The organism is Paenibacillus sp. LHD-117 (genome assembly GCF_030929555.1).
Lineage (GTDB): Bacteria > Bacillota > Bacilli > Paenibacillales > Paenibacillaceae > Pristimantibacillus.
The window spans coordinates 1-57,671 of record NZ_JAVFVT010000003.1 but is presented as its reverse complement, the minus strand read 5'-3'; the positions used below and the strand labels follow the sequence as shown (position 1 = coordinate 57,671).

Below are 57,671 nucleotides of genomic sequence, written 5' to 3'. Positions count from 1 at the left end.
TTCTCTTCCATCGCCTTTAGGCAATAGACCACGCCTAGAATGATGAACGGGACCATCGCGAAATAGTGGTATAGGAACGTCTCGCGCGGCACCAGCATCCATGGCACGTATTGAGCAAGGAAAGCGATCCAGATCATGTATGCTGACTTATCCCTGCGCTTCACGCTCATCACCATCGCGGCCAGCATCGTGAACAAACCCGTCCACCAGATCAAAGGATTGCCCATCGCCATGATGGTTGACTTCATCCCCTCCGGAAGCTCGCTGCCCGAATAATACCAGACCGGACGTTTCATGAACGGCCATTCCCACCAGGAAGAAGAGAAAGGATGGGACGACACGAGGTTGCTATGGTAACTGTACATATGGGTCTGATAGTCGACCAGCGCCTTTAGCGTATAGCCGCCCTGCATCACGTTCAGAATCGGGATATAGGACAGCGCATAGATGCCTAGCGGGATCGCGACGTAGAACAATAGGCATGCAGCCAGCGTCAACAGCGCGTTCCGCGGGAACAGGCGGGCTGCCCGCTCCAGCTCGGTTCGGTTATATGCTTCAGTGCCCTCGCCTCGTTTCAGCAGCCTGCGCGCCGCCGCATGCTCCTTGTATCTGTCGATGAGCGACAAAGCCAGCATGACGGCAAGGCCCGCCCCGCCGTACAAGACGATCCACTTGGAGGCGACGCCTAATCCGAACACGAAGCCGGCGAGCCCAAGCGGCACGAACGTCGCCGCCAGCGAAGAACGATAGAAGCTCATCGTGACGTAACGGTGCATGAAATAAAACATCAACATAATAAAGAATACGCCGTAGACGTCGATCGTCGCAATTCGCGTCTGCGCGAAATGCATGAAATCCGCCGCGAGTAACATAGCGGCAACGACGGCGAACGTGGTTCCGCCGAAGAGGCGCCTTGCCATGAGATAGATGAGCGGAATCATCGCCGCGCCGAACAACGTGCCGGCGATCCGCCAGCCGAACGGGTTCAGGCCAAATAGCTTGATGCCGAGCGCGATGAACAGCTTGCCGAGCGGCGGATGCGTATTCTCGTACGCGACGAGCCCTTCGAGATTTTCGTAAGCCGTACGGGCATGATAGATTTCGTCGAAGTAACTGCCCTTCATGAAATTATGATTATAGACCATCAATCCTTGTTCGTCGAACAAGTGATGGAGGGACCCTCGCTTCGGCTCCTTGTCGCTTAGGGCGACGATCGAGCTGATCGGCAGAGGTTCCTTGCTGCCGGCTTCATAGAAGCCGAGCTCATTCATCGAAAAGCCCGCACCCGTCACGGTCAGCTTCACGTAACGCGCTTCGACGTTCAGCTGCTGGCTCTTCCAGGCAAAGACGTACACATGATTGTTGTCGATCTCGATCTTGTTGCCCCAGGCATCGGGTGTCAAGCCGAATTCGTATGTATAGGTGCCCGTGCCCACGCCTCCGAAGCTCGTCAATCGTTCGAGCTGCTTCGTTTCGCCAAGATCGACATAGAAGCCCTCGCCGGCGGAGGCCGGATGCCATACGGTCTCCGGATCCTTCAGCGAACCCAGGTTGACGAGCGCCACGATCGTATAGACGGCCGTAATGCCGCCCATCCACCGCCAATCCTTGCTTGCAAGTCGGCGACTGGCGGTCTTGCTTTCGATCGGACGGTCGCCACGGTACAGCGCCAGCCGCTCGGCATCGGCAAGCCTGCCGTCTTCCGGCAGCAGCTGGCGGACTTCCTGCCGGTTCCGATTCCGGTACAGGTCATGGCCGACGTACATCGCGTATAACAATAAGCCGATATTCGCGATCGCGCACAGGATCACGACGCCGTCCGTCGGCACGTTGGACGTCTGCACACTGAACTTAAGCACATAACTTATATTGATAAAGTTCGTGATCGTGAATCCGAAGAACACGCGCAGCATTCTTCGGTCCATCGACTGGATATAGGCGAACAGGCTAAGCAGCATGACAGGGAACATATAGCGCTCATGCATCTTCGTCACGCCGATGAATACGATGGCGATCAGCATCGCGGCGACGTAGAAGGAACGGTCTTCACCACCGCGCTTCGAGCGGATCAGCGAGAAGCAGACTGCGGCCGCGACCGCAAGGAGGATGAACGCCGTCCCCCACTGCTGATAAGTCAGGAACAGCCAGCTCTCGGTGATCGGCTTCCAGTTGGCTCCGTTCAAGGCATAGAGGTTAAAGGCGTTAAGCGTCGCGTACGGATAGGAGGACAACGTGCCTTTGTACAGCTCGTAGACGCCTTTAAGCCCGCCGTTCCCCCAATAGAACGGCAGAGCGAGCACGATGAACGTACCGAAGCCGTAATACGCGCTGATCGCGACATCCTTCCATTTTTTGTTCAAAAACAGCGCCAGCAGCAACACCGGCATAAAAATAAACGTTTGCGGTTTGATGAGTGCAGCAATCGCATACCAGACCGACGCTCTTCCGAATTTTCTGTCCGCCATTCCGGCGATAGCCAGCGTCAGCACGAGCGCGAAGACGGCGTCGACCTGGCCCCAGGCCGCCGAATCGAGTATCGCGGCGGGGTTAAAGGCATACAGAAGCGCGAGCCCGATCGCCGGCGCTTCTCCCAGCTTGCCCTTCGCCGCGCGGTATACAACGGCTGCCGCAGCCAAATCCGCGGCGATGGCGGGCAGCTTGTAGAGCAGCAGCGTTCCTGCGCTTCCGGCCGTTAGCCCGAACCATTCCTTCAATAGGCCTAATCCGTATAACACGTAGATGTAACCCGGTGGATAATCAACGAAAATATCGGAATGGTAAAACCCGGCAATGCCGTCCTTCACCACTTGATCCGACCAGAAAGTAAATAACGCGATATCATTGACATACCCATCATGCGTAAGCCCGATGGCGATCCGCAGCGCCAGCGCGACGGCGAACCCTCCGAATAGTAAGAGCGCGCCCATGTTCTGGCCGGGCGCGAACCTGTCCTTGCGCCTGATCAATGCGTTCATCGCAACGGCGAACCCGGCCGTGAAGAGAGCGGCATAAACAAGCGTCGATAGAATCGATACTTTGAGCGGCGCCTTTTCTTCCTCCCCGCCGCTTACCGGCGTTGAGGCAAGGGAGAACACGGCTGTGCCTTCGGGCGCTTCGCTTACTTCCTCGACCGTTATGCCGTCGAACCAGCCCGTACCTGCATTAATGCTGCCGTAGCCGCCGACGCTGACGCCGATCGCGATCTCCTTCTGGTCCTTCTCCGTCTTCCCGTAGAACTCGAGGAACGACCACTGCCCTCCCGTATCGTGAACCTGCGGATAATTGACCGCGACGCCTTCCACCGACAGGTACGCGCCGTAAGCTTCACTGCGAAGCCCTTCTGCCTTTACGTAGCCGGAGATCCGGTAGAGCTTGTCTCCATCCACCTTCACGTTCTGAATAAATCTGGCGTGGTTGTCGCCATTGTTCCGAACGGCGGCAGCCCACTGGCCCGACTGCGCGGCACCTTGCTCCGCGGCGTATACGGTTGCGGCATCGTCCTTGATCCAAGCTTCCGTCGTCCATCCGACAGGCATTCCGTTCTCCGTCTGCTCGAAATCGCCGTTCGCAACCAAATTGCCAGCTGCGAATGCCGGAATTCCGTTCCATAGCCATAATGCCAGCAGCATCAACGGAATCGATAAGAAGCGTTGGTCAGCTTTCCTCATCTCCGATCACATTCTCCTTCATCTATGTATCACTAGTTCCGTACAAGCCATACAAATTCACTTTATCGAATGAAGGTGCTGCGGTCAATGTTCCTGCGAAAAATACTGTTGAAGATTACCAGCTTCATCTTTCATATCCGATTGCAAATGTTATGTATGTCAATCCGACAAGACCGGCGGGGTGGTAGAATGATACGTTATTCCGGCTTGTCCCTGTCAGACGTTGCCGCGTTCTGGCGTCATGCCGTCAGCCGTCTCCAACCCACCGTCGTGGTGGACGCTCTCGCCGATGTCGACTCGTTCCCGCACGGTCGCGTAATCCGCGACGAATGTCTCGCCCTTTAGTTGGGCATTGCGGTAAATGAGCCCCGGTCCCGATCGTGCACCCCTCCTCCACGACGACAGGGACCATGTGTCAGCTCCTCAGTCTATACGATTCGTAAGCCTAGCCTAAGCGTCAAGTTAAAGCCCCCTGTAAACGTCGATCAACATCCGGGCAACCCTGTCCGGGTCGTGATGCCGCTCTACGAATTTCCGTCCTTGCATGCCCAGTCTCATCCAATCCGCCGGCCTGCCCAGCAAATCCTTCAATACGTCGTAGATCGTATCCGGATTCGCGCTGACGATCGGCAAGTCGGCCGGGAAGACGCCGCGAAGATCGTCGCGGACGTAACAGATGACCGGTTTGCCCATGGCCATCGCTTCCATGCTTAGATTCGCGTAAGTTCCGACGGTTAACTGATCGATGATGATCGACGACTCACGGTACAACTCGAGGGCTTTTGCATGAGGCATTTTCTCCACTAATTTGAATTCGAATTTCTTCCCTTCCGCTTGCAAGCGTTCTACTGCTTCGAGCACGAATTCGGTGCCCTTGACGTTCCGATGCGAAGATGCGTGCACGACAAGCGGGTAATCGGAGGGAGGCGGATAATGTGGAGCCAATGCCCGGGTATCGATCGCATAAGGCACGACATGCACCTTCTTGTAGTGCGGCTCTACATGGGGAAGCAGCTCATGATCGTTGACGATGACTTGGTCGACGCAGGATGTAAGCAGCTTCAGGTTTTCGCGTATTCGCTCATCCGGCCAGGCTTCTCTTCTCCGAACGTAGGGATTGTTATAGCTTCTTGCAACCGGCAGCAGGCGCACTTCGTCCCCGGAGTGGTGCACGACCAGTTTTTTACCCCGCTTTGCAAGCAGCTTCAAATCCCGTTTGTCGCTGAACAAGGTCCCCCCGAAGCGGAAGTGGAACGTGTCGTACGTTTGGATGGCTTCCTCTAAGAAGGCATCCCTTATCAATTTCCTGACTCTGACGGGGTGCATGTTCATGTTCAGGCAAAGATCGGAAAGATAGGAGTACACGTCGTTGTAAAAGCTGCATGACGTGGCATGAACGCCTTGACCGCGCAAAGCATGCGCCAACGAGGCAATGCCGATGCCGTGAGGGCAGATCAATACTTTGCCGTTGAAAGCTACGTTCGATTGGGCGGGATACTCGATCGGTTTCGCATCGACGTATTTCGCCATGATCGCCGCCCTTATTCTTGGATTCAAAGTCTCTCCTCCCGGTTTTCTAAAGTTGTTGATAGGTTTCTACTAGCAGTTTGCCCACGTAATCGTAACTATGGAATTGTTCGGCGTAATTCCGGCCTTTCATCCCGATGTCCTTCCAGTCTCCCGGACGCTCCAGCAACGACTTCAATTCCCGGTATATCGTATCCGGATTCGCGCTGACGATCGGCAGCTCGCCCGGAAACGTATGGCGGAGATCTTCGCGGATGTAGCAAATGACGGGTTTGCCCATCGCCATCGCTTCCATGCTTAAATTCGCGTAAGTTCCGATTCGGAGCTGGTCGATGATGATGTCCGACTGCGCGTACAGCTTTTTCGCCTCGTCATGGGGCAGCCCTTCCAACAGCCGAAAGTCGAAGGCATATCCTTCGTTTTTTAACCGGTCCACGGCGGCCACGACGAACTCCGAGCCTTTGACTTCGCGATGGGAAGGTGCGTGAACGACCAAAGGAACGGAGACCGGTGCAGGATAACGGGGCATTACTCGATGAACGTTGATGGCGTAAGGAACGACGTGAACGTATTTGTAATAAGGCTCAACGAAGGGAAAGAGCTCGTAATCATTGATGATCGCATGGTCGATGTAAGCCGCAATCCGTTTCATGCTTTCTTGCACCCTTGTCTCCGGCCACGTTTCCTTTACCAGAACGTAAGGATTGTTATGGCTGCGGGCGATCGAAAGCACTCTCGCGTCGGAACCGTTATGGTGCATGACCAGCTTCTTTCCCATTCCCTTCAGAAGCTTGAGATCGCTTTTGTCGGGCAACAAGGTTTCGCCGAAGTGGAAATGAAAGACGTCGTACGTTCGGACGGCCTCTTCCATGAAAGCTTTCCTAATGGCCTGCCTACTTTTGTTGGAATGTTTGTTCAACCGCAGACACCGGTCCGACAAATAAGCATAGGCATCGTCGCTAAAGCTGCAGGCAGCGGCATTGACGCCTTGGCTGCGCAGCGCTTGGGCCAGCGTCCCTATTCCGATGCCATGCGGGCTGAGCAGCACCTTCATATGACTTTCTCCTCTCAGCATGCTGCGCTTGCGGCAATTATTCCTGTATTTTTGCCCTGTAAAACGAAGCGGTCCGGCAAATGCCTTCCTCAAGCCCTACTGCGGCCTCGAATCCCAACAATGATTTCGCCTTCTCGACGTTTGGAATCCGAAGCTCGATATCCACGGAGTCCGCTCCGATGAATTGGATTTCCGAAGTTGATCGCAGTACTCTCAGTACCGTGCTGGCGAGTCCATAGACCGTAATGACTGTCTTCTGGTTGCCGATGTTGAAGGATTGGCCGACCGCTTCGTCTTTGACCATGGCGCAGAGAATGCCGTCCACCATATCGTCGATGTAACACCAGGCACGGATCTGGGTGCCATCTCCGTGTATACGAAGCGGCTCTCCTCTAAGCGCCTGCAATACGAACGCACGCAACGCCCCTTCGCCTACCTGCCCGGGACCGTACACGTTGAAAGGCCTCACCGTTACGGTCGGCAGGCCCAGTTCCTTATAATAGGCGTATGCGAGATGCTCGACAGATAATTTGCTCACGGCATAGGTCCATCTTGCTTCTCCGACGGCTCCCATTACGGCCGGGCTCGTTTCTTTAGATCGGAAAGCGAGCTGGCCGAACACTTCGCTTGTGCTGAAACAAACGATTCTTTTGCAGTTTTTGAGCGTCGATGCGGCCTGCAGCACATGATAAGAGCCTACCATATTCACTGACATCGTCGTGACGGGACTTCTTATGACCGAATCGATCCCCGCGATCGCTGCCGCGTGAACAATATAGGTCGAATTTTTCATGGCTCGCCTAAGCTTCGCGTAATCGAGAATATCCCCTTGAACCACCGTCAGGTTGGGATGGCCGTTATAGGATTTTTCTTGAAGGGCGTTCCGCGCGAAGTTATCGTACACGGTCACTCTATTGCTGTCCAATAACCTGCCTATCAGCGTCGAGCCGATAAATCCCGCGCCGCCAGTTACGAATATGGTCTCGCCCTGGATCCGATCAATATCCATCTTCCCACTCCTTTCAAACGTCGAATCCCTTTTAGATAATATATGTAGCCGATCGCGCAACCGAATGGACGACCAACCAAAGCACGGAAAAATGGACGGCCCCGACGGGAACTCCCCTGCTCTCGTACCAACGGAATAAGCGTTATGATCGCCTTATATTCTTCGAGTCTGGTTGAAAGGACTACACCACGCTTGCCTCGGCTGAATATAGTTGTATAAATCCGGAATCTATGAGCTAGGTTCGAGATTTCGATAGTCGAAGGAGCGTGCGGAGTTTGGTCGATCACTTTCCGTTCAAGTCGGCGCTGGTTACCGGCGGCGGCGGGTTCATAGGCAGCCATCTCGTGGAGCGGCTGTTGAAATTAAACGTCAAGGTTACCTGCTTGGATAATTTCTCAGGCGGGAAAATGGAAAATATTTCAACCTATATTGACAATCCGCTGCTTACCGTCGCGAAAGCGGACATTACCGATTACGACGGCATCGTCGATCTGTTCAAAGGCATTGAAATCGTGTTTCACCAGGCCGTTTCCAAAAACAGCGTATGCTTGATCAATCCGAGATTGGATTTGAGAACGAACGCGGAAGGCACCTTTAACGTGCTGGAGGCTTCGCGGACGCATGGAGTGAAGAAGATCGTACATGCTTCCACCGGTTCGGTCTACGGGGAACCCCGCTACGTGCCGGAAGACGAACTTCATCCGACGGAGCCCGTTTCCTTCTACGGCACCAGCAAGCTTGCGGCGGAGAAGTATGGCATGGTGTTCCGGCAGCTTTACGGAATGGACGTTTCCGTTCTCCGGTATTTCCATGTCTACGGACCGAGACAGGAAGACAACGATTACGGCGGGGTTGTGTCCATTTTTATTAGAAGGGCGTTAAACGGCCTTCCGCCCATCATCTTCGGAGACGGCAGCCAGATCAGATCGTTCACATACGTCGCCGATGTCGTGAAAGCGAATCTGCTCGTCGCTTGCTCCCCGGCTGCGAGCGGAGAAATTTACAACTGCGCTTCCGGGCTGAAGATACCGATCCGAAGGTTGGCCGATATCGTGCTCGAGCAGCTGGGAAGAAGCGATCTCCGCATTCAATACTCGGGCTGGAAACCGGGAGACATCAAAAACTTCGATATCAGCAATGACAAAATCAAGAACATCGGCATGAGCTTCGACTGGGACTTCGAACAAGGCGTCGCGGCAACCGTTCAATGGCTGCGCGGCAAGTATGGGGGGCAAGCCGGATGAAGGTATTGCATCTCCCGTATGGAATCGGCATCAGCGCTTTGAGCCGCGCGCTTCGCGGTCAAGGCGTCGACGCCGCTTCCCTCAGCTTGCTAAATCATCATTACTCGTATTTGGCAGACATTCGCATGCACGCCGACAATGTACCGCTGGACAAGGCCAATCGAATGCTGAAACATTTTTTCGAAGAAGCGCTCGACCGGTTCGATATTTTCCACTTTCATTTCGGAGAGACGTTCTTCCCGGACAAGCGGGATCTTAAGCTTATAGCCGACAGAGGTAAAAAGATGGCGATGTTTCATCGGGGGTCGGAAGCGCGAATCTTGTCGATCGCCCGATCGTCCGGCAATCCGTACGTCCGGGTCAAAAAGACGTGGCCGGAAGCCAGAATCCGATCCAACCTGAAGCTTCTATCCTCCTATATCGATCATGCCTGCGTTCCGGATCACGAGCTGCTGCCATACGTGAAGCCGTATTACAAACATGTCCATGTCGTGCCTTATGCCATCGATTCAGCAAACTACATGCCGAAGTACCCCGCTCCTTGTTCCGAGCCGCTTATCGTCCATGCTCCGTCGCGCCAGGATCTGAAAGGAACGAAATATGTACTGGATGCGGTCGCCCGCCTGAAGAAGGAAGGACATCGCTTTGTTTTCAAGCTCGTTGAACGGATGCCGCACGATGAAGCGCTGCGGCTGTATCGGGAAGCCTCCATCGTGGTGGATCAGCTGTTGATCGGTTCTTACGCCAATCTAAGCATGGAAGCGATGGCAATGGGGAAGCCGGTGATTTGTTACATCCGCGAGGATCTTCTCCGTACATTTCCCCCGGATTTGCCTATCGTCAATGCAAATCCAGTAACTGTATATGACGCAATCAAAGACCTGCTCACGCATCCGGAGAGATGGGCATCGCTTGGCGAGCAAGGCCGGCGTTATGTGGAACGCAATCATGGCTTGGAGAAGGCGGCAAAATCGTTGATTCGAGTTTATCAGTTGCTTTAACTTTTCCGATCGGCCTTATGCAAGCGCCTCTCCTAACGAACAAGAGGCTTATTCGTGAACCGAGGAAGCATTTGCTCCTCGGATCGACGGGAATAAGCCTCTTTTTGCGCAGTTGTTCAAACGCCTCTTCCGGCAAGAGCATCCTTAACGGCGGCGACGAACTCGGCAGCCCGATGGCCGTTCGTATGGCCGGCGTGAATAAAGTCATGCCCGCAGTCCGTAATCGCCTGTCTTGCCGCTTCGTCGGCTCTGTAGCGGAGCGCGAGCTCGCGAATGTCCGTCCGGTTGCAGGCGACAAAGTTGTCGCCGTCGCGAAAGCCAAGCTCTTCGATGTCCGGATTGGATTCCGCGAGCATCAGCGTGCGGCAGCCGGGTATTTCGAAAAACTTGGCGACGGGTATGCGCAAGCTGCTGCCGCAAGTAAACGAAATCATCGACCCATTGATCGCGCTCGCGTATTTCTCTTGCACGAACAGCCCGGGACGATGGGAAGCGAGATGACCGGGATGGCGATAATGGACGAACCCTTTGCAACCTGCCATTTGTTTCAGCGTTTCATGGCGGAACGGATATTTCTGATCCATTAGTCCCATCAGCGAATAATCGACGTTCTTCGGCAAGCCGTAGTCTTTGATCACGGACGGATTCACGCCGAACGGCAGCCAGCGGAACCTCGGCTCGGTATCAGGGAACGCCTTAAGGAAAGGATACTTGCTTGCGGAGAAAATAAGATCAGGCTTGGCCTTCTTGCTGAAATAATCGCGCCTTCCCGCGGGATAGTAATGGACGTCCAACACGTAACACGCCTTCAGAATATTGACCTTGTTAAGATTGGCGATGCTCGGCGCGAACGCATTATGCCATTCGATGTCATAATGAAAGATGACGTCTGGTCTCTCCGGCATTTGGTCCAAAATGTCCAGAATATTGCCGTCCTTGTGCCAATAATGGACGTCCGCAACCTGTTCGATCGCGGTAAGCATATCGAATTTGTGGGAATGCTTGGGCATCTGATCCGCGAACCGCTTCACCAGCATCAACACGCGAAGTGGTCTCTCCCCGTTTATCGTTGGTTCTTCAGCCACTGCTCCTCGGGTACCTCCTTCAGCTTCACGGCGGGATTGCCTGCCACGACCGTTCTTGCGGAGACGTCTTTGGTTACTACGCTGCCAGCCGCGACGACGCCGTCCTCGTGGATCACCTTGCCCGGCAAAATGGTGGCGCCGGCGCCAATCCTCCCCCCCCGCTTGACGGTCACTCCCTTAAAGCGCTCGAACCTCTCGTCCGTCCGGGCCAAATAATTGTCGTTTGTCGTCACAACGCACGGAGCCACGAAAACGTAGTCCTCCAAGATCGAGTAGGCGCAAATATAGCTATTCGTCTCGAGCTTGCAATGGGAGCCGACGACGCAATCGTTCTCGATCGCCGCTCCCCGCCCGATAATCGTCCGCTCTCCGATCCGTACCCTCTCTCTCACGGTCGCCATATCGGCGACGAAGACGTCCCTCATCAAGTGCGCTCCGCGATAAACGACCGCGCCAGTGCCGATTGTGCATCCTGGTTCCACGATAACAGGCCGAAGAGTCGACCCTTCCGTCGTCGTGGCGGAGTTTTTCGCTTTCGTCGGCAGCTTGCCGATGACCGCATGATCTTGAATGCGCACTTCGTCGCCGATGACGCTTTCGTCATGAATGACGACATGGTGGCCGATGATTACGCCCGCGCCGATCACGACGCCGCGTCCCAACGTGACGTTGTCGCCGATGCTTGTCGTACCGCTCATAGGATCACCATCCTTGGGTATAGTCCATTACTTTCCCGATAATATAATCTTGCTGCTCCTTCGTCAGATGAGGCGACAACGGCAACGCGAAGGAATGGGCGCACGCCGTCTCCGTGACCGGCAGATCGCCCTGCTTGTAGCCCAGGCCTGCGAGAGCCTTCTGCAGATGCAGCGGGCAAGGATAATAATGGCCGGTAGAAATGCCGTCCTGGCTAAGCTTCGTCGCGAGCGCGTCGCGCCCGTGAAACTGTGTGACGTACAGGTGGTAGACATGCCCGGCATGCCGGGGCGCGGCCGGCAACCGAAGCGGTGTGTCCCGCAGCCCTGTGTTATAATATTCGGCGGCCTGCCTTCTGCGTTCGTTCCAATCGTGCAGACGGGCCAGCTTCACCCGAATGATGGCCGCCTGAAGGGGATCCAGCCTGCTGTTTACGCCGATCGCCTCGTGGAAATATTTTTTTCGGCTCCCATGTCTCGCAAGCAATCGCACGCGGTCGGCCGCACGTTCGTCGCTCGTGACGACGATGCCTCCGTCTCCGTAGCCGCCAAGGTTCTTAGTCGGGAAGAAAGAAATGCACCCGATGTCCCCGATCGCCCCGACCTGCCGGCCCTTGTACGTTGCACCGATCGACTGGCAGGCATCTTCGATAACGACGAGCCCATGCCTGGCAGCCAGGTCGGCGAATGCGTCCATCTCCGCCGGTTGACCGAAGACATGGACCGGCAGGATCGCCTTCGTGCGGTTCGTTATCCTTCGTTCCGCATCCTCGGGACAAAGGTTGTACGTCGTCTTATCGATGTCGGCGAACACCGGGACGGCGCCTCTGCGCACGATGGCTTCGGCCGTAGCGAAGAACGTGAAAGCCGTCGTGATCACTTCATCCCCCGGTCCGATGCCGGCCGCTTCGAGCGCCAGCGCCAATGCGTCCGTGCCGTTGCCGACGGCAACCGCGAAAGACGATTCGGTAGTCGCGGCGATTTCCTTCTCCAGCGCCTCGACTTCGGGTCCCGCGATATATTCCCCGCTGTCCATAACCCGCCGGATCGCTTCGTCGATCTCATCCTTTAGTTCCAAGTATTGCGCCCGCAAATCGATAAGCGGTATATTGTTCATCCCTCTTCACCCCATCCATGACATCTTCCCCATATGAAAGAACTGCCGGTCAGGCAGCTCGACGACGGCTCCGCTCGAGATCGACCGATAAATGGCAAGTACGGTCTCGATGGCCGCCAGCGAACCCGCAGCGGATACTAGCGGCTCTTCTCCCGAACGAATGGACCTGATCAAATCGCGGTACAGCGGGGTATGGGAGATCGGTGCCGTCTCCGGTCGCTGCGATTCCGGCCCCCCTCCCCGTTCTTCGAATCGCCAGTCGCCGACCGTTCCCAGGGCCGGGCCTTCGATCAAAGCCGTTCCGCTCGCGCCGAACAAACCGATCGAAGTTCCCAGCGTCTGGGGATACACATTGGTAGAAGCTTCGATCATGCCGATCGCTCCGTTCTCGAACTTCAACAAGGCGGCTCCCACGTTCTCCACGCCGATCGGCTGGGCGACGGCGGCGCCGAGTGCGTACACGGACGCGACTGGGCCCATGAGCCACAGCAGCAAATCCACGTAATGGATACATTGGTTCATGAACAGGCCGCCGCCTTTGCTCCAATCCTCCCTCCAAGGTCCGCCTTTGTAATACCCCATGTTTCGGTTCCACCTCAGCGAGACAGTACCGTGGCCGATCTTCCCGAACCGTCCTTCTTCCACGGCTTCTTTCAGCGCCGCCATCTGCGGCATATAGCGGGCTTGAAACGATACGGCAAGCGTCAGGCCCCTTCTCTTCGCTTCGTCGACCGCTTCGGCAGCCTCTTCTAGCGAAAGCGCCAACGGCTTCTCGACCAAGACGTGTTTGCCCGCGCGAAGAGCACGCACCGACAGCGCCGCATGCGAATCGCTGCTCGTCGCGACGACGACCAGTTCCGCGTCGGAATCGCGCAGGAGCTCGCCTACGTCGGTATATAGCTTCGAGCCGGGAAACCGCTGTTTGCCCCCCGGACTCGCGAACCGCTCCAGCCTTTCTGCCGACAGGTCGCACAACGCGACGACGCTCGCCTCTCTCCCGAGCTCGGCGATCGATGCGACGTGTTTCTCCGCGATGGCCCCGCACCCGACGATCGCAATACGTAATGAACCCATTTTCGGCCTCCTATTCTCGTTACTCTCGTATTTCTCTCTCGTCATTCATGCAATCCAGTATATGTAAGTACGGCTCAAAATGATATGGACGAAGATTGGAGCGGCTACGAAAATAGGTATTCACATGGTTGGCTGCAACAGTCCATTCCGATGCCGCAGGAATAAACTATCGAATAAGAATCAGCCAAACCACCGCCATTCAAAGATTTAAAGAGGTGAAATAGCCATGAAAATCGCGACAGTCGTCGGAGCGCGCCCCCAATTCATCAAGGCAGGACCGCTTAGCAGAGCGATCCGTTCGGCGCACGAAGAACGGTGGATCCATACCGGCCAGCATTACGACGAAGCGATGTCCGGCGTCTTCTTCCGGGAGCTCGGCCTTCCCGAGCCGGACTATCGGCTCGAAGTCGGCTCCGCCCCGCACGGCGCGCAGACCGGCCGGATGCTCGAGGGCATAGAGTCCATCCTCAAGGACGATAAGCCGGATGCCGTGCTCGTCTACGGCGATACGAATTCGACGCTTGCCGGAAGCCTTGCGGCCGCCAAATTGTCCATTCCCGTCGTGCACGTGGAATCGGGGCTTCGGAGCTTTAACAAGGCAATGCCGGAGGAAATCAACCGCGTCTTGACGGATCATCTCTCCGCCGTCCTGTTCTGCCCGACGGACGTTGCCGTAACCAACTTAAAGCGTGAGGGCATCGATAATCGCGTTCATCTTGTCGGAGACATTATGTACGACGCGGTACTTGAATACAGCGCTCGCGCGAAGGAGCATTCAGACGTGCTGGAGAGAGTGGGACTGGCTCCGGGCTCTTATTGCCTCGCCACCATTCATCGGGCGGAGAATACCGATTCGGCGGCGAACATGACGAACATCTTGGAAGCATTCGGCAAGCTGGACCGGTTAGTACTGCTGCCGCTGCATCCGCGGACGCTGGGTTACATCCGGCGGTGGGGGCTGGAATCGATGCTAGGGCATCCGAACCTGATAACATGCGCGCCGCTCTCCTATCTGAATATGCTACGAGCAACCAGCGAAGCGTTCGCCGTCTTAACCGATTCCGGCGGCTTGCAGAAGGAAGCTTATATGCTTAAGGTGCCTTGCCTGACGATCCGCCGCGAGACCGAATGGATCGAGACGGTGCAGGCGGGCTGGAATCGGCTCGCGGAAGCGAATGCTCACGCGATCATAAGCGAATACGGCAAGCTGGGCAAACCTCGCCGCCATCCTCGCCTGTTCGGGGATGGTCGCGCGGCCGCCCGGATGGTTCAGGTGATGGAGCGTTATTTTAGTAAAAGTTGATGTAAGACGGCAGGGACTGCCCGTATGAATCTCGCGGACAGTCCCTCTTCATGTTGCGCTATAACCCGGCATAAATGTCTCCGAGCCTTTTCTCCATCTCCTGCCAGCCGAAAGTCGTTCGAATGGCCTCGCGGGCGTTCCTCCCCATCTCGGCGAGTTGCTCCGGATTGCCGTACAGCTGCTTGAACGCTTCCGCGTATTCCGAGGACGACGGATTCCTTCCGGGCAGCACGATGCCGCATTGATGCTCTCGGACGACCGCACCCATCGCTGCCGCGGCATTCACCACGACCGGCACGCCGCTATTCAGCAGGCTGAAAAACTTGTTCGGAAGCGCGTAATGCCGATTCGACGTGGATAAATCGAAATAGATGTATCCCGCGTCGACATCCTTCCATTGCTCCGTTAGCGAATCGAAATTTACCCATCCGTAATCGAACCTCGGGTCGTTCCGCAGGAAGTTCTCCCACTCCTTCTGCTCTCCCCGCTTGACCATCTGTACTTTGCCGAGCACCTTGAACCGTATGTTCAACCCTTCGTCGGACAAACGGTCCATCACCGCTTTAATCTTGGCGGGATTGCCCTTCGCCTTCGTTATCATTCCCTCGTAGCCGATGACGAAGGGGATCTCTCCGCGGTCCGCTGCTCCTCTACCTATCCCAAGCTCCTCCTCCGACACCCATTCTGGCGAATTGTAGATAAGGCTGATTGGAATGTGGGGATGACGTTTCGCATAGATCGTAGCGATCGGCCGGGATACCGTAATGAGATGATCCGCTTCTAGCATGAGCTGACGCAATACCGTAGTATCGGCTTCCAGCTCGTGCGCGTCGAAGACGACTTTGACCGATCGGCCTTCCTCGGCTAACTTCCTCTTGATCAGAACGGCCTCATAAAGCGTCTCCGGCTCGTGCGCGTGATAGACGTCGGCGGACACGTCGAGCGCCGCGGCGAACAAGCCGTCCGGAACATGCCCGTAATGGTGCCCTCGAAGCGTCTCCAGCATCGCTCTCAGATTCGGAACGATGTGCCTCGCCCGGTACGTGCGGATATGAATGCCATCCAGATCAAAATGTTCCCCCCCGTAATTCGACCTCGGAAGCGGCTGGCGGTTCACGTCGAGCAGCGCGCCGTTCATCCGCGGCGCCATGATCGTGACGTCATGACCCATGGCCGCCAAGCTCCGCGCCTGCTTCCGGCATACCCTTACGTCGAGGAAGGAATGCCTGCGGATCAGCTTGCAAACGCGCAGCTGGTTCATGATACCGCTTCGCCTCCCCCGAGCCTAATTACGGCGGCGCGTCCGCTTCGTCCGCTCGTCGCGTTGCGTGAATCATAAACGAGCGGCGCGTATTCTAGCAATTCGTCGAGAGGCATGACGCTATGGTTAGTGGCGATAATGACGCCATCCAGACTGCCCAGAAACTCCGGCGTCAATTCCGAGCTCGCCATCGCCAGCTCGCCTACCTTCAGCTTCGGCACATAGGGATCGTGATAATAGACCTTGGCACCTTCCAGCCTAAGCAGTTCCATCAAATCAATGGAGGCCGACTCGCGGTAATCCGCGATATCCGGCTTGTAGGCCGCTCCGTAGACAAGTATCGACGAATCGGCCAGCGGCTTGGGCGCGATCGCCTGCTTTAGCTGCTGAATGATATACAGCGGCATCCGGTGATTGATTCCGTTGGCTATTCCGATAAATTCCGAGTCCATGCCGAATTTCTTGAGCCTCCATTGCAAATAAGACGGATCGACGGGAATGCAATGCCCTCCGATGCCGGGACCCGGGTAGAAGGGATGATAGCCGAAAGGTTTCGTCGAAGCGGCCGTGACGACCTCCCACACGTCCAGCCCGAGCTTATCGCAAGCGATCGCCATCTCGTTGATGAAGGAAATATTGATCAGACGGTAGGCGTTTTCCAATATTTTCGTCATCTCCGCGGCGTCCGTGCTGGATACCGGATGCACCTGGGGAAACACGTGGCGATAAAGCTCGGATACGCGTTCCAGGCAACGCTCGCTTATGCCACTCACGATTTTCGGTATCCGCTGAAGCGGAAACCTTTCGTTGCCCGGGTCGACGCGCTCCGGCGAGTAGGCGACATGGAAATCCTCGCCTGCGCGAAGGCCGGACTTGCCTAGCAGCGGCATCAGCACTTCCTTCGTCGTGCCCGGATACGTCGAGCTTTCCAGCACGACAAGCTGCCCTTTCCGCAGCTGTGTGCCGATCTGCGCCGCAGCCAACGTCAGATAACTCAGGTCTGGCGTACCGTATGCCGTTAGCGGGGTCGGAACGCAGATGATGACCGCTTCTGCCGCTTGCGACGCGGAATATTGGCTCGTCGGGAGGAACCGCTCCGATGCGATCGCCTCCCGAATATCCGCATCGCTTACTTCATGAATATAGCTGCCGCCATTCTGAAGCTTTGCGATCTTAGCCGAATCGGGATCGATGCCGATCACTCTAAACCCATGCTTCGAGAACAATAGGGCTAGCGGGAGTCCCACATATCCGAGCCCCATAATCGCGACGGTGCGATTTTCATCGGAATTTTCATAGATATGCTCCTTCGTCGAATACAATTCTCTCTCCTCATTTCCAGCCTTTATATAAAAAACAGCTAGAATACTATATGAACAGGCAGCCTGCAACGAATGGACGAAACGACACAAAAATTGGAAATAAGCGGTCGCCGAGCGACTTGATCATGCCAAAAAACCGTCTTCATGGCATCTTGCGTGCCCTGAAGACGGTTTTCTTTTCGATCTGCGCGGAAATGCTTTTTCTATTCGAGCAGTCTGCCGCCGAACCGGTGGCCGTAAGGCCGAATGAGCTCGTCGCTGCTCTTGGTCGTACGCGGCGGGAAGATCCGCTCGACCATCGCGTTAAATTCCATAATGTAATGCTGGACGGGATAGCCTTGAACCGAATCGTTCAGGTAAGCGTTCATCCGGCCCACGAAATCGGGATTCGCCGAAACGTACACGAGCTCAATGTCGGGTCTCATGGCCTTGACGGCATCCGTAATTTCCGCGGTCAATTCGTCGGTAAGCTTATCCTGCCCCGTGGACAAAGCCCCCATTCGCCTGCCGGCTTCCACTCCCTTGGAGCCCGACAAGCCCATATACGTCCGGCTTAAGGAATTAACTCCGCCTTCTTGCTGGACACTCTCATCCAGCGAGACGGCCACGTAGGCATTATGATCGGCCAGCATTACGACGGCGTTATGAATGCCTTCCACCTCGTTCGTCAGCTTGTCGCCGAATTCGGGCTTAACCTCGAGCCGATAGTTTTTGTGGGATCCGACAAGGTTATTGCTATTCAAGCGGCGGCCGTTCACCCGGTTCATCTCGTTTTTCTGATCGTCTGCAAACCGTTTGTCTGGCAGCAAATTGCCGTTCGCGTCATATCTCACTTGATTTGTTCGAATGTTTTTGTTACCTAGGTCGCCTTGATTTTCCATCGAGCAGCCGCCGAGCATCGCCCCGAGCACGACGCTTGCCGTCAGGATTGTCCACATGTTGCGGTTGCGCATGAGCATCCTCCTCCTATTCGTAAAACCAACAATGATGATCGTGCGATAGATGCCTTTCTTAGCGTTTGCCGAATGCCTTCTCGCTATTCGTCCATTGACTTTCGGAAGCCGGAGTCTTACAATTGGTATCAAGTATTAGTATCTGGTACTAAAATTTAATAATAATAACCGATAAAGGATGTGCAGTGATGAGACAGGATCCTCTTGCAGCAACGAATGCGCCGATGTTCCGCTCCCTTGCCCGCATCGCCGCGATCGGTACTTACGTACCGGAACGCAAGCTAACGAACGCCGATCTCGAAAGGCTTGTCGATACGTCCGATGAATGGATCTTGCAGCGGACCGGCATCCGGGAACGGCGGATTGCCCGAGATGACCAATATACGAGCCACCTGGCTTACGCCGCCGTTGCCGATCTTGTGGCCAGATATGACGTACGTTTGGATGACGTCGATTACGTGATCGTCGCCACTTCTACGCCGGATACGGTATTTCCTAGCGTCGCGGCCGGCGTGCAGGCCCGCTTCGGCATCAAGAGCTGCGGCGCGGTTGATATTCAAGCCGCTTGCGCGGGCTTTACAGCCGGCTTGCAGCTTGCGAACGGGCTGATCCTCTCCGGACTTCACCGCAAAATTCTGGTCATCGGCGCCGATGCTTTGTCCAAAATAACCGATTATACCGATCGTACGACATGTATCCTGTTCGGAGACGGAGCCGGTGCCGTTCTTGTCGAGCGTACCGAAGAAGGGGACGGTCATTTCATCGCATCCTATAACAGCACCGACGGCGATGGAGGACGCCATGTCTACTGCAGCCATCTCGCTCCCGCAATCGGCGAGTACGGGCTCATCATGAACGGCAAGCTTGTGCAGAACGGGCGTGAAGTGTACCGATGGGCCGTGAGCAAAGTGGCGGAAGGCGTCGCGGAGCTGCTTCGCAGCGCGAATGTTGGACCGGAGGAGATCGATTGGTTCGTCCCGCATAACGCCAATATGCGAATCATCGAAGCGTTATGCGAGCGAACCGGCTTCCGGGGAGATCAGGCGATCGCAAGCATCGCGAAACACGGCAACACTTCGGCCGCCTCCATACCGCTGGCAATGGACGAAGCTTTGAAGGATGGCAGGCTGAAGGCGGGCCATACGCTTCTGCTTCACGGGTTCGGCGGAGGTCTTACGCAAGCCGGAACCATCCTGCGCTGGTCGCTTTAAGAGGTTGTTCAAAAAGCCCACTTTTGATCACGATGTATACCAAGCAGCATATTCGACATCGAATCTTGAATTCTGCCGTATTTCTCATTTTCGTCAATGTAGATGAACAAATAGAGCCGTTCTCCAGAGGATTTTTTCCTCAAGGAACGGCTCTTTGCGAATGCGGCTTCAATCTGTTTTGCTTATATTTTGACACTGGAAATAATTTGCGATCCGATTCCGAAATCGACCGCGACCTTCCCCGTCCGCTTCGCGATCTCATGGGCGAGCACGACAGCGTTTACGCCGCAAGAGACGAGCGCAATATCGAAATCGTCCTTGCGGCTTTCGATCTTCGCAAGCGTGTCGGTCATCATCTCGTACCGTTCGAATGTCAGCGTGAAAGGCACCGTCAGATTGTACGGAGGCCGGATAAGCCGCTGCTTCGTGCCGCCGGCCCAACGCGAGATGAGGATGACCCTGCTGCCTTGCTCCGCCAGCATCTCCCAGAACGGTTTATGATAGATCAGCTCCTGGTTCACAATCGCGTTGCATACGGCTTTGGGCTGAAGTTGGAAGTGGTTGAAAATTTTGTCCGTGAGCGGGCGCTTGTGGCTCGGATGCGCACGGATCGTCCTGTCGTTCTGCGCGAGAATGCCGACGATATCGGCTTCCCGAATCGCTTCCACCATCCGGTCGCGAATTTCTAGATTCGGGATCTTCACGCCTTTCCGGCCTTGATTCGCGATTTTGACCCATAGCTGGCTTAATGTTTGCTCCATCGTATAGACCGAATCCTGCGACAATACAAAGTTTTCGCCGTCCCCGATCCTTACGAGAAAGTAAGGTGTCTTAAGTTCCAAGGCGGACCGGAGCCTTGCCACGATTTCGTTTTTATCGAGCAATTGATCATTGGTAATATGAGAAATCAATCCATCCACACCTCCGGGTTAGGGTACACATATACACGCTCATCCAACAGTATATGTGCCCTTCCGGCGATGGATTGGACCCTTATCTAGACGTGAAACGGCCTGGGGCAAAAGGGGCTACCGCTGCTTGCCGCTTCGCATCCAGGCTCCCCTCCAGCATGTCCGCCACGAGATGGGCCGTAACCGGGCTGAGCAATATGCCGTTGCGGTAATGGCCCGCCGCCATGATCCACTCGCCGTCTCTGGTTATCGGGCCGATGAGCGGAAGACCGTCGCGCGTAGCGGGTCTGAGGCCTGCCCAGCTATGCGCGGGTTTTATCCCTTGCAGGCGAGGAAGCCATCGATCGGTCGCCCGAGTGAGACGACCGATGCCTTTGTCCGTGACGGCTGTCTCGTAACCCGCCACGTCTTCGGATGCGCCGCATACGATTCTGCCGTTCCGCTTGCCGACCCAGTATGCCTGGCTCGAAAAGACCATATGCCGCAAAATGCCCTCCGGGCTATCGAACGAACAAATTTGTCCGCGGATCGGATGAATCGGGATCGATATCCCCAAAATGTCCTCGTACGACGTAGTCCAAGCCCCCGAGCAAATGACGACGCGGTCGCCGCGAATCGGGTTCGCTAGGCCAACGTTTATCGCACCGATCTCCCCCGCATGCTCCAATATCGTCACGCCAAGCCGTCTGCATGCGGCTGCCAGCGCATCGACCAGCTTCGGCGCGTACACATGGCTTTCTTCCGGAATAAAGACGGCGCCAGCAGCTTCATGGGAGAGCCCCGGCTCGAGCTTCCGCAGCGCGGCCGGATCGACAAGCTCCGCACGGGCGCCCCAATCGTTCTGCCAGCGCATCCTCCCCTCCGCGGGAAGCACATCCGCCTCGTGCTGGAATACGTTAAGGCTGCCCGATTGTTCCCACTCGACCGCAAGGCCCGAGCACTCCTCTACTGCCCGAACCCATTCCGGGTACAGCTTCAAGCTGCTTAGGCAAAGCCGGAAAAATGAATCCGGCTGTTCCCCGTTTTCGGTGAACGGCGCAAGCATCCCCGCTGCGGCGCCGGACGCTTGGCCGCCGAGCTTTCCCGGCTCCGCAAGCGTGACCTTAAATCCGCGGCGCGCCGCTTCGAACGCGCAGGACAAGCCGATGATGCCTCCGCCTAACACGAGGACCGATTGCGTCATTGCTTCGCCTTGCTTCCGCCGGCGAACAAGGATCCGGCTTCATCGCTGCTGGCAGACGCATAACGTTTCTTCGGGATTCGTCCGGCGAGATAAGCGAGACGACCGGCTTCGATCGCGAGCGCGAACGCCTTCGCCATCGCCGCCGGATTCCCTGCCTTCGCCACTGGGGTGTTGGCAAGAATGGCGGCTGCGCCAAGCTCCATCGCCTCCGCGGCGTCCTTGGGCGAGCCGATGCCCGCGTCCACGATGACGGGTACGCGCGCATCCTCGATAATGAGAGACAGATTATATGGATTGAGCAGCCCGAGCCCCGTCCCGATCGGAGATCCGCCCGGCATGACAGCAGCGGCGCCTGCCTCTTCCAGCCGTTTGCACAAAATCGGATCGTCCGAGGTGTAAGGCAATACAACGAAACCTTCCTTCGCGAGCTGCTCCGTCGCTTTTAACGTCTCGATCGGATCGGGAAGCAAAGTGACGGGACTGCCGCTAATCTCCACCTTGATCCAGTTGCCGAGCCCCGCCGCGCGGGACAGCCTTGCGATTCGCACCGCTTCTTCCGCCGCGCGTGCGCCTGACGTATTAGGCAAATAGGTCAGCTCTCTCCCGTCCAAATGCTGCAGGACTGAATCATCTTCAGCATGATCCAAATTGACGCGCCTTACGGCGAATGTGACGATTTCGGAGCCCGATGCCAGCAGCGATTGCTGCAGAAGCGCCGGACTCGGGAATCGTCCCGTACCGAACAGGAACCGGGAACCGAACGTTTGGCCGCCAATCGTAAAAACATCCTGGTTCATCAACCGTCATCCTCCCCCCACGAATTGAATGAGCTCGATCCGCAAGCCATCCGCCAACGCCGTCTCCTGCCAACTTCCTCGCGGTACGATCTCGCCGTTCAGCTCCGCGACCAGACGTTTGTCCCTCTGACCGAGTTCGAGCAGAAGCGACTCCAAGTTGGAGGCGGACGTGCGATACCGATTGCCGTTCAGCGTTAGCTCGACCAACGCGGCGGCCTTTAACGGACGGTCTCCTGCTTCCCGATTGCGCCGCCCCTCCGCTTCGTCCAGCTTCCGAAGGAAGGCACGGCAGGTCGCAGCCGGATCGGGACTAGAGACGACGGCCGACACGGCGCATAACCGCGTTGCGCCCGCTTCGATGACGGAATCCGCGTTGCCCAGCGTAATGCCTCCGATCGCGACGAACGGAATTCGGATGTTGCTTGCCGCTTCCCGGACGTAAGACGTCGTCACGGCTTTGCGCCCCGGTTTCGTATCCGTCGGGAACACCGGTCCCACGCCGATATAATCCGCCCCGGCTTCTTCGGCCCGCAGCGCATGCTCAAGGCAATGGGTCGAGATGCCGATGATTTTGTCCTCGCCGAGCAGAGCCCTTGCCTCCAGCACGGTCATGTCCTCCTGTCCGAGATGGACCCCGTCGGCACCGACCTCCATCGCGATATCGGGATAATCGTTGACGATGAACGGAACGCCGTACCGTCGCGTCAACACCCGAAGCGCCCGCGCCTGCTCCAGCACCTGTTCCCTCGTTCCCGTCTTGTTGCGCAGCTGGAGCATGCCCGCCCCTCCGATCAACGTCTGTTCCATGACTTCGATCACGGATCTTCCGGGATGGTTGCTCTCCGCTGTAATCACATATAACCGCACCCGATCCCAGTTCACGCGATTTCTCATCGTATCGTCTCCTCCTGTCCGTGATACATTTGGCTCACGTATGCGTTGCATAACGTCTCGGCTTTCGCGATATCGGTCGTACCCTGAACAAGCACCCTGCCGTCGGGGAACAGCACTAGCCGTACCGCCCTCGGCCGAGGCAGCTCCGCTTTGACCAAATAACGGTTAACCGTCAGCCGGCAGCCTAATGCTTGCAGTTTCTCAGCGATAGAATCGAGCCGCAGCGGCCCTTCCATCGTCACTTGCACCGTATCTCTCCCGCATAATACGGCGGGAAGGGCAGCCGGACGCCCCGCTAACGGGGAAGCTTCAACTTCAAACGCTTCTCGTTCCGTTCCGCCACCGCAATGGGGGCAGCCCGGGAAGTACGACGGCATCTTCGACTCACGAAAGCCGAAGTTCCAAATATCCGTTCGAACCCACGTCCCCCTAATGGCATCGCGGTTTCCCGTCAGCCATTTGATCGCTTCGACGGCCTGGAGCGCGGCGACGAATTCGACCGTTGCGGACAATACGCCCATGCTGTCGCAAGTTTCGCCCTCCTCCGCCTCTTCCTCTCCGCCGATCAGGCAGCGCAGGCAAACCGTACGGCCGGGAATGAGCATCGCGCTCATTCCTTGCGAAGCCGTCGCGCCTCCATACAAGAACGGTATGCCGAGTCGGAACGCTTCGTCGCTCAGCATAAGACGCGTCGCGACATTATCCGTACCGTCGAGAATCAAATCGACGCCTTTTGAGAAGCCGCGTACGTTGCCTTCCCGCATATCCGCGACGTGAGCTTCCACCGTCACTTCCCCGTTGATGCGCCTGAGCTTGCCGGCCGCGGCTTCCGCCTTCGGCAGTGCTCTTCGCGCGTCCTCCTCGTCGAACAACGTCTGCCGCTGAAGATTGCTCGGCTCCACGTAATCCCTGTCAACAATCACGAGCTTGCCGACGCCGGACCTCGCCATATGCTGCGCAAGCGAAGCGCCGAGGGCGCCGCAGCCGGCAATCATGACGCTGGCTTCGCGCAGCCTGCGCTGACCCTCATCGCCGATCGGCGCGAAGCGGACTTGACGGGAATACCGATCGGTCCAGCCGCCGCGCTCCGATTCCGATATCCCCTGAACCTGCGACTCAAGCATAAATCGTGTTTCCCCCGGCTTTGAACGCCTCCGACTTCTCCTTCATCCCCGCTTCGATCGCTTCCGTAGTTTCGAGTCCATTCTGCGACGCGTATTCCCGGATGTCCTGCGTGATTCGCATACTGCAAAACTTCGGACCGCACATCGAGCAGAAATGCGCCGACTTGGCCGCTTCCGCGGGCAGCGTCTCGTCGTGGTAAGACATCGCCCGTTCCGGGTCAAGCGAAAGATGGAACTGGTCGCGCCAGCGGAATTCGAAACGCGCCTTGGAGAGCGCGTCGTCGCGCAGCTTCGCGCGCGGATGCCCCTTCGCGAGGTCGGCCGCGTGGGCGGCGATTTTGTAAGTGATAACTCCTTCCTTAACATCCTCCTTGTTCGGCAGACCGAGATGTTCCTTCGGCGTGACGTAACATAACATCGCCGTCCCGAACCAGCCGATCATCGCGGCGCCGATCGCCGAAGTGATATGGTCGTATCCCGGCGCAATATCGGTCGTCAGCGGCCCGAGCGTGTAGAACGGCGCTTCGTCGCATACCGCCAGCTGCCGATCCATGTTTTCCTTGATCAGATGCATAGGTACATGCCCCGGACCTTCGATCATGACCTGGACGTCATGCTTCCAAGCGATCTTTGTCAACTCGCCAAGCGTATCCAGCTCGGCGAATTGCGCATCGTCGTTGGCATCGGCGATAGAACCCGGGCGCAATCCGTCTCCCAGCGAGAACGATACGTCATATTGCTTCATGATGAGGCAGATGTCTTCGAAATGTGTATACAGGAAGTTTTCCTTGTGATGCGCGAGGCACCACGCCGCCATGATCGAGCCGCCGCGGGAGACAATGCCCGTCACGCGCTTCGCCGTCAGCGGGATGTACCTAAGCAGCACGCCAGCATGGATCGTAAAATAGTCGACGCCTTGTTCCGCCTGCTCGATCAGCGTATCGCGGAACACATCCCAGCTGAGGTCCTCCGCTTTGCCGTTCACTTTCTCGAGCGCCTGATAAATCGGAACGGTGCCTACCGGAACCGGCGAATTCCGCACGATCCACTCTCTCGTCGTATGGATATTTTTGCCTGTGGACAGGTCCATGATCGTGTCGGCGCCCCATCTCGTCGCCCATGTCATCTTCTCGACCTCTTCTTCGATCGACGACGCGACGGCCGAATTGCCGATATTCGCGTTGATCTTTACATGGAAGCCGCGACCGATAATCATCGGTTCGCATTCGGGATGATTGATGTTCGCCGGGATGATGGCGCGTCCTCTGGCCACCTCGTCCCTGACGAATTCTGCGCTCATCCCTTCCCGGATCGCGATGAATTCCATCTCCGGGGTTACGATGCCTTGACGGGCGTAATGCAGCTGCGTTACGTTCCGGCCCTCCATCGCGCGCAGCGGCTGCCTGGAAAGGTTAGGGAACAGCTCCGCTCCGCGCTGTTTGGCCTTGTCTTCCGACGCGAAGCCGTTGTCTTCCGGTTTCACCTCTCGGCCTTCGTACCGCTCTACGTCCGACCTGCCCGTAATCCAAGTCTCCCGCAGCGGCGGCAATCCTTTCCGGACATCCGCTTCATACTCCGCATCGGTATAGGGGCCGCTCGCATCGTAGACGAGCACAGGCTCATTCGGTTCCTCTTCTCCGCTGCGGCTTTGGCTGGCTGTCAGCGCGATCTCGCGCATAGGCACCCGAATGGAAGGATCGCTCCCCTCTACATACAATTTGCGGCTGCCGGGCAACGGCGTGGTCAATATCGGCATAACAAAAAAACCTCCTCATGGAATTTTGGGAATTCCACCTGGAGGCATACGCAACATATGAGAAAGTTTACGGGCGCTGGCCGACGCGCTCGGAACTTCGATGGGACATTGCTGACGAATAGAGTCCCGTCAACAAGCTCCTACTAGGTTCGCGTCGCGGCTGCGCGCATTGACGACGATCCGGCCAAGCGGAGTTTCAAACATCCGCGACTGGCATAGGCCGAATTCTGTGTCCCACTTTCCTACGCTGGCATGACCCAGATCAGGTTCAAAGGGACCAAAGCAATCGCTTTATCTCAGCCTTTCGGCGCCCCTAGTGGATTTCCTTGTTTGACTATACTGCCAGCCGCGGACGGCTGTCAACCATATTCTTCTTGATCGCTACAACTTAATCTTCGTCTGGAACAATCCCGCTTGCCTTGCCGCCATATAAATAATGACGATCAGCGGACCGATAAAGACGCCGATTACGCCAACAAGCTTAAAGCCGACATAAAGGCTGATGAGCGCGGGCAGCGCGCCGATGCCAACGGAATCGCCGAGAATTTTCGGTTCGACGATGCGACGGAATACAGTGATGACGAGGAACAACACGATCAAGCCGACACCTGTGAAAATATCGCCGGTCAGAATGAGATAGGATGCCCAAGGGACAAGCACGGAGCCCGTTCCCAGAATCGGCATGATGTCCACGATAATGATCACGAGCGCGATCGCCATCGGATATTTGATGCCCAGAATCAAGAGTCCGATCAGCGAGACGATATACGTCATACCGCTTAGAATAATCTGGGAGCGAAGAAATCCGAAGATCGACTTGCGCAGGTTGTTCAGCATTTGATCCACTTGCGGCCTCGACGATTCCTCGAAAAAGGACAACACGGACGCTTTCATCGTGTTCAGACTGAAGCTGAACATATAAACCGCGACCAGGAAAACGATGAAGAAGATGAACATGCCAGGCAGCGTCGAGGCGAAACCGACGATGGTCGTCGAGAGCTTGCCGACCATCGACGTGATGGTATTCGTCAGGCTCATCAGATACTCTTCCAGCGTAGCGACGGCGTCTGGCGGGAAGTTCTGGTACAGACCTTTGGCGTCGGCGAGCAGCTGATCGACGAACGAATTTGCGTTCTCGAAATAATTCGGCACCTTTTCCAGGAAGGCGATCAGCTCGGCGATGATTTTCATCCCGAGCAGCACGATCAGACCGACGAGAATCGCGGTGAACAAGGTGCTGGATATGACGGAGGATACCAGCCGGTTCAATCGGAATCTCTTCATGAGCAGGCCGTTCAGGGGCTCCAGGAAGATCGCCACGACAAGCGCCAACAGGAACGGCGCGCCTACGGTAAATACCAAATAAATGAGCAATAAGCCTACTGCGATGAGTACGATTGTCCGAATCGACATGCGGGATATCCCTCCTTGCTCTAATTCTATTCCAATCTTGCTTCGCGCATGTGGAAATCAACGTCTCGGTAGTACATGTCTTTCACTAGCAAGTTCGGACCGCAGCAAGCGGCGGCGGGGCAATGGCAGTTCACGCTTTGGGCAAGCGAATGCTGCAGCCACTTCTCGAACACGTCGTCCAGCTTCGAATCGGCGATGTTGCCGAAAGCCGGCACGTCGGAGAAGTCGGTCACGAACACGTCGCCCGTGAATAGGTTGACATTCAGCCGGTTGCGCCCGTCCGGGTCGTTCCTGACCGTCACGTTCGGCTCGCCCGCAAGTCTACGAAGCAGCCTCCGGTCTTCCGCATCGTCGCTGCAATGGTAGAACGGAAGCGTTCCGAACAGCATCCAGACCGACGGGTCGCGGTTGTCCAGCAGCAGCTCCACTGCACTTCGCATTTGTTCTTTCTTAATGATGGGCAGATCTTTGGCGAAGGAGCTAGGGTACATCGGATGGACTTCATGTCGCCCGCAGCCCATCTCCACGATGAGCCGATGAATCTCGTCGATCCGGTCGTACGTCCGATAGTTGATCATCGACTCGGCGGACACGAGCACGCCCGCGTCGCTTAGTCTCTTCGCGTTGTCGATCATCCGGCCGTAAAGCTTTGCGGCCGCTTCCTTCGACACGGAATGTCCGGCTTTGGCGAAACCGATCTCGTGGAAATCATCCGCCGATGTGTAGTTGAAGGATATATGCATGACGTCGAGATAAGGAGCGAGCAGCTCATACCTGCCGTACGGCAGCGTTACGTTGGAATTGATCTGCGAGCGGATGCCTCGGTTTCTGGCATACTGCAGGAGAGGAACCATATAATCCTTGACCGTACGTTCCGAGAAGGTCGGCTCGCCGCCCGTAATGCTGATCGTCTCCAAATGCTCGACCTCGTCCAAACGCTTCAGCATTTGATCCAGCGGAATTTTGGCTGGCTCCATCATGACCAGGGTATCGCCAACGGCGCAATGCTCGCAGCGCATGTTGCACAGGTTCGTGACCGTCATCTCCACGCTCGTCAGCCGGTGGCGGCCGTATTGCTTTAAGGAATTAAGAGGGTCCCATGGATCATTGGAAGGCGTTAGTGGAGGCAACGTCCCGCGGGACTTCATTCCTATATGTGGAAAACTCGTATCTAGCATGTTTATTGGTTTCATCGGCTTTCAGCACCTTACTTCAGTTCTAGTCTTTATGCACTTCTTTTATTGTAATGTCAGACGGTACGGGAAGCAAATGCAATCGCAAACCGCAGGCCGTTTTCTACCGTTCGCGGCGCCAAAAAAGAGGCCTTGCGGCCTCTGCTTCTTTCGCGTTCATGAGAAAAACTCCAATCGGAGTAATTCGAGGATGTGCGACCGCGTTTAAGCGGAAGTTTTTATCGCCAATCAGAAAGATCTTCTTTTACGCTATGTCGCTTTAAAGAACTTAAACTTCCTGATGTGGTCAGATGCCGGATACGAGGGGAACATCGGTCTCTTGATCGTTCACTCCCACGATCATGACCGTCAGCTGCTTGGACAAGTCGATCTCGTATGGCACCTTCAAATCTTCTCCCGCCTCGTTGCTCAATATCCGGACGACAGGCCTATGCGGGTAGGCATTGTTCAGGTCGACCACGACGCCGCGCTCGCCCGTCTTCAAGCTGACCGTCATTCCGATTGGGTAGATGGCAACCTTATCCCGGAACAGTTGAAGCATTCGCTGCTCGTAGAGCGTTCCGGAACCGGCATACAGCCGTTCCATCGCATCGTGCGGCAGCATTGGAGCGCGATATACCCGATTCGTCGTCATCGCGTCGTAAGAATCGACCAACCCGATCCACTTCGCGTAATCGTGAATTTCGTTTCCTTTGATCCCGCGCGGATATCCGCTTCCGTCTAATCGTTCATGATGCTGGAACGCGCAATGCGCGACGATCAGCGGCAAGTTCGGCTCATCCTTGAGCAGCTCGAATCCGATCTGCGGATGCCGTTTCATGAGCTCGAATTCATCGTTTGTAAGTTTATCCGGTTTCTTCAGCACGTTGACGTTGATCTGCGTCTTGCCGATGTCGTGAAGCAGCGCTCCAAGCCCCAGCGTCGTCACTTCCTCGCGCGAATAACCGTTCGAAAGTCCTAGCAGCGTGGAATATACGCATACGTTAAGCGAATGCTGGAACAAGTAGTGGTCCACAGTACCCATGTTCATGAGCATGATCATCGCTTCTTCTTGGTTCGATAAATCGTCTATGATTAAATTCATCATGGCTTTGAAGGGCTGGGCGATATACGGGTATGCGGCGCCCTTCCGCTTATGCGGACGGTCCATCATCTCACGGAAATTCGTGCGAATTTCCTTGATGGCCATACGGAACGTTTCTTCGCGGATCAGGGAAGGCGGGATGATATCCTCAGTTCTCGAGTCCTCGACGTACACGTATTGAACGCCGCATTCAGCCAACCGGGTGATTAGTCGGTTCGTCAGCTCCATACGGTCACCGAGCAGGACGATGCCGTCTTCCGAAAATATTTTTTTGGCCAGTCTCATGCCCGGCTTGCATTGCGTAATGGATAGCAAACGCATTTTCTCGGTCCTTCCCCGCTGTGACTTCTTAACTATACATATCGGATTTACCCGCTTGTATTGTTAATTTACGTGAAAATGCGTTTTTACGCAACCATATTATGCTAAAAGTTCGACATTTTTCTCCGAAATACTGCATAATTTCGACGAAATCCACCTAACGGCGGTGCCATCGATTCTCTCTGCAGCTCATCAAAGACTCCGAATGATCCAATTCGCGCTCAATGACGTCGCGAATGAACTCCGGAAGGTAAAACTGGAAGCTCTCCGCCTCCGCAAGCGACTCGTAGCCGACTTTAAAGCTGAACATATCGATCGATCCGACCGCGTACAGCCGATCATCGTCGAACGCCTCTCCGTTCACTACGATTTGCATGATCCGATCCAAGTCCGGCCGGTCCATATCGTAAGTCACCGTCATGCCGTCGATCGCAAGCGTGCCCAGCACCTCTCCACGGAAGCCAAAACCCTTGATTGGCTTATGAATGTACGAATCCATAAGCGACTGCTCCAGCGCGGTTCGAAGTTTAGAACCGCGAATGCTCATCCTGCATGGGTTTATCGGCGACGGACAAATGGCATGCAGCTCGCCGGCGGTTACATCGCCTTTCGCCAGACCGCCAAGCAGCTGGCCCGCGTTGACAAGCCCGATCTCTGCATTCGTCCAGCGTCTCAGCCCGGCGGCAAGCAAATTCGCGAGCGGATTCTCCTTAGCCGCGTTGGACGGAAGCGGCTCTTTCAGAACGGCAGCGACTCTCCCCAGCTTAAGACGGCTCGATTCGCGGTAAGAGCTAATGCATGCCTCCGCTTCTTCCTTCCCGGAGAAAGCGCCGGTCGGCACGCAGGAACCGCGGAGGACAGGGCGGGACGCGTCCTCGTCCCATGTGATCTCGACCCTGCCTACGTAATCGCCGAATTTACCGGCCGCGCAAATCATGGCGCCGTTCACGAGCAGCGGCTCCTCTAGCAAGTGATGGGTGTGGCCGCCCACAATAAGATGAATGCCGGGAATTTCTTCCGCGATGGTTCGATCCAGCGCAATTCCGAGATGAGACATAACGATGATGACGTCCGACTCGTCCTTCAGCCGCTCCGCTTGGACGCGGATCGCCTCCAGCGGATCGGTTGTCTTCCAGCCAAGCAGCTCGTAAAATTCGCAAAAGTTGGCGGTTGCGCCGATCAGGCCGATGCGAAGGCCGTTCTTCCGCAGCACGCGGCTCGGACTCATCCAATCCGGGCATTCCCCCGATTCGCTGAGCGCCATATTGGCGCATATGACCCCGAATTCGGCAACGTTCCCGTACAGGCTAGCCAGCACTTCCGGCGTATAGGTCAACCCTTCGTTATTGCCGAGCGTGACGGCTTCGTACCCGGCCTCCTGAAGCAGCCTGACGTTCACGAGACCCTCGCTTCCTTCCGTCTCCTGCCTCATGCGGTCCATATGATCGCCGCAATCGACGGCCAGCACGCGATCCGCTCCCCATGTTCTCCGTTCTTCCGCGATGATAGAGGCGATTCTCGCGGCGTTCTCCAGGCGGCTATGAATATCGTTGCTGTGCATGAGCACTACTTTTTTCTCCAAGCTTTCGAAGTTATCTCTCATCCGAAGCACCGCCTTCCGCCCGTAAACTTATCCCCCGATTTGCGACATACGACGTTCCGTAGGGACATGGGATAACGCGTTGTCGGCAAGCTTGGCCGCCATCTCGTGATTCTCAGGTTTGATGTCCATCGCTTTGAAGAACAGCTCCTTCATGGCGTCTCGGTCCCCGAGCGCGTTTTTGACGTTCAGCTCATCCATCCAGTAGAGGCATGGCTTCAGATTCCCGTCGGCCGTAAGGCGAAGGCGGTTGCAGTTGCTGCAGAAGTGGTCGCTGATCGGATGAATGAGCCCGAACGAGCCGACCGCGCCCGCCATTTGCCAATCGTCGGAAGGCCCGTTCCCGCGGACCTGCTCTCTTCGCGACAATTCATAGCCTTCCTGCTCGGCGATCTCCAGCACGCGGGAGAGAGGCAAATAATGATTTCGCCAATTCTCGTCGGCATGTCCGATCGGCATGTATTCGATGAACCGGACATGGAGCGGCCGTTCGTAAGCAAGCTTAAGAAACTGCGCGATTTCGTCTTCGTTCACGCCCTTAAGCAGCACGCAGTTCAGCTTGATCGGATCGAAGCCGGCGTCCGCAGCCGCCTCGATGCCTTCCAATACCCGCTTCAGCTCTCCGCGCCTTGCGATGAACCGAAACCTAGCCGCATCTAGAGTATCAAGGCTGATGTTCACCCTGTTTAAGCCCGCTTCCTTGAGCGCCTTCGCCTGCTTGGCCAAAAAGATCCCGTTCGTCGTCAACGCGATGTCCGTTATGCCCGGGATGCTGGACAATCTGGCGATCAGCCCGTCCAGATTCGGCCTGATGAGCGGCTCGCCGCCCGTTATTCTAAGCTTCGTAATGCCGAGTGACGCGCCCGTCTCCACGACCTCGACGATCTCGTCGTAACGAAGCACGTTCTCCGATTCGGTAAATTCCACGCCTTCTTCCGGCATGCAGTACAGACAGCGCAAATTGCACCGGTCGGTTACCGAAATCCTTAAGTAATCATGTTTTCTTCCAAACCGATCCTTCAGCTCCAGCACGCCGTCCACCACCTTCCTGTATACCTTACAGCATAACATTTTTTTTGCTTTTATGGTATTCTAGAAGCATCTTCGGACCCTATTCTTAGGCCGTTACAAGGAGTTATACATAAATGAACCATACATGGAAAATCAAGCTGTTCGCCGGATTGCCGGAACGGCTTGGCACAGCGCAGCTAACGTTGGAGAGCGAATCGGATCAGCTGACCGCGGGGGAGCTGAAATCGTGGATCGCGAGGACGCATGCGGAGCATTCATCCTTGCTTGCGATTTGTTTCGTGGCGCGCAACCACGCGTACGTCGCGGACGGCGACCTGATTCGCGCGACGGACGAGCTCGCGCTGCTCCCTCCCGTATCCGGGGGCGAGGAGCTCGAAGGATCCGGAGAAATTGAAAACTTGGCATCGGCGCCCAAATTTGCGATTACCAACGAACGGATCGAGACCGATGACGTCCTCGCCAAAGTCATCGTCAAGGAGCACGGCGCAGCGATTGCGTTCGTCGGGACGACGCGGGAATGGACGCACGGACAGCGCACCGTCAGGCTCGAATACGAGGCCTACGAACCGATGGCCGTTGCGACCATGGAGCAGATCGGCGCCGAGATCGGCGACAGGTGGCCCGGCGCGTTATGCGCAATCACGCATCGCATAGGAGTCGTTGGCCTTGCGGAGACGAGCGTCGTCATTGCCGTGTCCGCCCCACATCGGGAGTATTGCTACGAAGCGAGCAGATACGCGATCGAACGGTTGAAGCAAATCGTTCCGATTTGGAAAAAAGAAATATGGGAGGACGGCTCCGAGTGGAAGGGACATCAGCTTGGCCCATGGGACCCGACAGCCGCTCTGCAGCCCGAGTAAAGGAGGATTCCGCATGGATGTAACGCGATATGCAAGGCAGATGCGGTTCCGTCCGATCGGCGAGACCGGACAGAAGCGGCTCGCGGATGCGCGAGTCGCCGTCGTTGGCGTAGGGGCGCTCGGCTGCGTCATAGCCCAGCATCTGGTACGTTCCGGCGTCGGGTTCGTCCGTCTCATCGACCGCGACATCGTCGAATGGAGTAACCTACAGCGACAGCTTCTTTACACGGAGCAGGACGCGGAGGATCTGCTGCCCAAAGCGGAAGCTGCTGCGCGCCGGCTCGGCGCCATGAACGGAACCGTAGCCATCGAGGCGGTTGCCGCCGACCTGAGCGCGGACAATGCCGAGTCGCTCCTGGATGGCGTCGAGCTGATCGTAGACGGAACGGATAACTTTACGGTCCGTTATCTCGTTAATGATTACGCCATCAAACATGGCGTGCCATGGATCTATGGCGGCGCCGTCGGCGCCTCGGGCATGACCATGACGATCCTCCCGGACGAGACGCCGTGTTACCGCTGCGTATTTCCAGAGACGCCGCCGCCTGGCGCCTCGGATACATGCGAGACGGCAGGCGTCATCTCCCCCATCGTGGACGTCATCGGTTCGCTGCAGGCAACGGAGGCGCTGAAGCTGCTCTCCGGCAACCGGGAAGCGCTGCACGGCACGCTGTTTCAAGCCGACTTGTGGAATCATGCCTGGCTGCCGCTTTCGATCCGGCATGCCAAACGTCCCGACTGTCCCGTATGCGGGGAGGAGCGCCGGTTCGAATACCTGGATCACGATGAGCAAGTCCCGATTGCCGCAGCATTATGCGGACGCAATTCCGTCCATTTGACGCCGGGGACGAAGGTCGCGCTAGATCTCGGTCAGCTGGCAGAGCGGTTGTCTGCCGCAGGGGAACTAGATCAAAATCCTTACCTTCTCCGCGTCAAGCTGAAAAACGATATGACATTCGTTTTATTTTCCGATGGGCGCGCCATCATCCAGGGGACCGAGGAAACGTCGAAAGCAAGGTCGATTTATGCCGAATTATTAGGTATTTAGCATCATTTAGACGACTTTCGTATTGCCAATACGTGGATTGGTTGTTACTATCTATATATCTGAGCGATCACAAATTGAATATGCGCGGATAGAACTGCAAGCCTATCTGCCGTTGGTCTCATACATACTAACCATAATTAGAGGTGTCTCTATGAGGATTCATGTAAGCGATATACTAGATGGAGACCAACTAAGCCACGATATTTTCAACAATTATGGGCTTCATGTGCTCTCCAAGGGGACAAGGTTGTACAAGAGCGAAATTTCGCGTTTGCTTCAGCATCAGATCGATTACGTCGACGTTTCGGATCGGAACTCGGCGCCAGCCTTCGGACTAGCCGAGCCTGCGCAGAACCGGACATTGGAATCCACCGTCAATCCCAAGTGGCTTCCCAAGGTGCAGCCGATTTACGAGAACGCTGTCAAACGGTTCGAGCAATTGTTTGATTCCGCTTTCGAACAAGGCGTCGTCAACGATGAAGAAGTGACCGAAATCCTTCAGCCGCTGCTGAACAATCTCCAGCTGGAGCGCGACGTCGTATCCATGCTGTTGCTTCTGAATACCGAAGACGACTATACGTACCAGCATTCCGTGCAGGTCGGAATGTTATCGTATTACTTGGCGACTTGGCTCGGCTATTCGACCGAGGAAGCCGCGGTAATCGGCAAAGCCGGATTCCTCCACGACATCGGCAAGAGCAAAATTAGCGGAGACATCTTGAACAAACCCGGCAAGTTAACGAGCGATGAATTCGAAGAAGTGAAACGGCATACGTTGTACGGCCATGATATCATTCTGAACTCGTTCCGGGAGGATACGCTTGCGATCGCGGCGCTTCAGCATCACGAACGCATCGACGGCAGCGGTTATCCGCACGGTTTGAAAGGAGAAGAAATTCATCCGGTCTCCAGGATTATCGCCGTTGTCGATATCTATAGCGCGATGATCTCCGCCCGCGTCTATCAGAAGGAACGTGATTTGTTATACGTCCTCAAAGAACTGCACCGGCTGAGCTTTAACGAACTGGATCCCGTCACGACCCATACCTTTATCAAACATATGATTCCTAACTTCATCGGCAAGAAGGTACGGCTAAGCAACGAGCAGTTCGGCATGATTGTCATGACGCATCCGACCGAATTTTTTAAACCGCTCGTTCAGATCGATGACCAGTTCGTCGACCTGACGATCGATCGCCATTACGAAATCGAACATGTTTATCTCTAACGTTCGTTATCCATAAACGCACGAGAAACCCCCGGGAGCTTCCCGGGGGTTTCTCGTAGCTATAGGCTTGAAGGATGATCGGCGTAATTAACCGATCGAGCCTTCCATTTCGAACTTGATCAGACGGTTCATCTCGACCGCGTATTCCATCGGCAGCTCTTTCGTGAACGGCTCGATGAAGCCCATGACGATCATCTGTGTTGCCTCGTCTTCCGAAAGGCCCCGGCTCATCAGGTAGAAGAGCTGATCTTCGGATACTTTGGATACCGTCGCTTCATGCTCAAGCGTGATGTTGTCGTTCAGGATTTCGTTGTACGGAATCGTGTCGGACGTGGATTCGTTATCCAGAATAAGCGTATCGCATTTGATGTTCGCTTTCGCTCCGTCGGAATTGCGTCCGAAGGAAGCGAGGCCGCGATACGTTACTTTGCCTCCGTGTTTGCTGATCGACTTGGACACGATCGTGGAGCTTGTGTCCGGAGCCAGATGCGTCATTTTCGCGCCGGCATCCTGATGCTGGCCTTTGCCCGCAACGGCGATGGACAACACCATGCCTTTCGCGCCGCGGCCGCGAAGAACGACAGCCGGATATTTCATGGTAAGTTTGGAGCCGATATTGCCGTCGATCCATTCCATCTGCGCGTTCTCGTCCGCGACTGCGCGTTTCGTAACGAGGTTGTAGATGTTTGGCGCCCAGTTCTGAATCGTCGTGTAACGTACGCGGGAATCCTTTTTGCAAAGGATCTCGACGACCGCGCTATGGAGCGAGTTCGTGCTGTAGATCGGAGCCGTACAGCCTTCAACGTAATGCACGGAGCTGCCTTCGTCCGCGATAATGAGCGTGCGTTCGAATTGGCCCATGTTTTCGGAGTTGATCCGGAAGTACGCTTGCAGCGGAATATCGCACTGAACGCCCTTCGGCACGTAGATAAACGATCCGCCGGACCAAACCGCGCTGTTGAGCGCCGCGAACTTGTTATCGTTCGGAGGAATGATCGTTCCGAAATATTCCTTCAAAAGCTCCGGATATTCGCGAAGCGCCGTATCCGTATCCGTGAAGATAACGCCTTGTTTCTCCAGATCCTCTTGCATGCTGTGATAGACGACCTCGGATTCATATTGCGCCGATACGCCGGCAAGGAATTTCTGTTCCGCTTCCGGAATGCCGAGCTTGTCGAACGTTTCCTTGATTTCCTGTGGTACCTCTTCCCATGTCTTGCCTTGTTTCTCGGAAGGTTTCACGTAGTACTGGATATCGTCGAAGTCCAGATCGTCCAGGTTGCCGCCCCAACGCGGCATTGGCATTTTGTTGAATTGCTCCAGCGATTTGAGACGGAATTCAAGCATCCATTCCGGCTCGTTTTTCATCTCGGAGATCGTGCGGACGATCTCGGGCGTCAATCCTTTACCCGATTGGAAAATCGCCTTGTGCTCGTCTCGGAAACCATACTTATATTCTTCCATTTCCGGCATCGACTTTGCCATTCCCAATTCACTCCTTAAGGTAGTTCAAAATGGCTGCTTTTGATCACGAAGTATATCCTTCGCAGGCTATTCGACGTCGAATCTTGAACTCAGCCGGAACTTCCGGTGCTCACATAGCGCTGCTATGCTCCGCTCCTCGGTTCTCGGCTTCGTCCAACCTTCTCGGTGCTGAAAAGCAACCATTTTGAACTTTTATTTTATTTCACTTCTTAGTGTTTAGATTAAATCACTTCTCGTTGCCGGTTTGCGCTTCGATTCCTTTGCGCAAGGCGTTCCACGCGAGTGTGGCGCACTTGATGCGGGCCGGGAATTTGTTGACGCCCGACAACGCCTCGATATCTTCCAGTTCCTCGAACTCCACCGATTCGCCTTTCATGAGGGAAGAGAACCGTTCCGCCATCTCGAGCGCCGAGTCGAACGTCTGGCCTTTGACGGCCTCCGTCATCATCGAAGCGGAGCTCATGCTGATGGAGCAGCCTTCCCCCGTGAATTTGGCGTCCGTCACCATGCCATCCACGACATGCAGCTGCAGCGAGATCCGGTCGCCGCAAGTCGGGTTGTTCAAGTTGATCGTCACCGCTTCGTCGTTCATCGTGCCGCGGTTTCGGGGGTTTTTATAATGATCCATTATGACTCTGCGGTACAAATCATCCAATTGCATGGCCGAAGAACTCCTTTGTTTGGATTAGGCCGTTAACCAGTGCATCGACGTCCTCTTCGGTATTGTATAGATAGAAGCTTGCTCTAGCGGTAGCGGAAACATTCAGCCAGCGCATGAGCGGCTGGCAGCAATGATGACCGGCCCGAATCGCGATCCCTTTGGAGTCCAGCACGGTTGCGACGTCATGCGGGTGAACATCCTCAAGATTGAAGGTGATCAGACCGACCCTGCCCGTCTTCGGACCGTAGATTTCGATTCCTTCGACGGCAGACAGCTTATCGTAAGCATATGCCGCCAGATGACGCTCATGACGGTCGATCTCATCCATGCCGATGCTCTCCAGGAAATCGATCGCCGCGCCGAGGCCGACTGCGCCCGCGATTAACGGTGTGCCGCCTTCGAAACGGTAAGGAATCTCTTTCCACGTCGACTCGTACAGCTCGACGAAATCGATCATCTCGCCCCCGAACTCGATCGGCTCCATCTTGTTCAGAAGCTCCTTCTTCCCGTACAAAGCGCCGATTCCGGTAGGCCCGCACATCTTGTGGCCGGAGAACGCATAGAAGTCGGCGCCAAGCTCTTGAACGTCTACTCTCTTATGAGGCGTGCTCTGCGCGCCGTCGACGACCATGACGGCGCCGTTCCGATGCGCGATCGCCGCGACTTCCTTGATCGGGTTGACGGTTCCCAGTACGTTGGATACGTATGTCATAGCGACGACCTTCGTCTTTGGCGTGATCGTCGCTTCCGCGTCCTCAAGCGTGATCGTGCCGTCCGGCTGCAACGGGATATACTTCAACGTCGCTCCCGTCGCTTTGGCCACCTGCTGCCAAGGGATCAGGTTGCTGTGATGCTCCATTTGCGTGATGACGATCTCGTCGCCTTCGCCGCATGTTTCCCGCGCATAACTGGATGCGACCAGGTTAAGAGCGGTCGTTGTACCGCGGGTGAAGATGATTTGTTCCGGCGTCTCCGCATTCAGGAATGAGGCTACTTTCGCACGCGCGCCTTCATAAGCGTCGGTTGCCCTTGAACCAAGCGTATGCACGCCGCGGTGGACATTCGCGTTATCCAGCTCATAGTACCGTTTCACCGCATCAATGACGGAGCGCGGCTTCTGGGAAGACGCCGCGCTATCCAGGTAAACGAGCGAATGCCCGTTTACCTCTTGATGCAATATCGGGAATTGCTCCCGCACTGCATGTATATTCATCCCTCAAGCTTCCTTTCCAGCAAGCGCTGAAGCTGGGTCCGTACCGCCTCCACCGAAATCTCGGATACGACCGGAGCCAAGAAACCGTAAATAATTAACCGTTCAGCGTCTTGCTTGCTGATGCCGCGAGACATCAGGTAGTAGACCTGCTCTGGATTGACTTGGCCGACGCTCGCCGCGTGACCTGCCGTTACGTCGTCCTCGTCGATCAGAAGAATCGGGTTGGCGTCTCCGCGCGCTTTCGGGCTGAGCATCAGAACCTTCTCCGTCTGTACGCCGTTCGCTTTGGTCGCACCGTGCTCGATCTTCGTAATGCCGTTAATGATTGCCGATGCGGAATCTTTCATGACGGCGCGTGTAATCATGTTGCTGTCCGAGCTCTTGCCGAAGTGTACGGCTTGAGTCGTCAGGCTCATCTGCTGGGCGTTCTTGCCGACGCTGATGACCTTAACGTCCGAAGTAGAGCCTTGGCCTTTCATGATCGACTTCGTGTCGGACAACGTATGACCGTCGTTCAGGTCGCCGATGATCCATTCCACGCGTCCGTCGTTCTCAACGATGGCGCGGCGGATCGTCATGTCCACGCCGCTCTCGCCCATCGAGTGAACGGAACCGAAACGCACGTGCGCGCCCGGCTTAACGAACACTTCCACGATGGAAGGATGTACGAAAGGCGTAGTGACCGCCGCTTTGTCGGTTACGACGCAATCGACGTAAGTGACGCGGCTGTTCGAATCGGCAACGATCAGAATATGGGGAGCGAATGTCGAGTTCGCGTTGTCGTTGAACAAAATCGCTTGAAGCGGAAGCTCCACTTCCACGTTCTTAGGCACGTATACGAATACGCCGCCGTTCCACAGCGCCGCGTTCAGCGCCGTCAGCTTGTCTTCGTCTTTCTTGACCGCTTGGAACAGGTACTGCTGCACCAGATCGCCATGCTCCTTGCTTGCCGTCTCCAGGTCGGTGAAAATAACGCCTTTGGCCGCCAGCTCGGCGGACAGCTGCTTCCATGCGTTGCCGGAATTGCGCTGCACGAGCAGATTTTCCGTTCCTTCCGTGACAAGCTCTTGCACGATCGCGGGCAACTCGGCGAGCGATCCGGCTGCAGCGGAAGATTCATAGCTGCCTACTGCCGTCAGATTCCAGCGCTCGATGCGCACTTTCTCCGGCTTTGGCCATTCAATGCCGCCTGCCAGCTCTGCCGCTTCGCCGCGGAGCGTTACGAGCCATTCCGGCTCGCCCTTGCTCCGGGCCAGCGCCTCCGCGGACCCGCGGTCGGTCGGAGTCGATAGTTGTGTACTCATTCGATTTTGCCTCCTTCTCCGATTAAGCCTGGCCTACGGTTTCGTCTACGATGCCCAGTTCTTCTTTAACCCAATCATAACCTTCGTTCTCCAAGCGCTGTGCAAGCTCTGGACCGCCGGATTTCACGATGCGTCCTTGCATCATGACGTGAACGAAGTCAGGCGTAATATAGTTAAGCAAACGCTGATAGTGCGTAATGATCAGGAATCCGCGTTCTTCGGAACGCATCGCGTTCACGCCGTTCGCAACGATGCGAAGTGCATCGATGTCAAGACCGGAGTCGATCTCGTCGAGCACGACGATCTTCGGATCGAGCAGCATCATCTGAAGAATTTCGTTACGTTTCTTCTCGCCGCCGGAGAATCCTTCGTTCAGGTAGCGATGGGCGAACTCGGGATTCATCTCGAGCTCCTTCATCTTGCCTTCCATTTGACGGATGAACTTGATCAAGGAAATTTCGTTGCCTTCTTCGCGGCGGGCGTTGATCGCGCTGCGAAGGAAATCGGAGTTCGTTACGCCAGGAATCTCGCTCGGGTATTGCATCGCAAGGAACAGACCGGCGCGGGCGCGCTCGTCTACTTCCATCTCGAGCAGATCTTCGCCGTCAAGCGAAGCGCTGCCTTCCGTTACTTCGTATTTCGGATGGCCCATTAGCGCGGACGCAAGCGTACTTTTGCCCGTTCCGTTAGGTCCCATGATCGCGTGGATTTCTCCGCCTTTGATCTCAAGGTTGATGCCTTTCAAAATCTCTTTTCCTTCGATTTCGGCTTTCAGGCCGTCGATGACAAAATGTGTTGCCATTGTATGCAATCCCTCCAAAGGTTGGTTTACTACTTAAAATTGCTGATTATCAATGATTCTCAATAATCATTTTAATATAGTTTTTGTTTTAAATCAATGAGCGAGAGTATCCGTTCGCGCTGAGAGCCATACTCTTCCGCGGTCAAAACGGGCGTCATGGCAGGCTCCGGAAGCTTATCCTCCAGTCTTACCCAAGATTTGCAACCGTTATAAGCGTCTCTCATCGGCGCATGGATCGGCTCATCTAGTCTATATATCTTCATTAATAGAAGATGAAGCGGTTTCTTACGCTTCCACTTTAGCCGCTCCTCGGCGAACGTATCCGTCCAAATATGGCAATCGCGCAGCTTGTCCAGCGTCTCTTGCTCGGTAATTTCGATGTCGTCCGTCACTTCCGCGTACGTATCCAGCTTGATCGTCTCCGCCTCCGGCGACCATTCCGCGAGCGTCTCGTCCATCTCGTCCTGGTATGCCGCCTTCAGCAATTCCTTCCTCTGGTGCTCGTAGGCCGGCATCATGTAGAAGTTATGGCTAATCAGCTGGAAATCTCTCGTTTCCTCGATGATACCGCCCTTGCGCATGACGATGATCTGTTTTCCTTCGCGCAGCGCCTTCACCGACACCGCCCACTCCTTCAAGGCGATCATTTGTCTTTGTTGCCCATCCATCCGTATGTACCTCCCTGCTATCCATTTCCAAAGTCCTGAAGCCATTCTTATATTATCGAAAAAAAGAGCGGCCGATGTCAATCTATAACGCATCAAGGTATTCCATGGCGAATGTTAATCCATTATACTAATAGGCATGGTGTCAGAATGAGTGAATTATCGGAGGTGGACGTGAATGTCTGCATATCATCCTTTAACATTGGAGGAAGCCATCGAGATCGCCCTCGGCATGGACGGGTTTTTCCCGAAAGGTGCCGAACTGTCCTGCAGGGAGATCGGCGACGGCAATTTGAATCTTGTATTCCATATTACGGACCGAACGAGCGGCAAAAGTCTTATTATGAAACAAGCCTTGCCCTACGCAAAGGTCGTCGGCGAATCTTGGCCGCTCACGCTTGATCGTGCGCGTATCGAGAGCGAGAAGCTGATGATCGAAGGCGCGCTTGCGTCGGGTCTCGTGCCCGTCGTCTACCGGTACGATCCGGAGCTTGCCCTGACGGTCATGGAAGACCTCAGCGACCATGTCATCATGCGCCAAGGCTTAATTAACGGAACGCGGTATCCGCTGTTCGCGGATCACGTCTCCACCTTCATGGCCCGGACATTGTTTTTCACGTCCGACTTCGGCATGAACCAGCAAGAGAAGAAGCAACGCGTCGGGCAGTTCATTAATCCGGAATTGTGCAAAATAACGGAAGACCTCATCTTCGACGATCCCTATACCGATTCGCCGAACAACAGCTTCGATCCCGCCATTCGCGATGCGGCGGAAGCGCTTCGGAACGACGGTCCGCTCCAGCTCGAGGTCGCGATCCTTCGCGAGAAATTCCTGACGAACGCCCAGGCGCTGCTTCATGGCGACCTGCATACGGGCAGCATCTTCGCCACGCCGGAATCTACGAAAGTCATCGACCCCGAGTTCGCGTTCTACGGCCCGATGGGCTTCGATATCGGGGCGGTCATCGCTAATCTGCTACTCAACTATGCCGGTCAAGTTCACTGGATTGAAGACGAGGGCAAACGCGAAGATTTCAGGCAATATTTGCTTACAACTATTATTGACGTATGGAACGGATTCGAAACGAAGTTCCGCGCCTTATGGGAACAAAATAACGTTGACCGGCTTGCCGCGGCCGCTCCCGGCTATCTCGACTATTACATGAACCGCATTCTGCAAGATACCATCGGTTACGCAGGAGCCAAAATGGTACGCCGCATCGTCGGATTGGCTCATGTCGCCGACATCGATCGCATCCCGGATGCCGCTAACCGCGAACAAGCCCAGCGCCTGGCCCTAGCCATCGGCACGGAGCTGATTCGCCGCAACCGGAATTCCCATTCCATCCAGGATGTCATGGATATCGTATTAACGGCCAGCAAAGGCTAGCCGCATGAAAGGAACAACGAGATGACACAAAACTATGTTGGACTTCAATCCGTCATTTGGAGAGGCGATAAGCTGGATCTGCTTGACCAGCGGCTGCTGCCAGAGGAAATTATCTACTTGCCGCTCACGACTTCCGAAGACGTGTGGGAAGCGATTCGCCACTTGAAGGTAAGAGGAGCGCCAGCCATCGGCATTGCCGCAGCTTACGGCGTCGTGCTCGGCAGCGCGCATGCGACCACGATCGAAGCGTGGCTCGCGGCGGTGAAAAAGGAAGCGGAATACCTCGCGACTTCGAGACCGACCGCCGTTAATCTCTTTTGGGCGCTCGATCGGATGAAAGCGGCGGCGGCAGTCATTGCGGACAGAGGATTATCCGTAGAAGCCGCTCAGGAAGCGCTGACGGAGGAAGCGATCGCGATCCAAAGCGAGGATGAGGAGACAAACAGACTGATCGGCGAGCATGCGCTGACGTTATTCGAAGACGACATGGGCGTGCTGACGCATTGCAACGCCGGCGGACTGGCTACCGCCAAATACGGCACGGCGCTCGCTCCTTTCTATCTGGCGAAGGAACGCGGCATGTCGATTCGCGTATTCGCCGACGAGACTCGTCCCGTCTTGCAAGGCGCCAGGCTGACGGCATTCGAGCTGCAGCAGGCAGGTGTAGACGTTACGCTCATTTGCGACAACATGGCGGGCCATGTCATGTCCAAGGGATGGGTGAATGCCGTCATTGTCGGAACTGACCGCGTCGCGGCCAATGGCGATGTCGCGAACAAAATTGGCACGTACAGCGTCGCCGTGCTCGCAAAGGCGCATGGCATTCCGTTCTACGTCGCTTGTCCGCTGTCCACGATCGACCTTCAAACTCCGACAGGAGCCGAAATTCCGATCGAGGAGCGGAATGCCGAAGAAGTCACGGAAGGCTTCGGCAAACGTACGGCGCCTCAAGGCGTAAAAGTATACAATCCGGCATTCGACATTACTCCACATGAATACGTGACGGCCATCATTACGGAGAAAGGCATCGTAGAGGCGCCGTTCGAAGAGAATCTCCGCAAGCTGTTCCAGTCGTAACGAAGCAACCCCAAGCTGCGCACCGTGCGTGATAGCATCGGTACGGAAGCTTGGGGTTTTTATTTAAATATAGGACGTATAAGGTTTCTCTATACTGTGCTTCTACTATTTCTCGGAATGAAACGCGCTGCTCCGCCAAAGGATGGCGACAGCCGTTTCACCTTGGGCTAATCGCATGAATGCACGTACTATAACATTCGTTTTAACGCCTCGTAGCCTTTCATTCCGACTACGATGCCCAAGGCCTCCGCCTTATGCGTGACCGATTCTAGCGGAGCGTTCATCAATTCTTCCAACGTGCGTACCCCGACAGCGCGACCTGCCACGATTTCCCTGTCGCTCAAGCGCTCGTTCAGCAGGGTAACGTCGAGTGCCCCGCACATAATATAACCCCGATCCGTCGAGATGGACAGGAGCGTCGTTTTCGGCAGTTTCACTTCAACTCCGAGAACGGTTTCTCCACTTTCCAAGACGAAAGGAACCATCCTCATCATATGAAATCCACCTCCTTCGGCCGCGCAGACGACTGCGCCGAAATACATTGCATCACAGTATATGCGGGAGTTCGGACTCAGTATGGGCAATCGCGGAATAGGTCTACATGACTGGGCGGATTAGTGGTATATTAATGATATCCCATTCTATGCATACGGAGGAACAACATGACGACGAAACGGCAGCCGCCCAACGAAGGACTTTCTTCCTGCGTTTTCCAAGTCGAGATTCTGATTGAAGACAGCCATCATGCCGTTGCGCTTGAGAAGCTGATCCGAGGTCTGAATGCCGGCGGATTCGATGATTACCGAATCGCTTCGGGCATCCGGTTAGGCGAGCTTATCGACCAAAAGAAATCCTCTGGCGTAGAAACCTCGGCTATTCCGATTCCTTCACCACAGGCGAATACGCCGGCATCTTCCGCCTCGAACGCAAGTGATAGCGGAAGTTTTTCGCAGATTCGTACGTTTATGAAGACCAATAAGCTCATCCGTTTAATCGTGAATCGGGGTTTAGGAATTAAGCTCAGCATTCCTTGCCGCATTATCAATATCGATGAAGCGGAACATCTCATCACCGTCTACCACGTTGACGAGAAACAAGTGTACACGTTCAGGCTCAACGAAATCGAAGATTTCCTGGAATGACAAACGTTGCTTTCCCAAATTACAAAAAAACGGTCGAACCTTTCGGTTCGGCCGCTTTCATTTTGTGTATGCCTGGCAGATGTCACCCTGCCTTCAACATTTGTTCGATATTCTCGCTCGTAACAGGCGGGCTCCAGAAGAACCCCTGCATCTCGTCGCATCTATGCTTGCGCAAAAACTCCATCTGTTCGACGGTTTCGACGCCTTCAGCGATGACCTGTATGTTCAGATTGTGAGCCATCGCGATAATCGCGGCCACGATCTCGGCGTCGCTAGGATCTTGCTGGATGTCCCTGACGAATGAACGATCGATCTTGAGACGGTCGATCGGGAAGTTCTTCAAGTAGTGGAAGGAGCTATAACCCGTTCCGAAATCATCTACGCTGATTCCCACGCCGAGATCGGTAATCGCAAGCAAGCAACGTGAAATATGGCCGACGTCGATCGTCATGGATTCCGTAATTTCCAGATCCAAATATTTCGCCTCGAGTCCGGTCTTCTGCAGCACCTCCGCCACACGACTTGCGAGGTCATGCTGCAGGAATTGCCTGATGGACAAGTTGACCGAGACCGGAATTTTCGACAAACCCGCTTCCTGCCAAGCTTTGTTCTGCCGGCAAGCCTCCTCCAGCACCCAGTCTCCGATCTGCACGATCATGCCGCTCTCTTCCGCCAGCGGGATGAAGCTGCCCGGCGAGAGCAGCCCTCTTACGGGATGTTTCCACCTGACGAGCGCCTCGACGCCGACCATTACCCCATTGGCAAGGTCGTATTGCGGCTGATAATGCAAAACAAATTCGTTGCGCTGGATCGCCCGGTACATCTCATGCTGCAGTTTCAGCCGCTCGAAGGAAGAATTGCTCCAGCTGTCCGAATAGAGCAAGCAATCGTTTTTGCCGTTTTCTTTTGCTTTGAATAACGCCATGTCCGCTTTCTTGAACAGCGTATAACCGTCATCCTGTTCATTGTTGTTCGTGACCAGACCGATGCTAGCCGTAATATGTATAGGAAATCCCTTAAGTTCGTAAGGTTCTTCGATCGACTTCAGCAGCTGCCGGGATTGCTCCAGCAAATCTTCTTCGGACTCGATCGTATTCAATAACAACGCGAATTCGTCGCCTTCCATTCTTGCGACAAGATTCTGCTCCGGCAAGTCCCGCGATAGACGCTCGGCCACTTGCATAAGCAGCATATCGCCGAATTCGCGCCCGAATGACGCGTTAACTAGCTTGAAGCCGTCAAGATCCAAATAACAAATCCCGATAAGGCGGTCGTCTTCCTTCGCCCTCGTCAGACTCTCCGTCAGCTTCATCTGAAACAACGTGCGGTTCGGCAGCCCGGTCATGTCGTCGTAATACGCCATGTATCGTATCCGCTCGACGTTCCGCTTTCGGTCGCTCAGGTCATGGCTGATCATAAGCGTGCCAATCACTTCGTGATCTTGGATCATCGGGGCGCAGATGACTTGCAGCTCGAGCGGGAATCCCGTTCGATGCGTAATGTTAATATTGTTCTGGATCGTTTGTCCTTGCAAGGATTGCTCCAGACTTTCCTGCAAGACGGCTCTGCTCCCGGGGTCGATCATTCGCATGATCGGCTCGCCGATCATCTCCGCTCTCTGGTATCCCAACATCTTGCCGGCCGCTTCGTTCAGCTCGAGTACGTTGCCGTTTCGGTCAAGCACGGACAAAGGGACGGCTTCCGAACGCAGCAAGGCTTCAACGATGGCGGTATGGTATTTGCGGAAGCTGCTTAAAGGGTGGCGCCTGAGCCACAGGACGATCGCAGTCGCGATGAGCGCCGCGGATACGGTCAACGATGCCCATCTAAACATCGTGTCCGTAATCAGGACAAACGAAATGACGATCCAAACGGCAGCCATTGCCGATAATCCGATAACGCCCAAGTTCATTGGCTCGTTTAAGGACAGCGTTCTTCGCTGATTTCGTGCTGAAGGCAAATCTTCTCTATCTTTCGCCACACAAAACTTCCTTCCTCAATGTCGAGTCAAGTGAAAGCTAGGTCTATTATAAACGAATTGTAGGCTTTGGCATAGAAATATTTACTATGAATCGATAAACCGCTGCTGGATTTCATCGAATGATGTCGAAATAATGCGATTATTTCTATTTATTCCCTGACTTTTTCACTACGCCCGCGATGACGAACCCCCATCCCGCTAGCATGGCAACTCCGCCGATCGGCGTAATCATGCCCAGCTTCGAATAGCTCGTTACCGCAAGCACATAAAGGCTGCCGCTAAAAATGACCATGCCGGCCAGAATCAGCCTGCTGCCGATTTGCGCATATTTTCCGCCGCCCGCGACCTTGTCCATCAATGCGATCAGCATAAGCCCCAAAGCGCCGTACATATGGTATTTGACTCCGGTTTCGAATACGTCCAAGTAATGCTCGGAAATCTGTCCTTCCAATCCGTGGGCGCCGAATGCGCCCAAAGCGATGGCTAGCGCGGCATTAATTGCGCCGATCACAAAATAAGCTGGAAACATGATATGTTCATTCCTTCCATTTTCCTGTATAATTTTCGCATCATCACTAAAGGAGACTAGAATTATGACCGATAGCAACGATCACTACACTGAGCAAGCATTCAGCAGCCCTCCTCCTCACCAAGAAGGGCCTTTAAAGCATTCCGGCCTCGGCATCGCCTCGTTCGTCATCTCTCTTGTCGCGCTGCTGCTCATCGTCATCGGAATTATCATCGCGGCCACGAACGTGTCCGGGATGATGGATGACGAATCCATGCTGACCGAGATCGAGCGAATTACCCAGACCTATGAAGAAGGACAAGAAGCCGAGATGGGCACCGAGCTGCTGGAATCAGAAGAGTTCGGCGGCGCGATCATGGGATTCATGGCCGCCGGCCTGATGATGCTTGCCTCGATTGCCCTCGCGTTCGTTGGGCTCATCCTCGGCATTATCGGCGTCGCGTCCAAGCTGCGCCGCAAGACGTTCGGCGTGATCGGGCTAGTCTTGAACGCGCTTATCCTGCTCGGAACCGTCGGACTGTTCATCGCGTCCTTCGCCATCGGCGCCATGAACGCCGTTTAACGGAGCCTATACGCTCAAGAGCAAGAGGCTGCTCGGAAAGGTATCCATTCTTATGCGGTCAGCATTCCCCTCGCCGTCCCGGAAGAGACAGCGAGGGGAATATTTTTTGCTCACTTCAGCACGAACGAGGTCCGGCTGAAGCCTTCCTTCGTCTTGTTCACTTCCAAGCAGGCAGGGAATGCTTCCTTCAGCTCTTGCACATGCGAGATGACGCCGATCATCCGCCCCGCGCGCTGCAGATCGACAAGCGCTGCGATCGCTTTATGAAGCGACTCCTCGTCCAGCGAGCCGAATCCTTCGTCGATCATCATCATCTCGATGGAAACGCCGCCTTGATGGGACTGGATCACGTCCGTCATCCCCAGCGCCAGGCAAAGCGACGCGTTAAACTTCTCGCCGCCCGACAGCGACTTGACGTCCCTGTTCTGCCCGGTATACGCATCGTATACGTCGAGCCCGAGTCCGCTCTGCTTGCCCCTCGTCTCAAGCCTCCCGCTACGCTGCAGCTGGAACTGCCCGCCTGACAGCTCTTGCAGCCTTACGTTCGCCATCGCCACGATTTGCTCCAAATATTCGATCAGAATATAACGCTCGAACGATATTTTGAGCGCGTTGTCGCCTTTCATCATCGCATAGATGTCCAGTACCTGCTCCAGCTTCGCTTCCAGCTCCCCGACCTGCGATGCCGCCCGTTCCACGGAAGCCGCCAGACGTTTCGCTTCCATGCCGTAACGCGCGGCGGCTTGCTCCTCCGCGATCGCGTTTTCGTGCAGCCGCTTCGCATGCGCGATTTCCCCGAGCAAATCATCCGCCGCCTTCCAGGCGGTATCGCGAAGCTCCGTTTCGAGCACCGATACGGCTTCCGCAACCGTCGCAACCGACATGCGGTAATTCGCCGTCTCTTCCGTCAGGCGCTCCCGCTGCGCGTCCGTGCGCACGGCCTCCCGATAGGCTTGAGCTGATGCGAATCCGGCTTTGTCCAGCTCCGTCATCAGCCGCGCGGCCGTATCGCGGGCTGCCTGCTCCGCTTCCTCAAGCAGACCCGCGGCCTGCTCCGAATAGGCTTTGGTGGCGGCTAGACCCGCCGACGCGGCTTGGAGCCGGTGCTGCGCAGCGAGCCAAGCGCGAGCCATTTCCGATTGCCGGCGGCTCTGTTCCTCAAGCCTGGTGCGAAGCGTTACGGGATGGCGCCATGCTTCCGGAATCCGGTCCAGTTCCTTCTGAAGAGACGTATGGCTCGCCGCGTATTCGATCGCTATCGCCTGCGCTTCGGATCGCAGCTTGTCCATCTCCGTCTCCAGCGCTTCAATCTCCCGGTCATATTCCCCGAGCTGCGACCGAAGCTGCTCCAGCCGCGAGCTTATTGCCTTCAGTCCGTCGATCTCTTCCTTCCGGCTCTTCCACGCCAATCGCAGATCTGATTGAAGCTGCTGCAGCGAAGCAGCGGCTTGCTCCGGCTCATCCGATACCGCGGTCGCCGAAGCCGGCAGAAACTCGCCAAGCTCCGCGATCTCAAGCTGCTGCGCGCCCGAAGCGGCGGCGGCCTGTACCTTGGCCGTTAGAAGCTCCCGCTGGGCGACGGCGAGCGTTTCCTTCGCGAGCTCGAGCTCTTCCTTCGAAGGCATATCCTCCGGCATCCCGGCCTTCAGGGGATGAGCCTCGCTGCCGCAAACCGGACAAGCCTCGCCGTCATGCAGATGCACGGCCAGCAGACCGGCCTGTCCTTCGATCCAGCGACGTTCAAGGGCGTAGACTTGCGCCTTCGCCGATTCCAAAGCGCGTTCGCCATCGCTTTCCAACTCCAGCCAGCGCCGAATATCGGCCGTCAGCTCCAACAGCCGCTTCACGCCTTTGCCTTGCCGCTCCAGCTTGCCGAGCTCTTCGAGCTTATGAGACAAGTTCGCAACCGCTGCTTCGGAGGTTTGCTGCTCCGCCGCCGCGCGCTGCCTCCATTCCTTGCGATCCGCCAGTGCTTGACCGGCAGTCGCGAGCTTCGCAAGCGCCTGTCCCTCGCGCCGCTTCAACGTTTCGATCGCCCCCCGCTGCGCATCAAGCGAATCCACGATGGGCGCCAGCTCGGCAAGCCGGTGAAGCTCGAGCTCGACTTCCCGCCGCGCCTGTTCCTTCTCCGCTTCCGCCTGATGTGCTGCCGACGCGTCCGCATATTCGCGCTCGGCGAGCGAGAACTGCTCCTGTCTCTGCTTTAGCGATTCGCGCCTAGCGGCCAAAGTCGCTTCCGCAGCGCTAGACTGCTCCTCGTACGGTGCCAGACCCGCCGCTCGCGATGATAGCGCAAGCTCACGCTCCAGGCCCGCAATCTCGGACTGACGGCTGGCAAGCGCCTCTCCCTGCCTCCGCTTGGCCGCCAGCTCCTCGTGTTTCGCATTAAGCGCCAGCCTTGCACGCAGCTTCTCTTGGAGCGCCTCCAGCCCGGCCGCCTGCTCGCTCTTACGAAGCGCCGCGAGCTGTGCTTGCTCGCCGTAAAAGTCGGCTTCTTCCCGGAGCGCGTCCCGCATCTGAACTGCATTGTAGCTCTCTTGTCGGAACGTTGCCGCCAGAGCGCTCTGTTCGCGCATCGGCAAGGCATCACCGGCTTGGCGCATGACAGCCGCCGCTGCCGCGCGCGCTTCCTTCAAGTCGTCCGCAAGCTCGCGGTGGCGAGCCTGGAAGCGCGCCTCCAGCTTCTCGTACAGCTCCGTTCGGAAGATGCGCCGAAGAATATCTTCTTTATTATCCGTATCCGAAGTAAGCAGCTTTCGGAATTCCCCTTGCGGAAGCATCACGATCTGGCTGAATTGCTCCTTCGTCAGGCCGATGATCGTCAGCAGCTTCGCATTCACTTCGGTCGTCATGAAGCGGTCGACAGCGGGAACCGTCTCCTCACCTTCGAAGGCGTAAAGCTCCGTTTTCTCGCCTGTCTCGCTTTTGTTCGCGCCTTTGCGGTGCTTCATCTGGCGGAACACCCGATATCGTTTTCCTCCCGACTCGAAGTCCAGCTCGACCGACGTATGCGTCTCGTCGTCCGCGAAGTGGCTTCGCAGCATCCGCGAATCCGCACGGTCTTCCCCGCTGGCGGCGCCATATAGCGCGAAGCAGATCGCGTCGAAAATCGTTGTTTTGCCCGCGCCGGTATTGCCGGAGATCACGAACAGCCGGCGATCGCCGAGCCGGGCGAAGTCGATGCTCTCCGCATCTCGGTACGGTCCGAAAGCGGTCATCGTTAGTTTCAACGGCTTCATGAAACGCCCTCCTCTTCGCGCCGGAGCGCTTCGTACGCTGCGGCGAACAACGCCCGCTTCTCCTCCGAAAGCTCCTGTCCTTTGACCTCCATGTAGAAGTCGGCGAACAGCCGGACGGGATCCGTTTCCTTGCGTCCAGCGCCGCCGGCAGCCGCTTCACCGGTTGCTCCGCCTTCGATTCTCGCAAGGGAAACCTTGCGTTCGACGTGCATGGCGTTCGGATAGACCGCCCGCACCTTCTCCATCGGGAACAGAACGGGATTGTCGTTCAGCAGCGTGACGTACACGTAATCATCGTTCACCGGATGTTTCTCCAGCTCCTCGATCGACGCTTCGACTCTGCGCAAGTCGCGCAGCGGCTTCAGCTCCCGCTTCTCTACCGTAACGCCGCCGGAACCGTCCAGTTCGACGACAAGATACCCTTTGGCATGGCGCTCCTCCGAGATGGAATACTTCAGCGGCGAACCGGCGTAACGGATCTTCTCGCTGCGGACGTAATGGGCCTGATGCAGATGGCCGAGAGCGGTATAATGGAACGGCGCAAAATGACTCGCGCTCACATGCTCCGCCCCCCCGATCGCGAGCGGCCGCTCGGAATCGCTCGTATTGTCCGCCGCTTCGCCGGACGGCGTTACGAAGGCATGTCCGACCAGCACATGTCTCGAGCCTTCGGCAAGCTCCATCCGCGCCACGACCGCCCCCATCGCGTCGTCATGCGTCCGGATGCCCTCGTCGCCCAGCGCATGCCGCACGATCGCGGGATCCGCGTACGGCACGAGATGGAAGTGAACCTCGCCATGCGCGTCCCGCAGCACGACCGGCTTCATCTCCCGCCGCAACTGCCCCGCCAAATGCAGCCCGCGTCCTTCCATCAGCGCCGAGCCGAAGCTAATCCGGTCCGGGCTGTCGTGATTGCCGGCAATGGCGAGCACCGGCGTGCCAAGCTCAGCCACGATCGTCTCCAGCACTTCGTCCAGCAGCTCTACCGCTTCGGTCGGCGGCACCCCCCTATCATACAAATCTCCCGCAATAATGAGCGCGTCCGGCTTCTCCTCGCGGATCGCCTCTATCAATTGCCCCAGTACGTATCGCTGGTCCTCCGTCATATATACGCCGTGCACCAGCTTGCCAAGATGCCAGTCGGCAGTATGGAATAATTTCATGATACCCTCCCTGCGCGCGGCTTCGGCCTCGCGTCCTACGCAGACTCTTTCTATTATTCTATCACCCTGTGGCGCAGGTCGCCAGAACGGAGCATTTCGGTATCATTTGCTAGAATTGGACTAATTTCGTTCACATAACCGCCCGTCACCTGAATATATTGATTATTAACAAAGAATTCAGCGAGGAGGTGCTCCGAAATGAGTCAAGCGGACAAAGGCATGTTTATCGTGTCACGGGAAGATTGGTCATTGCATCGCAAGGGGTATCAGGATCAAGCCCGTCATCAGCAAAAGGTACGGGAGGCGATCAAACAAAATTTGCCGGATCTCGTATCTGAGGAAAGCATAGTCATGTCTGACGGCAAGCAGGTCATCAAAGTACCGATTCGGAGCCTGGATGAATACCGCTTTGTTTATAACTACAACAAAAACAAACATGTCGGCCAAGGGGATGGCGACAGCCAGGTGGGCGACGTGCTGGGGGTTGATCCGCAGGCTTCGAAAAAAGGCGGCAAAGGCGAAACCGCCGGCGATCAGCCGGGAGAAGACGTCATCGAAGCGGAAGTTACGCTTGCGGAGCTGGAGACGATGCTGTTCGAGGAGCTCGAGCTGCCGTTCCTGAAAAACAAGGATAAAGATCAGCTGGAGACGCGGGAAATCCGGTTCAACGACATTCGCAAGAAAGGCATCATGTCCAACATCGACAAGAAACGGACCATCATCGAAAACCTGCGGCGCAACGCGACCTCCGGCAATCCCGGCATCCACGGGATAAGCCCGGACGATCTGCGTTACAAGACGTGGGAAGAAATCGTCAAGCCGCAATCCAACGCCGTCATTCTGGCGATGATGGATACGTCCGGCTCGATGGGTGCGGCATAATTAACTAAGAATAAATGAGGTGATGAAATGGCTTCGGAAAAGCTTTTTATTGTCTCTCGGGAGGATTGGTCGCTTCACCGCAAAGGATATTCGGATCAGGCTCGTCATCAGCAGAAGGTGCAAGAAGCGATCCGTAAGAACCTCCCCGATCTTGTCTCTGACGAAAGCATCGTATTGTCCGACGGTCGCAAAACCGTCAAAGTCCCCATTAAAAGCCTCGACGAATCCCACTTTATTTATAACTACAATAAAAAGCAGCACGTCGGACAAGGCGACGGCGAATCTCAAGTAGGGGACGTCCTTGGGGTCGATCCACAAGCAACTAAAGGACCCGGCAAAGGAAAAGACGCCGGCGATCAACCAGGCGAGGATTTAGTCGATACGGAGATCAGCATCGACCAATTAGAGGATATGTTATTCGAAGAGCTCGAATTGCCGAATTTGGAGCAAAAACAAAAGGAACAGCTGCAGACAAAGGAAATCGTCTTTACCGACATTCGAAAAAAAGGAATCATGTCAAATATCGATAAGAAACGGACGCTAATCGAAAACCTTCGTCGTAACGCCAATGCAGGTATATCTGGCATAGGCGGTATCTCGCCGGATGACCTTCGTTACAAAACGTGGACCGAGATCGTTAAGCCTCAATCCAATGCTGTTATCCTCGCGCTCATGGACACATCAGGAAGCATGGGCTCGTTCGAAAAGTATTGCGCCCGCAGCTTCTTCTTCTGGATGACCCGCTTCCTTCGCCGCAAATATGAACATGTAGAGATCATCTATATCGCCCACCATACTGAAGCCAAAGAAGTGACGGAAGAAGAATTCTTTACACGTGGCGAGAGCGGCGGTACGATCTGCTCCTCCGCGTACCAAAAAGCGCTGGATGTCATCGACAGCAGGTATCCGACCGCCGCATGGAACATTTACCCGTTCCACTTCTCGGATGGCGATAATTTAACCTCGGATAACGAACGCTGCGTTCGGTTGATCTCGCAATTGATGGAACGCTGCAATATGTTCGGCTATGGAGAGGTTAACCAGTATAATCGAAGCAGTACGTTAATGTCGGCCTACAAACACATTCAAGATAAGAAGTTTATGTATTCAATTATTAAAGAGAAAGGTGAGGTTTTTAAAGCTTTAACGACCTTCTTTTCAAAAAAACTAAATCAAGTGTAAATGATGAAGCCCCCCGCTAATGATTCCGTAGCGGCGGGGCTTCAGTTCCGAATTTCGAGAACTAGCAATTCCAGGGCTTTCTGTTCTTTTTGCAAGAAGCAATGGATTCAACCTTTCAATCCCCCGAGCATCATCCCTTCCGTCAACTTCTTCTGCAGGAGGCAGTAGACCACAATCGTCGGGATTAGAACCAGCACCAGCCCGGCGAACAGGGAGCCCCAGTCCGTCGCGTAGCGTTGGATTTCAAAAAGATTCGACAACCCGACGGGGATCGTTTTTTTGTGATCGCTGGTAAGGAAGGTCATCGCCAGCACGTACTCGTTCCAGAAGTCGAAGAAGCCGAAGATAACGACGGTGATGATTCCCGGACGTGCCATTGGTACGATAATTCGGAAGAGCGTGCCGAAATAACCGCAGCCGTCGATCATCGCCGCTTCTTCATATTCGCTGGGAATCGACTTCATAAATCCGATGAGCAAATAAACGGAGATCGCCATGCTCCCTGCCGCGTATACGGCGCTGAGCCAGAAACGATTGTCAAGCATCTGCAGATCGTTCATGCCACGAACATATACGATTCCTATGGTGATGATGGACAATCTTCTGCTTCGCCATTACGATTTTAAGATCGACCTTCTTAACATTGTCTAGGTTCGAATGGCGTTTTTTGGCGATATGCCAAATCTCTTTTTGAATAATCGATTGAAGTAAAAAGGGTCCGAAATCCCGACCTCAATCGCCGCTTGCTTCACCAAATAGCGGCCTGTACCCAACAGCTCGAAAGCTTTTTCCATCCGGATGTCGTTGAGTCGCGTCACGATGCTGCTATTCGTCTCCGCCTTGAAAATCTGGCATAAATAGGGTTCGGACAATCCGACCTGACCCGCGATATCGGCAATTGAGATCCGCTCCGTGTAATGCTTCTCCAGGTAAGCCACTGCCTGTCGAACCTCCTTCCTATAGACGGCCTCCGGCTTACTCGCTTTCTCTTCCGTCGCATCCCGGTTCGGGATACAAGCGGCATTCGTCCCCGCTCGCGAGTGAAGGAGCCCAGCTTCCGTCTCCCGGCTCGCGCTTATCTCGGCCGCCAGCTCGGCCAAACCGACTGCAATCCGGGCATACACAATGACGAGCGGCACGTTATAATACATATCCGACAGGCTGCCTAGCTTGCACGTAATCTCTTGGGGTGCAGCCACAGCCTGCGAAGCATGGCACCCGATGACCAGCAAGGCTCGCTCCGGATCGCGCTGAACGGCTGCCCTTAAGCGGGAACCGGGCAATAGACCGTCAGCCAGCTTCTCCAGCATGTCCCGCAGCTCCTCTGTTCGCGCAATCTCGCCTTGGCAGCGTACGATAAAGGAATAATAACAAACGTCAGGCCCCGCCATAGCAGCCTCCGCTTGTTCATGGATCAAGAAGCTTACGTTATCCTGATCGATCTCCTCCAACTGCCTGCTCATTCGATCTCGATATCCCCCTTCTAGCGACGGCGCAGCGGCAATCGGCCGAAACGATGCGCTTCTGCGATCATCCAGCTTGGAGGCTATTTCATCCAATGTCTGCATGAAGCTCTCCGTCTTCAAGGTAAGTTTCAGCATATAATCATGGACGCCCAGCTTGAGCACCTCGCGTACCAGCTCAAAGTCGTTATAGTTGCTCAAGACGAGGATTTCATCGTCGAATTTGCCCTTCATCAATCGTTTGATCAGCTCCAGCCCGTCCATCTCCAGCATCTTGATATCGGTGATGACAATATCCGCGTTCATCTGCTCGACCAGCTCCAGCGCGCTGACGCCGCTCGAAGCCGATCCCGCATACTCAAACCAGCTGTTCTCCCACCGTACCAAGGTTTTCACGGCATGACGAACAATCATCTCATCATCGATAATGATCACTCTATACAAGATCTCCACCCTCTTCGACCAGAATTGGCAGTATAATGATCGTCTCCGTCCCTTCGCCTACCTTGCTGAGGTTTCCAGCCCGCTGGATGCGCCGAAAATAAGAAGCTCGGATAGAGATTCCATCAATAATCGTTTCGATTGAACGCCACAATAATGACCGGCAGCAAAGAAGTAATGAGGAACGCGGCAAGCAGTCTATGCTTGATCGTCATTCGCCTAAGGATCGAGATCCGAAAAGAAAGGAAAGCCCACCGCATATGAATTCACATCGGTAGGGCTTTCGTTTCGTTATTTGCGTATCCGTTGGAGTTTGCTTTACTAGAGAATACACGTTAAAGCGGTTAAGCTGAACCCCTCTATTTTTACATATAAGGCAATATCTTTACCTCTTTGGACTCCAACATGACTTATGCAGTTCATGAGATTAACCGGTAATTGTGAGAATTTATGCTTGAATAAACCGGCCACATGGTCATGGAGAGAATCTTGGGCCAGTATGCGGAAATAAGGCTTGCAAAA

48 protein-coding genes, 1 pseudogene and 1 riboswitch (1 of these 50 running past the window's edge) are annotated in these 57,671 nt (G+C 55.5%); of the genes and pseudogenes, 13 read left to right on the top strand and 36 right to left on the bottom strand.

What is annotated here, in order from left to right:
* From RB620_RS02725 to RB620_RS02710, 4 genes are all read right to left on the bottom strand, one after another.
* Positions 1–3,668, bottom strand: the 5' portion of a protein-coding gene (locus RB620_RS02725) for a glycosyltransferase family 39 protein (RefSeq protein WP_308091983.1). Its footprint begins 148 nt before the window's first position; the window shows 3,668 of its 3,816 coding nt (coding positions 1–3,668); its start codon is at positions 3,666–3,668; the stop codon falls past the left edge of the window.
* Positions 3,669–4,130: 462 nt separating this feature from the next.
* Positions 4,131–5,225 carry a glycosyltransferase family 4 protein gene (locus RB620_RS02720; RefSeq protein ID WP_308091982.1) on the bottom strand — a complete coding sequence of 365 codons (1,095 nt, stop codon included), beginning with the start codon at positions 5,223–5,225 and terminating at the stop codon, positions 4,131–4,133.
* 19 nt (positions 5,226–5,244) lie between these two features.
* Positions 5,245–6,249: a glycosyltransferase family protein gene (locus RB620_RS02715; RefSeq protein ID WP_308091981.1), complete on the bottom strand. Its 1,005-nt coding sequence runs from the start codon at positions 6,247–6,249 to the stop codon at positions 5,245–5,247.
* 37 nt (positions 6,250–6,286) lie between these two features.
* Complete coding sequence (locus RB620_RS02710) at positions 6,287–7,258, bottom strand: NAD-dependent epimerase/dehydratase family protein (RefSeq protein WP_308091980.1); 972 nt, start codon at positions 7,256–7,258, stop codon at positions 6,287–6,289.
* 275 nt (positions 7,259–7,533) lie between these two features.
* Here RB620_RS02710 and RB620_RS02705 point away from each other — a divergent pair, with 275 nt between their 5' ends.
* Both RB620_RS02705 and RB620_RS02700 read left to right on the top strand, forming a co-directional pair.
* Positions 7,534–8,502: an NAD-dependent epimerase/dehydratase family protein gene (locus tag RB620_RS02705; protein WP_308091979.1), complete on the top strand. Its 969-nt coding sequence runs from the start codon at positions 7,534–7,536 to the stop codon at positions 8,500–8,502.
* A complete protein-coding gene (locus tag RB620_RS02700; RefSeq protein ID WP_308091978.1) occupies positions 8,499–9,503 on the top strand; it encodes a glycosyltransferase family 4 protein in 1,005 nt (334 codons plus the stop codon). The genes RB620_RS02705 and RB620_RS02700 overlap by 4 nt, the downstream gene beginning before the upstream one ends.
* Before the next feature lie 116 nt (positions 9,504–9,619).
* Here RB620_RS02700 and RB620_RS02695 read toward each other — a convergent pair whose 3' ends face one another.
* Genes RB620_RS02695 through RB620_RS02680 form a run of 4 tightly spaced genes read right to left on the bottom strand, consistent with a single transcriptional unit; the run spans position 9,620 to position 13,474 of the window.
* Complete coding sequence (locus RB620_RS02695) at positions 9,620–10,588, bottom strand: glycosyltransferase family protein (protein ID WP_308091977.1); 969 nt, start codon at positions 10,586–10,588, stop codon at positions 9,620–9,622.
* Positions 10,567–11,286, bottom strand: coding sequence for an N-acetyltransferase (locus RB620_RS02690; RefSeq protein WP_308091976.1), 720 nt, complete (start codon positions 11,284–11,286; stop codon positions 10,567–10,569). The genes RB620_RS02695 and RB620_RS02690 overlap by 22 nt, the downstream gene beginning before the upstream one ends.
* Positions 11,287–11,290: 4 nt before the next feature.
* Positions 11,291–12,400, bottom strand: a complete 1,110-nt coding sequence (locus tag RB620_RS02685) for a DegT/DnrJ/EryC1/StrS family aminotransferase (protein WP_308091975.1) — start codon at positions 12,398–12,400, stop codon at positions 11,291–11,293.
* Between the two features lie 6 nt (positions 12,401–12,406).
* Positions 12,407–13,474, bottom strand: coding sequence for a Gfo/Idh/MocA family protein (locus RB620_RS02680; RefSeq protein ID WP_308091974.1), 1,068 nt, complete (start codon positions 13,472–13,474; stop codon positions 12,407–12,409).
* Between the two features lie 226 nt (positions 13,475–13,700).
* Between RB620_RS02680 and wecB the strand changes: the two genes are divergently transcribed.
* Positions 13,701–14,777, top strand: coding sequence for a non-hydrolyzing UDP-N-acetylglucosamine 2-epimerase (gene wecB / locus RB620_RS02675; RefSeq protein ID WP_308091973.1), 1,077 nt, complete (start codon positions 13,701–13,703; stop codon positions 14,775–14,777).
* 58 nt (positions 14,778–14,835) lie between these two features.
* Here the strand turns inward: wecB and RB620_RS02670 are convergent, their stop codons facing one another.
* The 3 genes from RB620_RS02670 to RB620_RS02660 form a co-directional block, all read right to left on the bottom strand.
* Positions 14,836–16,038, bottom strand: coding sequence for a glycosyltransferase (locus RB620_RS02670; protein ID WP_308091972.1), 1,203 nt, complete (start codon positions 16,036–16,038; stop codon positions 14,836–14,838).
* Positions 16,035–17,360 carry a nucleotide sugar dehydrogenase gene (locus tag RB620_RS02665; RefSeq protein ID WP_308091971.1) on the bottom strand — a complete coding sequence of 442 codons (1,326 nt, stop codon included), beginning with the start codon at positions 17,358–17,360 and terminating at the stop codon, positions 16,035–16,037. Before RB620_RS02665 ends, RB620_RS02670 begins: the two co-directional genes overlap by 4 nt.
* A 203-nt stretch (positions 17,361–17,563) precedes the next feature.
* Positions 17,564–18,313 carry a YhcN/YlaJ family sporulation lipoprotein gene (locus tag RB620_RS02660; protein ID WP_308091970.1) on the bottom strand — a complete coding sequence of 250 codons (750 nt, stop codon included), beginning with the start codon at positions 18,311–18,313 and terminating at the stop codon, positions 17,564–17,566.
* Positions 18,314–18,501: 188 nt separating this feature from the next.
* Here RB620_RS02660 and RB620_RS02655 point away from each other — a divergent pair, with 188 nt between their 5' ends.
* On the top strand, positions 18,502–19,524 hold the full coding sequence (locus RB620_RS02655; protein ID WP_308091969.1) for a ketoacyl-ACP synthase III: 1,023 nt from the start codon (positions 18,502–18,504) through the stop codon (positions 19,522–19,524).
* A gap of 182 nt (positions 19,525–19,706) precedes the next feature.
* Here RB620_RS02655 and RB620_RS02650 read toward each other — a convergent pair whose 3' ends face one another.
* The 11 genes from RB620_RS02650 to moaA all read right to left on the bottom strand — a co-directional run bounded on the left by RB620_RS02650 (position 19,707) and on the right by moaA (position 32,832).
* Positions 19,707–20,435, bottom strand: a complete 729-nt coding sequence (locus tag RB620_RS02650; RefSeq protein ID WP_308091968.1) for a GT-D fold domain-containing glycosyltransferase — start codon at positions 20,433–20,435, stop codon at positions 19,707–19,709.
* 82 nt (positions 20,436–20,517) lie between these two features.
* Entirely contained in the window at positions 20,518–21,618 is a 1,101-nt protein-coding gene (gene thiO, locus RB620_RS02645) for a glycine oxidase ThiO (RefSeq protein ID WP_308091967.1), read from the bottom strand.
* A complete protein-coding gene (locus tag RB620_RS02640; protein ID WP_308091966.1) occupies positions 21,615–22,415 on the bottom strand; it encodes a thiazole synthase in 801 nt (266 codons plus the stop codon). Before RB620_RS02640 ends, thiO begins: the two co-directional genes overlap by 4 nt.
* Before the next feature lie 6 nt (positions 22,416–22,421).
* Entirely contained in the window at positions 22,422–23,309 is an 888-nt protein-coding gene (gene thiE / locus RB620_RS02635) for a thiamine phosphate synthase (RefSeq protein WP_308091965.1), read from the bottom strand.
* Positions 23,306–24,433: a ThiF family adenylyltransferase gene (locus tag RB620_RS02630; protein WP_308091964.1), complete on the bottom strand. Its 1,128-nt coding sequence runs from the start codon at positions 24,431–24,433 to the stop codon at positions 23,306–23,308. The genes thiE and RB620_RS02630 overlap by 4 nt, the downstream gene beginning before the upstream one ends.
* Positions 24,426–26,189, bottom strand: a complete 1,764-nt coding sequence (gene thiC, locus RB620_RS02625; RefSeq protein WP_308091963.1) for a phosphomethylpyrimidine synthase ThiC — start codon at positions 26,187–26,189, stop codon at positions 24,426–24,428. The genes RB620_RS02630 and thiC overlap by 8 nt, the downstream gene beginning before the upstream one ends.
* 222 nt (positions 26,190–26,411) lie before the next feature.
* A riboswitch (TPP riboswitch) is annotated at positions 26,412–26,514 on the bottom strand.
* Between the two features lie 56 nt (positions 26,515–26,570).
* Complete coding sequence (gene ytvI / locus RB620_RS02620) at positions 26,571–27,602, bottom strand: sporulation integral membrane protein YtvI (protein WP_308091962.1); 1,032 nt, start codon at positions 27,600–27,602, stop codon at positions 26,571–26,573.
* Between the two features lie 26 nt (positions 27,603–27,628).
* Positions 27,629–28,750 carry a radical SAM/CxCxxxxC motif protein YfkAB gene (gene yfkAB, locus RB620_RS02615; RefSeq protein WP_308092152.1) on the bottom strand — a complete coding sequence of 374 codons (1,122 nt, stop codon included), beginning with the start codon at positions 28,748–28,750 and terminating at the stop codon, positions 27,629–27,631.
* 331 nt (positions 28,751–29,081) lie between these two features.
* Positions 29,082–30,200 (bottom strand): HD-GYP domain-containing protein, encoded by a 1,119-nt coding sequence (locus RB620_RS02610; RefSeq protein WP_308091961.1) that lies wholly within the window; start codon positions 30,198–30,200, stop codon positions 29,082–29,084.
* Between the two features lie 157 nt (positions 30,201–30,357).
* Positions 30,358–31,803, bottom strand: a complete 1,446-nt coding sequence (locus tag RB620_RS02605) for a bifunctional metallophosphatase/5'-nucleotidase (protein WP_308091960.1) — start codon at positions 31,801–31,803, stop codon at positions 30,358–30,360.
* A 27-nt stretch (positions 31,804–31,830) separates the two neighbouring features.
* Entirely contained in the window at positions 31,831–32,832 is a 1,002-nt protein-coding gene (moaA, locus tag RB620_RS02600; RefSeq protein WP_308091959.1) for a GTP 3',8-cyclase MoaA, read from the bottom strand.
* 113 nt (positions 32,833–32,945) lie between these two features.
* Between moaA and RB620_RS02595 the strand changes: the two genes are divergently transcribed.
* From RB620_RS02595 to RB620_RS02585, 3 genes are all read left to right on the top strand, one after another.
* A complete protein-coding gene (locus tag RB620_RS02595) occupies positions 32,946–33,692 on the top strand; it encodes a molybdenum cofactor biosynthesis protein (protein WP_308091958.1) in 747 nt (248 codons plus the stop codon).
* Positions 33,693–33,705: 13 nt separating this feature from the next.
* Entirely contained in the window at positions 33,706–34,740 is a 1,035-nt protein-coding gene (locus RB620_RS02590) for a ThiF family adenylyltransferase (protein ID WP_308091957.1), read from the top strand.
* A gap of 151 nt (positions 34,741–34,891) precedes the next feature.
* Positions 34,892–35,968 (top strand): HD-GYP domain-containing protein, encoded by a 1,077-nt coding sequence (locus RB620_RS02585; protein ID WP_308091956.1) that lies wholly within the window; start codon positions 34,892–34,894, stop codon positions 35,966–35,968.
* An 87-nt stretch (positions 35,969–36,055) separates the two neighbouring features.
* Here the strand turns inward: RB620_RS02585 and sufB are convergent, their stop codons facing one another.
* The 6 genes from sufB to RB620_RS02555 form a co-directional block, all read right to left on the bottom strand.
* Entirely contained in the window at positions 36,056–37,453 is a 1,398-nt protein-coding gene (sufB, locus tag RB620_RS02580; RefSeq protein WP_308091955.1) for a Fe-S cluster assembly protein SufB, read from the bottom strand.
* A gap of 226 nt (positions 37,454–37,679) precedes the next feature.
* Positions 37,680–38,114 carry a Fe-S cluster assembly sulfur transfer protein SufU gene (sufU, locus tag RB620_RS02575; RefSeq protein ID WP_308091954.1) on the bottom strand — a complete coding sequence of 145 codons (435 nt, stop codon included), beginning with the start codon at positions 38,112–38,114 and terminating at the stop codon, positions 37,680–37,682.
* Positions 38,101–39,327, bottom strand: a complete 1,227-nt coding sequence (locus RB620_RS02570) for a cysteine desulfurase (protein ID WP_308091953.1) — start codon at positions 39,325–39,327, stop codon at positions 38,101–38,103. The genes sufU and RB620_RS02570 overlap by 14 nt, the downstream gene beginning before the upstream one ends.
* A complete protein-coding gene (sufD, locus tag RB620_RS02565; RefSeq protein ID WP_308091952.1) occupies positions 39,324–40,631 on the bottom strand; it encodes a Fe-S cluster assembly protein SufD in 1,308 nt (435 codons plus the stop codon). Before sufD ends, RB620_RS02570 begins: the two co-directional genes overlap by 4 nt.
* Before the next feature lie 22 nt (positions 40,632–40,653).
* The gene (gene sufC / locus RB620_RS02560; protein WP_308091951.1) at positions 40,654–41,433 is read right to left on the bottom strand and encodes a Fe-S cluster assembly ATPase SufC; all 780 of its coding nucleotides are present in this window, start codon (positions 41,431–41,433) and stop codon (positions 40,654–40,656) included.
* Between the two features lie 71 nt (positions 41,434–41,504).
* Positions 41,505–42,101, bottom strand: a complete 597-nt coding sequence (locus RB620_RS02555; RefSeq protein ID WP_308091950.1) for a DUF1802 family protein — start codon at positions 42,099–42,101, stop codon at positions 41,505–41,507.
* Positions 42,102–42,276: 175 nt separating this feature from the next.
* Between RB620_RS02555 and mtnK the strand changes: the two genes are divergently transcribed.
* Together mtnK and mtnA are read left to right on the top strand one after the other, a co-directional pair.
* Entirely contained in the window at positions 42,277–43,488 is a 1,212-nt protein-coding gene (gene mtnK / locus RB620_RS02550; RefSeq protein ID WP_308091949.1) for an S-methyl-5-thioribose kinase, read from the top strand.
* Positions 43,489–43,509: 21 nt separating this feature from the next.
* Positions 43,510–44,565: an S-methyl-5-thioribose-1-phosphate isomerase gene (gene mtnA, locus RB620_RS02545; RefSeq protein WP_308091947.1), complete on the top strand. Its 1,056-nt coding sequence runs from the start codon at positions 43,510–43,512 to the stop codon at positions 44,563–44,565.
* 188 nt (positions 44,566–44,753) lie between these two features.
* Here mtnA and RB620_RS02540 read toward each other — a convergent pair whose 3' ends face one another.
* Positions 44,754–45,059 carry a YunC family protein gene (locus RB620_RS02540; protein ID WP_308091946.1) on the bottom strand — a complete coding sequence of 102 codons (306 nt, stop codon included), beginning with the start codon at positions 45,057–45,059 and terminating at the stop codon, positions 44,754–44,756.
* A 168-nt stretch (positions 45,060–45,227) separates the two neighbouring features.
* Between RB620_RS02540 and RB620_RS02535 the strand changes: the two genes are divergently transcribed.
* Positions 45,228–45,707, top strand: coding sequence for a hypothetical protein (locus RB620_RS02535; RefSeq protein ID WP_308091945.1), 480 nt, complete (start codon positions 45,228–45,230; stop codon positions 45,705–45,707).
* Between the two features lie 82 nt (positions 45,708–45,789).
* On the opposite strand, the gene RB620_RS02530 is transcribed toward RB620_RS02535, so the two are convergent.
* Both RB620_RS02530 and RB620_RS02525 read right to left on the bottom strand, forming a co-directional pair.
* Positions 45,790–47,688, bottom strand: a complete 1,899-nt coding sequence (locus RB620_RS02530; RefSeq protein ID WP_308091944.1) for a putative bifunctional diguanylate cyclase/phosphodiesterase — start codon at positions 47,686–47,688, stop codon at positions 45,790–45,792.
* Between the two features lie 145 nt (positions 47,689–47,833).
* Complete coding sequence (locus tag RB620_RS02525) at positions 47,834–48,217, bottom strand: DUF423 domain-containing protein (protein WP_308091943.1); 384 nt, start codon at positions 48,215–48,217, stop codon at positions 47,834–47,836.
* Between the two features lie 64 nt (positions 48,218–48,281).
* On the opposite strand from RB620_RS02525, the gene RB620_RS02520 reads away from it, so the two are divergent.
* Complete coding sequence (locus RB620_RS02520; RefSeq protein ID WP_308091942.1) at positions 48,282–48,779, top strand: hypothetical protein; 498 nt, start codon at positions 48,282–48,284, stop codon at positions 48,777–48,779.
* A 110-nt stretch (positions 48,780–48,889) separates the two neighbouring features.
* On the opposite strand, the gene RB620_RS02515 is transcribed toward RB620_RS02520, so the two are convergent.
* Together RB620_RS02515 and RB620_RS02510 are read right to left on the bottom strand one after the other, a co-directional pair.
* Positions 48,890–52,018: an SMC family ATPase gene (locus RB620_RS02515; RefSeq protein ID WP_308091941.1), complete on the bottom strand. Its 3,129-nt coding sequence runs from the start codon at positions 52,016–52,018 to the stop codon at positions 48,890–48,892.
* Entirely contained in the window at positions 52,015–53,181 is a 1,167-nt protein-coding gene (locus RB620_RS02510) for an exonuclease SbcCD subunit D (RefSeq protein ID WP_308091940.1), read from the bottom strand. Before RB620_RS02510 ends, RB620_RS02515 begins: the two co-directional genes overlap by 4 nt.
* 198 nt (positions 53,182–53,379) lie before the next feature.
* Here RB620_RS02510 and RB620_RS02505 point away from each other — a divergent pair.
* Both RB620_RS02505 and yhbH read left to right on the top strand, forming a co-directional pair.
* Positions 53,380–54,057 (top strand): annotated as a pseudogene (locus tag RB620_RS02505) (DUF444 family protein); the annotation flags it as partial.
* A 33-nt stretch (positions 54,058–54,090) separates the two neighbouring features.
* Positions 54,091–55,245 carry a sporulation protein YhbH gene (yhbH, locus tag RB620_RS02500; RefSeq protein WP_308091939.1) on the top strand — a complete coding sequence of 385 codons (1,155 nt, stop codon included), beginning with the start codon at positions 54,091–54,093 and terminating at the stop codon, positions 55,243–55,245.
* Between the two features lie 107 nt (positions 55,246–55,352).
* Here yhbH and RB620_RS02495 read toward each other — a convergent pair whose 3' ends face one another.
* The 3 genes from RB620_RS02495 to RB620_RS02485 form a co-directional block, all read right to left on the bottom strand.
* Positions 55,353–55,844, bottom strand: coding sequence for a carbohydrate ABC transporter permease (locus RB620_RS02495; RefSeq protein WP_308091938.1), 492 nt, complete (start codon positions 55,842–55,844; stop codon positions 55,353–55,355).
* A gap of 48 nt (positions 55,845–55,892) precedes the next feature.
* Positions 55,893–57,143, bottom strand: a complete 1,251-nt coding sequence (locus RB620_RS02490; protein ID WP_308092151.1) for a response regulator transcription factor — start codon at positions 57,141–57,143, stop codon at positions 55,893–55,895.
* 327 nt (positions 57,144–57,470) lie between these two features.
* The coding region (locus tag RB620_RS02485) for a hypothetical protein (protein WP_308091937.1) at positions 57,471–57,671 on the bottom strand (201 nt) is incomplete at its 5' end.

Bases quoted from the DNA above. Each gene is read 5' to 3' on its own strand.
- RB620_RS02715 (WP_308091981.1), bottom strand. From the start codon at position 6,249: ATGAAGGTGCTGCTCAGCCCGCATGGCATCGGAATAGGGACGCTGGCC.
- RB620_RS02710 (WP_308091980.1), bottom strand. From the start codon at position 7,258: ATGGATATTGATCGGATCCAGGGCGAGACCATATTCGTAACTGGCGGC.
- RB620_RS02700 (WP_308091978.1), top strand. From the start codon at position 8,499: ATGAAGGTATTGCATCTCCCGTATGGAATCGGCATCAGCGCTTTGAGC.
- RB620_RS02690 (WP_308091976.1), bottom strand. From the start codon at position 11,286: ATGAGCGGTACGACAAGCATCGGCGACAACGTCACGTTGGGACGCGGC.
- RB620_RS02685 (WP_308091975.1), bottom strand. From the start codon at position 12,400: ATGAACAATATACCGCTTATCGATTTGCGGGCGCAATACTTGGAACTA.
- RB620_RS02680 (WP_308091974.1), bottom strand. From the start codon at position 13,474: ATGGGTTCATTACGTATTGCGATCGTCGGGTGCGGGGCCATCGCGGAG.
- wecB (WP_308091973.1), top strand. From the start codon at position 13,701: ATGAAAATCGCGACAGTCGTCGGAGCGCGCCCCCAATTCATCAAGGCA.
- RB620_RS02670 (WP_308091972.1), bottom strand. From the start codon at position 16,038: ATGAACCAGCTGCGCGTTTGCAAGCTGATCCGCAGGCATTCCTTCCTC.
- RB620_RS02660 (WP_308091970.1), bottom strand. From the start codon at position 18,313: ATGCGCAACCGCAACATGTGGACAATCCTGACGGCAAGCGTCGTGCTC.
- RB620_RS02655 (WP_308091969.1), top strand. From the start codon at position 18,502: ATGAGACAGGATCCTCTTGCAGCAACGAATGCGCCGATGTTCCGCTCC.
- thiO (WP_308091967.1), bottom strand. From the start codon at position 21,618: ATGACGCAATCGGTCCTCGTGTTAGGCGGAGGCATCATCGGCTTGTCC.
- RB620_RS02640 (WP_308091966.1), bottom strand. From the start codon at position 22,415: ATGAACCAGGATGTTTTTACGATTGGCGGCCAAACGTTCGGTTCCCGG.
- thiE (WP_308091965.1), bottom strand. From the start codon at position 23,309: ATGAGAAATCGCGTGAACTGGGATCGGGTGCGGTTATATGTGATTACA.
- RB620_RS02630 (WP_308091964.1), bottom strand. From the start codon at position 24,433: ATGCTTGAGTCGCAGGTTCAGGGGATATCGGAATCGGAGCGCGGCGGC.
- thiC (WP_308091963.1), bottom strand. From the start codon at position 26,189: ATGCCGATATTGACCACGCCGTTGCCCGGCAGCCGCAAATTGTATGTA.
- ytvI (WP_308091962.1), bottom strand. From the start codon at position 27,602: ATGTCGATTCGGACAATCGTACTCATCGCAGTAGGCTTATTGCTCATT.
- yfkAB (WP_308092152.1), bottom strand. From the start codon at position 28,750: ATGAAGTCCCGCGGGACGTTGCCTCCACTAACGCCTTCCAATGATCCA.
- RB620_RS02610 (WP_308091961.1), bottom strand. From the start codon at position 30,200: ATGCGTTTGCTATCCATTACGCAATGCAAGCCGGGCATGAGACTGGCC.
- RB620_RS02605 (WP_308091960.1), bottom strand. From the start codon at position 31,803: ATGAGAGATAACTTCGAAAGCTTGGAGAAAAAAGTAGTGCTCATGCAC.
- RB620_RS02595 (WP_308091958.1), top strand. From the start codon at position 32,946: ATGAACCATACATGGAAAATCAAGCTGTTCGCCGGATTGCCGGAACGG.
- RB620_RS02590 (WP_308091957.1), top strand. From the start codon at position 33,706: ATGGATGTAACGCGATATGCAAGGCAGATGCGGTTCCGTCCGATCGGC.
- RB620_RS02585 (WP_308091956.1), top strand. From the start codon at position 34,892: ATGAGGATTCATGTAAGCGATATACTAGATGGAGACCAACTAAGCCAC.
- sufB (WP_308091955.1), bottom strand. From the start codon at position 37,453: ATGGCAAAGTCGATGCCGGAAATGGAAGAATATAAGTATGGTTTCCGA.
- sufU (WP_308091954.1), bottom strand. From the start codon at position 38,114: ATGCAATTGGATGATTTGTACCGCAGAGTCATAATGGATCATTATAAA.
- RB620_RS02570 (WP_308091953.1), bottom strand. From the start codon at position 39,327: ATGAATATACATGCAGTGCGGGAGCAATTCCCGATATTGCATCAAGAG.
- sufD (WP_308091952.1), bottom strand. From the start codon at position 40,631: ATGAGTACACAACTATCGACTCCGACCGACCGCGGGTCCGCGGAGGCG.
- sufC (WP_308091951.1), bottom strand. From the start codon at position 41,433: ATGGCAACACATTTTGTCATCGACGGCCTGAAAGCCGAAATCGAAGGA.
- RB620_RS02555 (WP_308091950.1), bottom strand. From the start codon at position 42,101: ATGGATGGGCAACAAAGACAAATGATCGCCTTGAAGGAGTGGGCGGTG.
- mtnK (WP_308091949.1), top strand. From the start codon at position 42,277: ATGTCTGCATATCATCCTTTAACATTGGAGGAAGCCATCGAGATCGCC.
- mtnA (WP_308091947.1), top strand. From the start codon at position 43,510: ATGACACAAAACTATGTTGGACTTCAATCCGTCATTTGGAGAGGCGAT.
- RB620_RS02540 (WP_308091946.1), bottom strand. From the start codon at position 45,059: ATGATGAGGATGGTTCCTTTCGTCTTGGAAAGTGGAGAAACCGTTCTC.
- RB620_RS02535 (WP_308091945.1), top strand. From the start codon at position 45,228: ATGACGACGAAACGGCAGCCGCCCAACGAAGGACTTTCTTCCTGCGTT.
- RB620_RS02525 (WP_308091943.1), bottom strand. From the start codon at position 48,217: ATGTTTCCAGCTTATTTTGTGATCGGCGCAATTAATGCCGCGCTAGCC.
- RB620_RS02520 (WP_308091942.1), top strand. From the start codon at position 48,282: ATGACCGATAGCAACGATCACTACACTGAGCAAGCATTCAGCAGCCCT.
- RB620_RS02515 (WP_308091941.1), bottom strand. From the start codon at position 52,018: ATGAAGCCGTTGAAACTAACGATGACCGCTTTCGGACCGTACCGAGAT.
- RB620_RS02510 (WP_308091940.1), bottom strand. From the start codon at position 53,181: ATGAAATTATTCCATACTGCCGACTGGCATCTTGGCAAGCTGGTGCAC.
- yhbH (WP_308091939.1), top strand. From the start codon at position 54,091: ATGGCTTCGGAAAAGCTTTTTATTGTCTCTCGGGAGGATTGGTCGCTT.